The sequence below is a fragment of the Telluria sp. RT2P19 genome (assembly GCF_059685725.1).
On record NZ_JCASIL010000021.1, the window covers coordinates 1 to 57,671 of the forward strand.

At 66.6% G+C, this 57,671-nt stretch carries 43 protein-coding genes and 2 pseudogenes (1 of these 45 running past the window's edge); 26 read left to right on the forward strand and 19 right to left on the reverse strand.

Annotated elements, in window-relative coordinates; genetic code table 11:
* The 3 genes and pseudogenes from AC56KW_RS21505 to AC56KW_RS21515 all read left to right on the forward strand — a co-directional run.
* A pseudogene (locus AC56KW_RS21505) lies at positions 1 to 104 on the forward strand (IS1595 family transposase); the annotation flags it as partial.
* Between the two features lie 106 nt (positions 105 to 210).
* Positions 211 to 1,587, forward strand: a complete 1,377-nt coding sequence (locus AC56KW_RS21510) for an MFS transporter (RefSeq protein WP_497172692.1) — start codon at positions 211 to 213, stop codon at positions 1,585 to 1,587.
* A gap of 20 nt (positions 1,588 to 1,607) precedes the next feature.
* Positions 1,608 to 3,953, forward strand: coding sequence for a GH36-type glycosyl hydrolase domain-containing protein (locus AC56KW_RS21515; RefSeq protein WP_497172693.1), 2,346 nt, complete (start codon positions 1,608 to 1,610; stop codon positions 3,951 to 3,953).
* Positions 3,954 to 4,004: 51 nt separating this feature from the next.
* Here AC56KW_RS21515 and AC56KW_RS21520 read toward each other — a convergent pair whose 3' ends face one another.
* Positions 4,005 to 4,523 (reverse strand): gluconokinase, encoded by a 519-nt coding sequence (locus AC56KW_RS21520; protein WP_497172694.1) that lies wholly within the window; start codon positions 4,521 to 4,523, stop codon positions 4,005 to 4,007.
* A 314-nt stretch (positions 4,524 to 4,837) separates the two neighbouring features.
* Between AC56KW_RS21520 and AC56KW_RS21525 the strand changes: the two genes are divergently transcribed.
* Genes AC56KW_RS21525 through cynS form a run of 4 tightly spaced genes read left to right on the forward strand, consistent with a single transcriptional unit; the run spans position 4,838 to position 8,488 of the window.
* Positions 4,838 to 6,232, forward strand: coding sequence for a CmpA/NrtA family ABC transporter substrate-binding protein (locus AC56KW_RS21525; protein WP_497172695.1), 1,395 nt, complete (start codon positions 4,838 to 4,840; stop codon positions 6,230 to 6,232).
* A gap of 12 nt (positions 6,233 to 6,244) precedes the next feature.
* Complete coding sequence (gene ntrB, locus AC56KW_RS21530; protein ID WP_497172696.1) at positions 6,245 to 7,120, forward strand: nitrate ABC transporter permease; 876 nt, start codon at positions 6,245 to 6,247, stop codon at positions 7,118 to 7,120.
* Positions 7,110 to 8,006, forward strand: a complete 897-nt coding sequence (locus AC56KW_RS21535) for an ABC transporter ATP-binding protein (RefSeq protein WP_497172697.1) — start codon at positions 7,110 to 7,112, stop codon at positions 8,004 to 8,006. The genes ntrB and AC56KW_RS21535 overlap by 11 nt, the downstream gene beginning before the upstream one ends.
* Before the next feature lie 32 nt (positions 8,007 to 8,038).
* Positions 8,039 to 8,488, forward strand: coding sequence for a cyanase (gene cynS, locus AC56KW_RS21540; protein WP_497172698.1), 450 nt, complete (start codon positions 8,039 to 8,041; stop codon positions 8,486 to 8,488).
* A gap of 24 nt (positions 8,489 to 8,512) precedes the next feature.
* Here cynS and gntR read toward each other — a convergent pair whose 3' ends face one another.
* From gntR to AC56KW_RS21555, 3 genes are all read right to left on the reverse strand, one after another.
* Positions 8,513 to 9,541 carry an HTH-type transcriptional regulator GntR gene (gntR, locus tag AC56KW_RS21545; protein WP_497172699.1) on the reverse strand — a complete coding sequence of 343 codons (1,029 nt, stop codon included), beginning with the start codon at positions 9,539 to 9,541 and terminating at the stop codon, positions 8,513 to 8,515.
* Between the two features lie 108 nt (positions 9,542 to 9,649).
* The gene (locus AC56KW_RS21550) at positions 9,650 to 12,844 is read right to left on the reverse strand and encodes an error-prone DNA polymerase (protein ID WP_497172700.1); all 3,195 of its coding nucleotides are present in this window, start codon (positions 12,842 to 12,844) and stop codon (positions 9,650 to 9,652) included.
* 80 nt (positions 12,845 to 12,924) lie between these two features.
* On the reverse strand, positions 12,925 to 15,066 hold the full coding sequence (locus AC56KW_RS21555) for a hypothetical protein (RefSeq protein ID WP_497172701.1): 2,142 nt from the start codon (positions 15,064 to 15,066) through the stop codon (positions 12,925 to 12,927).
* Between the two features lie 315 nt (positions 15,067 to 15,381).
* On the opposite strand from AC56KW_RS21555, the gene AC56KW_RS21560 reads away from it, so the two are divergent.
* Together AC56KW_RS21560 and AC56KW_RS21565 are read left to right on the forward strand one after the other, a co-directional pair.
* Positions 15,382 to 17,547, forward strand: coding sequence for a protein kinase domain-containing protein (locus tag AC56KW_RS21560; RefSeq protein WP_497172702.1), 2,166 nt, complete (start codon positions 15,382 to 15,384; stop codon positions 17,545 to 17,547).
* The gene (locus AC56KW_RS21565; protein ID WP_497172703.1) at positions 17,544 to 18,119 is read left to right on the forward strand and encodes a hypothetical protein; all 576 of its coding nucleotides are present in this window, start codon (positions 17,544 to 17,546) and stop codon (positions 18,117 to 18,119) included. The genes AC56KW_RS21560 and AC56KW_RS21565 overlap by 4 nt, the downstream gene beginning before the upstream one ends.
* A gap of 12 nt (positions 18,120 to 18,131) precedes the next feature.
* Here AC56KW_RS21565 and AC56KW_RS21570 read toward each other — a convergent pair whose 3' ends face one another.
* On the reverse strand, positions 18,132 to 19,658 hold the full coding sequence (locus tag AC56KW_RS21570; RefSeq protein WP_497172704.1) for a sigma 54-interacting transcriptional regulator: 1,527 nt from the start codon (positions 19,656 to 19,658) through the stop codon (positions 18,132 to 18,134).
* A 285-nt stretch (positions 19,659 to 19,943) separates the two neighbouring features.
* Between AC56KW_RS21570 and AC56KW_RS21575 the strand changes: the two genes are divergently transcribed.
* The 4 genes from AC56KW_RS21575 to AC56KW_RS21590 all read left to right on the forward strand — a co-directional run bounded on the left by AC56KW_RS21575 (position 19,944) and on the right by AC56KW_RS21590 (position 24,513).
* Positions 19,944 to 20,741, forward strand: a complete 798-nt coding sequence (locus tag AC56KW_RS21575; protein WP_497172705.1) for a PhzF family phenazine biosynthesis protein — start codon at positions 19,944 to 19,946, stop codon at positions 20,739 to 20,741.
* Between the two features lie 138 nt (positions 20,742 to 20,879).
* Positions 20,880 to 23,273, forward strand: coding sequence for a TonB-dependent receptor plug domain-containing protein (locus AC56KW_RS21580; RefSeq protein ID WP_497172706.1), 2,394 nt, complete (start codon positions 20,880 to 20,882; stop codon positions 23,271 to 23,273).
* Between the two features lie 227 nt (positions 23,274 to 23,500).
* Positions 23,501 to 24,271, forward strand: a complete 771-nt coding sequence (locus AC56KW_RS21585; protein WP_497172707.1) for a hypothetical protein — start codon at positions 23,501 to 23,503, stop codon at positions 24,269 to 24,271.
* A gap of 89 nt (positions 24,272 to 24,360) precedes the next feature.
* A complete protein-coding gene (locus AC56KW_RS21590) occupies positions 24,361 to 24,513 on the forward strand; it encodes a hypothetical protein (protein ID WP_497172708.1) in 153 nt (50 codons plus the stop codon).
* A gap of 43 nt (positions 24,514 to 24,556) precedes the next feature.
* Here the strand turns inward: AC56KW_RS21590 and AC56KW_RS21595 are convergent, their stop codons facing one another.
* Complete coding sequence (locus AC56KW_RS21595; RefSeq protein WP_497172709.1) at positions 24,557 to 25,687, reverse strand: branched-chain amino acid ABC transporter substrate-binding protein; 1,131 nt, start codon at positions 25,685 to 25,687, stop codon at positions 24,557 to 24,559.
* A gap of 316 nt (positions 25,688 to 26,003) precedes the next feature.
* On the opposite strand from AC56KW_RS21595, the gene AC56KW_RS21600 reads away from it, so the two are divergent.
* Complete coding sequence (locus AC56KW_RS21600; RefSeq protein WP_497172710.1) at positions 26,004 to 26,372, forward strand: hypothetical protein; 369 nt, start codon at positions 26,004 to 26,006, stop codon at positions 26,370 to 26,372.
* A gap of 6 nt (positions 26,373 to 26,378) precedes the next feature.
* Here the strand turns inward: AC56KW_RS21600 and AC56KW_RS21605 are convergent, their stop codons facing one another.
* From AC56KW_RS21605 to AC56KW_RS21620, 4 genes are all read right to left on the reverse strand, one after another.
* Positions 26,379 to 27,740, reverse strand: a complete 1,362-nt coding sequence (locus AC56KW_RS21605; RefSeq protein WP_497172711.1) for an ATP-binding protein — start codon at positions 27,738 to 27,740, stop codon at positions 26,379 to 26,381.
* Positions 27,737 to 28,399, reverse strand: coding sequence for a response regulator (locus AC56KW_RS21610; RefSeq protein ID WP_109346801.1), 663 nt, complete (start codon positions 28,397 to 28,399; stop codon positions 27,737 to 27,739). The genes AC56KW_RS21605 and AC56KW_RS21610 overlap by 4 nt, the downstream gene beginning before the upstream one ends.
* A gap of 48 nt (positions 28,400 to 28,447) precedes the next feature.
* On the reverse strand, positions 28,448 to 29,986 hold the full coding sequence (locus AC56KW_RS21615) for a Do family serine endopeptidase (RefSeq protein WP_497172712.1): 1,539 nt from the start codon (positions 29,984 to 29,986) through the stop codon (positions 28,448 to 28,450).
* A 227-nt stretch (positions 29,987 to 30,213) separates the two neighbouring features.
* A complete protein-coding gene (locus AC56KW_RS21620; RefSeq protein WP_497172713.1) occupies positions 30,214 to 30,684 on the reverse strand; it encodes an Hsp20 family protein in 471 nt (156 codons plus the stop codon).
* A 215-nt stretch (positions 30,685 to 30,899) separates the two neighbouring features.
* Here AC56KW_RS21620 and AC56KW_RS21625 point away from each other — a divergent pair, with 215 nt between their 5' ends.
* The 3 genes and pseudogenes from AC56KW_RS21625 (at position 30,900) to AC56KW_RS21635 (ending at position 34,724) form a co-directional block, all read left to right on the forward strand.
* Positions 30,900 to 32,813, forward strand: coding sequence for a M61 family metallopeptidase (locus AC56KW_RS21625; RefSeq protein WP_497172714.1), 1,914 nt, complete (start codon positions 30,900 to 30,902; stop codon positions 32,811 to 32,813).
* A gap of 158 nt (positions 32,814 to 32,971) precedes the next feature.
* A pseudogene (tyrS, locus tag AC56KW_RS21630) lies at positions 32,972 to 33,721 on the forward strand (tyrosine--tRNA ligase); the annotation flags it as partial.
* Between the two features lie 265 nt (positions 33,722 to 33,986).
* The gene (locus AC56KW_RS21635) at positions 33,987 to 34,724 is read left to right on the forward strand and encodes an AAA family ATPase (RefSeq protein ID WP_497172715.1); all 738 of its coding nucleotides are present in this window, start codon (positions 33,987 to 33,989) and stop codon (positions 34,722 to 34,724) included.
* Positions 34,725 to 34,739: 15 nt separating this feature from the next.
* On the opposite strand, the gene hisN is transcribed toward AC56KW_RS21635, so the two are convergent.
* The 3 genes from hisN to AC56KW_RS21650 all read right to left on the reverse strand — a co-directional run bounded on the left by hisN (position 34,740) and on the right by AC56KW_RS21650 (position 36,767).
* Positions 34,740 to 35,549, reverse strand: coding sequence for a histidinol-phosphatase (hisN, locus tag AC56KW_RS21640; RefSeq protein WP_497172716.1), 810 nt, complete (start codon positions 35,547 to 35,549; stop codon positions 34,740 to 34,742).
* Positions 35,550 to 35,556: 7 nt separating this feature from the next.
* Entirely contained in the window at positions 35,557 to 35,922 is a 366-nt protein-coding gene (locus tag AC56KW_RS21645; protein ID WP_497172717.1) for a hypothetical protein, read from the reverse strand.
* A 68-nt stretch (positions 35,923 to 35,990) separates the two neighbouring features.
* Positions 35,991 to 36,767 carry an alpha/beta hydrolase family protein gene (locus AC56KW_RS21650; protein ID WP_497172718.1) on the reverse strand — a complete coding sequence of 259 codons (777 nt, stop codon included), beginning with the start codon at positions 36,765 to 36,767 and terminating at the stop codon, positions 35,991 to 35,993.
* 293 nt (positions 36,768 to 37,060) lie between these two features.
* Here AC56KW_RS21650 and AC56KW_RS21655 point away from each other — a divergent pair, with 293 nt between their 5' ends.
* A complete protein-coding gene (locus tag AC56KW_RS21655; protein ID WP_497172778.1) occupies positions 37,061 to 38,038 on the forward strand; it encodes an IS1595 family transposase in 978 nt (325 codons plus the stop codon).
* Between the two features lie 150 nt (positions 38,039 to 38,188).
* Here AC56KW_RS21655 and AC56KW_RS21660 read toward each other — a convergent pair whose 3' ends face one another.
* Both AC56KW_RS21660 and imuA read right to left on the reverse strand, forming a co-directional pair.
* Positions 38,189 to 39,847, reverse strand: a complete 1,659-nt coding sequence (locus AC56KW_RS21660; protein WP_497172719.1) for a Y-family DNA polymerase — start codon at positions 39,845 to 39,847, stop codon at positions 38,189 to 38,191.
* Entirely contained in the window at positions 39,777 to 40,484 is a 708-nt protein-coding gene (gene imuA, locus AC56KW_RS21665) for a translesion DNA synthesis-associated protein ImuA (RefSeq protein ID WP_497172720.1), read from the reverse strand. Before imuA ends, AC56KW_RS21660 begins: the two co-directional genes overlap by 71 nt.
* A gap of 149 nt (positions 40,485 to 40,633) precedes the next feature.
* Between imuA and hepT the strand changes: the two genes are divergently transcribed.
* The 4 genes from hepT (at position 40,634) to AC56KW_RS21685 (ending at position 46,517) form a co-directional block, all read left to right on the forward strand.
* On the forward strand, positions 40,634 to 41,146 hold the full coding sequence (gene hepT / locus AC56KW_RS21670) for a type VII toxin-antitoxin system HepT family RNase toxin (protein WP_497172721.1): 513 nt from the start codon (positions 40,634 to 40,636) through the stop codon (positions 41,144 to 41,146).
* Positions 41,147 to 41,233: 87 nt separating this feature from the next.
* Positions 41,234 to 41,830, forward strand: a complete 597-nt coding sequence (locus tag AC56KW_RS21675; RefSeq protein WP_497172722.1) for a DUF2760 domain-containing protein — start codon at positions 41,234 to 41,236, stop codon at positions 41,828 to 41,830.
* Positions 41,827 to 43,683, forward strand: coding sequence for an Hsp70 family protein (locus tag AC56KW_RS21680; protein ID WP_497172723.1), 1,857 nt, complete (start codon positions 41,827 to 41,829; stop codon positions 43,681 to 43,683). The genes AC56KW_RS21675 and AC56KW_RS21680 overlap by 4 nt, the downstream gene beginning before the upstream one ends.
* Entirely contained in the window at positions 43,680 to 46,517 is a 2,838-nt protein-coding gene (locus AC56KW_RS21685; protein ID WP_497172724.1) for an Hsp70 family protein, read from the forward strand. The genes AC56KW_RS21680 and AC56KW_RS21685 overlap by 4 nt, the downstream gene beginning before the upstream one ends.
* Here the strand turns inward: AC56KW_RS21685 and AC56KW_RS21690 are convergent.
* A complete protein-coding gene (locus AC56KW_RS21690) occupies positions 46,501 to 47,196 on the reverse strand; it encodes a class I SAM-dependent methyltransferase (RefSeq protein WP_497172725.1) in 696 nt (231 codons plus the stop codon). The genes AC56KW_RS21685 and AC56KW_RS21690 overlap by 17 nt on opposite strands.
* Before the next feature lie 120 nt (positions 47,197 to 47,316).
* On the opposite strand from AC56KW_RS21690, the gene AC56KW_RS21695 reads away from it, so the two are divergent.
* Together AC56KW_RS21695 and AC56KW_RS21700 are read left to right on the forward strand one after the other, a co-directional pair.
* Entirely contained in the window at positions 47,317 to 47,958 is a 642-nt protein-coding gene (locus tag AC56KW_RS21695) for a DUF4230 domain-containing protein (RefSeq protein ID WP_497172726.1), read from the forward strand.
* A gap of 232 nt (positions 47,959 to 48,190) precedes the next feature.
* A complete protein-coding gene (locus tag AC56KW_RS21700; RefSeq protein ID WP_497172727.1) occupies positions 48,191 to 49,168 on the forward strand; it encodes a Bug family tripartite tricarboxylate transporter substrate binding protein in 978 nt (325 codons plus the stop codon).
* A 66-nt stretch (positions 49,169 to 49,234) separates the two neighbouring features.
* On the opposite strand, the gene AC56KW_RS21705 is transcribed toward AC56KW_RS21700, so the two are convergent.
* Positions 49,235 to 50,824: a mechanosensitive ion channel family protein gene (locus AC56KW_RS21705; RefSeq protein ID WP_497172728.1), complete on the reverse strand. Its 1,590-nt coding sequence runs from the start codon at positions 50,822 to 50,824 to the stop codon at positions 49,235 to 49,237.
* 195 nt (positions 50,825 to 51,019) lie between these two features.
* On the opposite strand from AC56KW_RS21705, the gene AC56KW_RS21710 reads away from it, so the two are divergent.
* Both AC56KW_RS21710 and AC56KW_RS21715 read left to right on the forward strand, forming a co-directional pair.
* Positions 51,020 to 52,045 (forward strand): SDR family oxidoreductase, encoded by a 1,026-nt coding sequence (locus AC56KW_RS21710; RefSeq protein ID WP_497172729.1) that lies wholly within the window; start codon positions 51,020 to 51,022, stop codon positions 52,043 to 52,045.
* Between the two features lie 366 nt (positions 52,046 to 52,411).
* Positions 52,412 to 53,077 carry a PRC-barrel domain-containing protein gene (locus AC56KW_RS21715; protein WP_497172730.1) on the forward strand — a complete coding sequence of 222 codons (666 nt, stop codon included), beginning with the start codon at positions 52,412 to 52,414 and terminating at the stop codon, positions 53,075 to 53,077.
* A 321-nt stretch (positions 53,078 to 53,398) separates the two neighbouring features.
* Here the strand turns inward: AC56KW_RS21715 and AC56KW_RS21720 are convergent, their stop codons facing one another.
* Both AC56KW_RS21720 and hrpA read right to left on the reverse strand, forming a co-directional pair.
* Complete coding sequence (locus AC56KW_RS21720; protein ID WP_497172731.1) at positions 53,399 to 54,019, reverse strand: TetR/AcrR family transcriptional regulator; 621 nt, start codon at positions 54,017 to 54,019, stop codon at positions 53,399 to 53,401.
* A gap of 180 nt (positions 54,020 to 54,199) precedes the next feature.
* Positions 54,200 to 57,671: the 3' portion of an ATP-dependent RNA helicase HrpA gene (hrpA, locus tag AC56KW_RS21725; protein ID WP_497172732.1), read on the reverse strand. The gene runs 623 nt beyond the window's last position; only the last 3,472 of its 4,095 coding nucleotides appear in the window; its start codon lies beyond the right edge, outside the window; the stop codon is at positions 54,200 to 54,202.

Below are 57,671 nucleotides of genomic sequence, written 5' to 3' on the forward strand. Positions count from 1 at the left end.
GGCGCCTGCCGAATTACCTGGGTTGGCTGTGGGCCCTCGATGGTGGGCGAGTTACTTCTGTCGAGCAATTGCTACGCATCGCGATCGGATTCATCCATAGGTAACGGTGACATCGCCTAATTGTTTGTATTTGACATGCAGCCCAACGGACGGCATACTTGATAAAGATGTTAGCGCTCACATAACGACTTACAAAATCTGGAGACAAGCATGTTCAAGCGCGGGCCCGAGACACCTGCAGCAGCGAACGCCTCCCTTGGCTGGCGCGAAAAGCTCAGCTATGGCGTGGCCGATATGGGCTTTAATTTTTATTGGGCCAATATCGCGACCTTCCTGCTCATCTTCTACACCGATACCTTCGGCATCTCGGCGGCCCAGGCGGCCACCCTGCTCGCCTCGATCAAGCTGATCAACGCCTTCACCGACCCGCTGATCGGCGCCGTGGCCGACCGCACCAGCACGCGCTTCGGCAAGTTCCGTCCCTACCTGGTGTGGATGTCGATCCCGCTCGGCGCCGCCGCCGTGCTGACCTACACCACCCCCGACCTCGACGCCGACGGCAAGCTGATCTGGGCCTATGCCAGCTACCTGGCAATGATGGTGTTCTACACCTGCGTCAACATCCCGTACAACGCGCTGTCGGGCGTGATGTCGGCCGACCCGCAGGAACGCTCGACCATCAATGGCCTGCGCTTCATCTTCGCCTTCGCCGGCGGCACCCTGGTGACCGCCGCCACCCCGGCCATGGTGGAGAAGCTCGGCAACGGCGACAACGAACTTGGCTGGCAGCTGACCATGGTCGCCTGGAGCGTGGCGGCAGCGCTCATGTTCCTCATTACCTTCGCAGGCACACGCGAGCGCATCACCCCGCCATCGGGCCAGAAGAGCAACGTGATCCGCGACATCCGCGACCTCGCCGGCAACCGTCCCTGGGTCGTGCTGTTCGTGCTGGCCCTGGTGATCATGGTGACCATCACCCTGCGCACCACCACCTCGGCCTATTACTTCAAGTACGTGGTCGAGCGCCCCGAGCTGATGGCGAGCTTCGTGCCGACCTACATGATCTTCGCCGCCATCGGCGCGGCCTGCACGCCGCTCATGACGCGCTTCGTCGACAAGAAGCTGCTCATGATTATCCTGATGAGCGCGACCGCGGTGCTATCGAGCGCATTCTTCCTGATCCCGACCGACCGCATCGACCTGATGTTCGTGCTGCAGGCGGCCACCGGCTTCGTGCTCGGCCCCAAGTCGCCGCTGGCGTTCTCGATGTATGCCGACACCGCCGACTACAACGAATGGACCACCGGCCGCCGCGCCACCGCCATGACCTTCGCCGCCGCGACCTTCTCGCAAAAGCTCGGCACCGCGGTGGCGGTGAGCGTGATCGGCGCCGTCTTCACCTCGCTCGGCTACGTGCCCAATGCGGCCCAGACCACCGGCTCGCAGGCCGGCATCGTGTGGCTGATGTCCTTCGTGCCGGCTTCGTTCGCCCTGCTGGCGGTGCTGGTCATGTGCTTCTACAACCTCGACGGCAAGCTGCTGGCGCGCATCCAGCTCGAGCTGTCGGCGCGCAAGGCCGCGCCATGAAATCATTGGAGACCCGATCCATGCTGTATCCGCAAGACGACCGCTATGTGCTGACCAGCCCCACCGCGATGCCGCAGGCCGGCGGCTTCCTGTGGAACCGCCGGATGATGATCCAGTCGACCTGCCGCGGCTACGCCACCGCCCAGTTCATGCAACCGGAACCGAGCAAGTATTCGCACGCGCCGAACATCCAGGCCAAGTCCTTCATGCAGCCGGAGCAGCATTACTACGCCCACCATCCGGGCCGCTTCTTCTACGTGAAGGACGAAGAGTCGGGCGAGCTGTTCTCGGCGCCCTACGAGCCGGTGCGCGGCGGCGTCGACCTGTTCGCGTTCTCGGTCGGCCGCACCGACCTGCGCTGGACCGTCGAGAAGTTCGGCATCCGCATCGAGCTCGTGCTCGGCCTGCCGGTCGACGACGTCGCCGAGCTGTGGTCGATGCAGGTGACGAACCTGTCGGACCGTCCGCGCCGCATCAGCGTCTATCCTTATTTCACGATCGGCTATATGTCGTGGATGAACCAGTCGGCCGAGTACCGGCATGACCTTGGCGGCATCGTGGCGTCGAGCATCACGCCGTACCAGAAACTGGAAGACTACTTCAAGAATCGCCTGTTCAAGGACCGCACCGTGCTGCTGTGCGAGCAGGCGCCGGACGCCTGGGAGACCGGCCAGATCGCCTTCGAAGGCGAAGGCGGCCTGCATGCGCCGTCCGGCCTGGCGGGCGAGCGCCTGGGCTGCGGCGATGCGCGCTACGAGACGCCGGCGGCCGTGGTCCAGTACCGGCTGGCGCTGGCGCCCGGCAACGCCGTCACGCGCCGCTTCCTGTTCGGGCCCGCCTTCGACGACGCCGAGACCGCATCGCTGCGCCAGCGCTACCTGAGCGAGGAAGGCTTCGCCGCCGCCGCGCGCGACTACGCGGCGTATATCGCGCAGGGCGAAGGCGTCATCCAGGTCACGACACCGGACCGCGAACTCGATAACTTCGTCAACACCTGGCTGGCGCGCCAGGTCTATTACCACGGCGACGTCAACCGCCTGAGCACCGACCCGCAGACCCGCAACTACCTGCAGGACAATATGGGCATGGCCTTCGTCAAGCCGGCGGCGGCGCGCGCCGCCTTCCTGCACTCGCTGAGCCAGCAGGAGGCCAATGGCGCGATGCCCGACGGGATCCTGCTGTTCGAAGGCGCTGAACTCAAGTACATCAACCAGATCCCGCACACCGACCACTGCGTCTGGCTGCCGGTATGCCTGCGCGCCTACCTCGATGAAACGGGCGACGCCGCCATCCTCGACGCGCCGGTCACGACGCACGACGGCCAGGTGAAAAGCGCGTTCGAGCGCATCTCGCTGGCAATGGACTGGCTGCTGCAGCGGCGCGATGCGCGCGGCCTCTCGTACATCGAGCAGGGCGACTGGTGCGATCCGATGAATATGGTCGGCTACAAGGGCCGCGGCGTCTCGGGCTGGCTGACGGTGGCGGCGGCCTATGCGCTGAACCTGTGGGCCGACGTGTGCGCGGCGCGTGGCGACGCTGCCCGCGAGGCGCACTACCGCGCCGGCGCCGGCGAGATGAATGGCGCCGCCAACACCCACCTGTGGGACGGCGCCTGGTTCGCGCGCGGCATCACCGACGACGACGTCAAGTTCGGCGTGGCCAGCGATACCGAGGGCCGCATCTACCTCAATCCCCAGAGCTGGGCCTTCCTGTCCGGCGCGGCCAGCGCCGAACAGCGCGCCAGGATGCTCGGCGAGATCGACGAGCAGCTGCGCACGCCGTACGGGGTGCAGATGTTCGCGCCGCCCTACAGCGCCATGCGCGAAGACGTCGGCCGCGTCACGCAAAAGCATCCCGGTTCGGCCGAGAACGGCGCGGTGTACAACCACGCCTCGGTGTTCTACATCTACAGCCTGTACACGATCGGCGAGGCCGACCGCGCCTTCGATGCGCTGCGCAAGATGATCCCCGGCCCGGGCCAGGACGACTACCTGCAGCGCGGCCAGCTGCCGGTGTTCATTCCCAATTACTACCGCGGCGCGTACAAGGAGTATCCGCGCACCGCCGGGCGTTCGAGCCAGCTGTTCAACACAGGCACCGTGGCCTGGGTCTATCGCTGCCTGATCGAGGGGCTGTGCGGCTTGAAGGGCGATATGCAGGGCTTGACGGTAGCGCCGCAACTGCCGTCGGGGTGGGATGGGATGTCGGTCACGCGGCGCTTCCGTGGTGCGACTTTCGAGGTCGAGATCAAACGGGGCGCGGTGCGACAGGTCGAGGTGATCTGCGACGGCGTCGCCCTGCCTGCGGCGCGCATCGACAAGGTCGAAGCGGGTCGCAGCTACAAGCTCGAGGTGACGGTTCCCTGATGGCCGGACGCCAGGAGGGCTTCCCCACTCCTGGCGCCATTGCCGAGGCCCTCAGCCCCGGACGCTGGCAAGAATCTGCCCGACCAGCTGTTCCGGGAGGTCGCGGATATCCAGGGTAATGCCGGCTTCGTCCGGCTGCAGGGGTTCGAGCGTGCTCAGCTGGCTGTCGAGCAGCGACGGCGGCATGTAGTGACCGGGGCGGTTGCTCACGCGCTCCAGCAGCAGGCCGCGCTCGCCCGCCAGGTGGGCGAAGCGCACGTCGCCGCCGGCGCTGCGCAGCAGGTCGCGATAGGTACGCTTGAGCGAGGAGCACGACAGCACCGCCCCGCCCTCGCGCGCGGCAAGCTTGTCGCGCAGGCTCAGGAGCCAGTCGCGGCGGTCGTCGTCGGTCAGCGCGACGCCGGCCGACATCTTGGCCACATTCGCCTCGGAATGGAAGGCATCCCCCTCGATGAAGGGCGCACCGAGCCTGGTGGCCAGCGCCGCGCCGATGCTGCTCTTGCCGCAACCGCTCACGCCCATCACTACCCAGGCGGTTCCCTTGTCGTCGTCTCGCGCTTCTGTCGTCATGTCGTCCATGTTAACGCTAACATCAATAAGGTCGATTGTAGCCGCTGCGCGGTAAGGATGTAAACCCATCACGCACCACGAGCGGGCAGATGCGCGCAATAGGTGCTCCGGCGCCTGCCGATGGCGAGCGCCGTCACGGTTCCTGCACGATACCCGGGCGCGACCCAAAGCGTCGTTTTCGCTCTGGGAAGGAGGTGATGTCCCTACCCGATGCCATATGGCACAGGTCTTGCTGGTGACAAAGTATGGGCAGGTCAACGCCGGTCGCGCCGTTTCATTTTTTGCGTCATCACCACTACCAGGGATCTTCGCCAATGAAAGATGAGAATCTGTACCGCCCCTATTCGACCGAGTCCAGCCTGAGTGGTTGCGCCTGCGGCAGGCATGGCTCCCAGGCCGAGCACGAGCGCCAGGCGCAAGCCGCGCGGCTGCGGCGCGCGGGTGACGCCGAAGCGCTGTCGGGCGACTTCATCGAGGCCGCTGCGGTACGCGCCTTGTTCCCCCATGAAGTGACGCGCCGCAACCTGATCAAGGCCGTGGGCGCGCCGACGCTGATGGCGGCGGTCGGCGCGGTGCTGCCGCTGGCCAGCCTGCAGGCCAATGCACAGGAAAAAGCCGGCGCGCTCGAGAAGAAGGACCTCAAGATCGGCTTCATTCCGATCAACTGCGCCACGCCCCTGATCATGGCCGACCCGATGGGCATGTACAAGGCGCAGGGGCTGAACGTCACCCTCAGCAAGACCGCCGGCTGGGCGCTGGTGCGCGACCAGATGATCAACCGCGAACTCGATGCGTCGCACTTCCTCGCGCCGATGCCGCTGGCGATGTCGGCCGGCCAGGGCGGCACGCCGCAGCCGATGCGCGTCGCCACCATCCAGAACATCAACGGGCAGGCGATCACGCTCGCGCTCAAGCACAAGGACAATCGCGACCCGCGCAACTGGAAGGGCTTCAAGTTCGCGATTCCGTTCGAGTACTCGGTCCACAACTTCCTGCTGCGCTACTACCTGGCCGAGCACGGGCTCGACCCCGACCGCGACGTGCAGCTGCGCGTGACGCCGCCACCCGAGATGGTCGCCAACCTGCGCGCCGGGAATATCGACGGCTTCCTCGGTCCCGATCCGTTCAACCAGCGCGCCGTGTTCGACCAGGTCGGCTTCATCCACATCCTGACCAAGGACATCTGGAACGGCCATCCCTGCTGCGCCTTCGGCGCCTCGCAAGCCTTCATCGACCAGAACCCGAACACCTTCGCCGCGCTGTACCGTGCCATCCTGAACGCCACCGCGATGGCGCACAAGCACGAGAACCGGGCCGAGATCGCCAAGGCCATCTGCAAACCCGCGTACCTGAACCAGCCCGAGACCGTCGTGCTGCAGGCGCTCTCGGGCCGCTTCGCCGATGGCCTGGGCAAGGTGCGCAACGAACCGGACCGCGCCGACTTCGACGCCTTGCCGTGGTATTCGATGGCGACCTGGATGCTGACGCAGATGAAGCGCTGGGGCTACCTGAAGGGCGACGTCAACTACAAGGCGCTGGCCGAACAGGTCTTCCTGCTCACCGATGCGCGCAAGCAGATGGCGGCCCTCGGCATGCAGGCGCCTGCCGCCGCCGCCAGCGGCTACCGCCCGTTCACGATCATGGGCAAGACCTACGATCCGGCCAGGCCGCAGGCCTACCTGGACAGCTTCGCCATCAAGCGCGCCTGACAGGAAAAGCCCATGCACAAGCAACTCAGGTTGAAGGCGGCGCTGCTGTCGCTGGCGCTGCTGCTGGTCCTGCTCGGGGTCTGGCATATCGCCACCGCGCCGCGCGCCGCGGCGCCGGTGGCCGCCATGAGCGCCGAGCAAGCCGAGTACGCGGCCCTGATGGGACAAGCGCCGGCGGCCGGCGCGGCTCCGGCGCCGGCCGCCGGCGGGGGCTTCCCGACGCCGGCCGGGTTCGCGCTGGTGGCGGTAGGCCACCTGGCCGATCCGTTCTATGATCGCGGCCCGAACGACCGCGGCATCGGCATCCAGCTGGGGCATTCGCTGGTGCGCGTCGGCCTGGGCTACCTGCTGGCGATGCTGGTGGCGATCCCGCTGGGTTTCGCGATCGGCATGTCGCCCCTGCTGTACCGCGCGATCGATCCTTTCATCCAGGTGCTCAAGCCGATCTCGCCGCTGGCCTGGATGCCGATCGCCCTGTACACGATCAAGGATTCATCGATCTCGGGGATCTTCGTGATCTTCATCTGCTCGATCTGGCCCATGCTGATCAACACCGCGTTCGGCGTGGCCGGCGTGCGCAAGGACTGGCTCAATGTCGCGCGCACGCTCGAAGTGTCGCCGCTGCGCAAGGCTTTCCTGGTGATCCTGCCGGCGGCGGCGCCGACCATCATCACCGGCATGCGCATCTCGATGGGGATCGCCTGGCTCGTGATCGTGGCCGCCGAAATGCTGATCGGCGGGAACGGCATCGGCTACTTCCTGTGGAACGAGTGGAACAACCTGTCGCTGGCGAACGTGATCTTCGCCGTGCTCATGATCGGCATCGTGGGCATGGCGCTGGACCTCATGTTCGCCGCCCTGCAAGGGAAGGTGACCTATGCCGAATGACCGTTTCGTCCAGGTCGACGGCCTGGCCAAGACCTATCGCGCCGGCCAGGCGCCGGTGTTCGAGGGGGTGACGTTCGCGATCGAGCGCGGAGAGTTCATCTGCATCATCGGCCACTCGGGCTGCGGCAAGAGCACCATCCTCAACGTGCTCGCCGGCCTCGAAGAAGCCAGCGCCGGCACCGTGATCATGGACGGCCGCGAAGTGACCGGCCCTGGCCTGGACCGTGGCGTGGTGTTCCAGAGCCACGCCCTGCTGCCCTGGCTGAGCGTGGAAGACAATATCGGCTTCGCCGTGCGCTCGCGCCATCCCGGCTGGCCGCGCGAGAAGGTGCGCGAACACGGCGCGCGCTTCATCGAGATGGTCGGCCTGGGCGGCGCGGCGCGCAAGAAGCCGGCCGAACTGTCGGGCGGCATGAAGCAGCGCGTGGGCATCGCGCGCGCCTTCGCGGTCGAACCCAAGATGCTGCTGCTGGACGAACCGTTCGGCGCGCTCGACGCGCTTACCCGCGGCACGATCCAGGACGAGCTGCTCGGCATCTGCGCGGCGACGCGGCAGACCGTCTTCATGATCACCCACGACGTCGACGAAGCGATCCTGCTGGCCGACCGCATTTTCTTGATGAGCAACGGTCCCCGGGCGCGCATCGCCGAGATCGTCGTCAACACGCTGCCGGCCGAGCGCACGCGCGCGACGATCCACCGCGATCCCCAGTTCTACAAGATCCGCAATCACCTGGTCGATTTCCTGGTGCGCCGGTCGAAGATGCTGCAGCAGTCGGGCGCCGAGATCGCGGACGTGCCGGCGACACGCATCGTGCATCCCGGCCTGGAACCCGACGCGGCGCAGGCCGCGCCCGACGACTACGGCGCCAGGGCTTCGGCCTGAACGTCCCCCCTTACCCACCCATGGAGCAGAGAATGATTTCAAGCCGCGAAGACGTCACCAGGATGATCGTGTCCGCCAAGGTCCGCAAGGGCATCAAATGGCGCGACGTGACCGAGGCCACCGGCCTGTCGAAGGAATGGACCACGGCCGCCTGCCTGGGCCAGATGACCCTGACCAAGTCGCAGGCCGAGGCGGTCGGCAAGATCTTCGAGCTGTCCGACGAAGCCATCGCCTGGCTGCAGATCGTGCCCTATAAAGGTTCGCTGCAGACCGCGGTACCGACCGATCCGCTGATCTACCGCTGGTACGAGCTGGTGAACGTGTACGGCACCACGATCAAGGAACTGATCCACGAGGAGTTCGGCGACGGCATCATGAGCGCCATCGATTTTTCGATGGACATCCAGCGCACCGACGACCCGAAAGGCGATCGCGTCAACGTGGTCTTGTCGGGCAAGTTCCTGCCCTACAAGACCTACTGAAGGCGCTACCGGGGCGCGGCCGGGTCAGGCGCTCTCGCGCTCGCGCAAGGTGAAGCCGAGGTCGATCCGCTTGCGCTCGGGCTCCTTGCCCTTGATCACCTGCAGCAGCAGGCCGGCCGCCTCGAAGCCGATCTGGTAGCGCGGCGTGTCGATGGTCGTCAGCGACGGCATCATCCATGCCGACGCCGGCAAGTCGTTGAAGCCGCAGACGGCGATGTCTTGCGGAATACGGATGCCGTGACGCTGGCAGTGGTAGACGGCGCCGTGGGCCAGGTCGTCGTTACAGCAGAAGACGGCGTCGCAGTCGGGCATGCGCGCCATGATCTGCCCCATCAGCTCGGCGCCGAGCGCGATCGTGGAGCGTTCCGGCACCATCATCTCGAGCCGGGGGTCGGCCAGGCCCGCCTCGACCATCGCGGCGCGGTAGCCGTCGGCGCGGCGCAAGGTGCGTTCGTCGAGCTGGGCGCCCATGAAGCCGATGCGGCGGTAGCCCTTCTTGAGCAGGTGGCGCGTCATTTCCATGCCGGCCTCGAACTGCGAGAAACCGACCGACAGGTCGCCGGGAGCGTCGGACAAGTCCATCATCGACACCGCCGGCACCTGCGAGGCTTCGAGCATCTTGACCACGGCCGGGCTGTGCGCCTGGCTCGAGAACAGGATGCCGTCCGGGCTCGATTGCAGGTAGGTGCGCAGCAGTTTTTCTTCCTCGGCCTGCGAGTAATAGGTATTGCCGATCAGGAGCTGGTACTGGCCCGGCGCCACGGCGTCGTGGATGCCTTCGAGGACGGCGGTGAACACGGCATTGGAAAACGACGGCACCAGCACCACGATCACGTGCGACTGCGCCGAGGCCAGCGCACGCGCGGCGCGGTTGGGCACATAGCCCAGCTCCGCCACCGCCTGCTCGACCTTGGCGCGGGTGACTTCGGAAACCATCTGCGGCTGGCTCAGCGCGCGCGAGGCGGTCATGATCGACACGCCGGCCATGCCCGCCACCTGCTCGAGCGTCGCCCGCCCCGTTCCCCTGCCCTTGCTTCGGCCTGTTTTTTCCATTGTCATCCTGTGTCGATCGGCTTGCCCTGTCCATTCTATCAACAATGGCGCCAATCTCCGACCGCTACCCGCAAGACATGCGCCATGCGTGACCCGGGAACCTGGCGCTCAGCAAAAATCCCTGCTGCGCGCATCCAGTCCACCCAGCAGGTGCGACAGATCGACCAGCCGCTTGGCGACCAGGTGGCGCACCTCTCCCTGGCGCTGCCAGACGCCGTATACCCCCAGCAGCGGCGCACCCAGCACCTCGCGCCGCTGCTGCTCGACCAGGGTCGGCCACACGATCACATTGATGTTGCCGGTTTCGTCTTCCAGCGTCATGAACAGCACGCCCTTGGCCGTGCCGGGACGCTGGCGCACCGTGACCAGGCCGCAGGCGCGCGCCAGCTGGCCGTCCTGGAAATCCATCAGGCTTGACGCCGGCATGAAGCGCTGCTTGAGCAGGCGCTCGCGCAGCAGCGCCAGCGGGTGGCGGCCCAGGGTCAGGCCCTGGGCGCGGTAGTCGCCCACGATCTCTTCGCCCTCGCTCGGCGCGGCGAGCAGGGGCGTGTCTTCGCGCGGCACGGTCGGGCGGAGCAGATCCTTGTCGGGAGCGGCGCCCGAGGCCTGCCACAAGGCTTCGCGCCGGTGCCCGGCCAGCGAGCGCAGCGCGTTGGCGGCGGCCAGCACCTGCAGGTCGCTCCGGTCGAGATGCGCGCGCCGCGCCAGGTCGGCCACGTTCTCGAATGGCCGCACGGCGCGCGCCTGTTCGATGCGCTCGGCCGCTTCCTGCTTCAATCCGCGCTGCAGCGAGAAGCCCAGCCGCACCGCCGGCTGGCGCGAACGGTCCTGCGGGTCATGTTCTTCCAGCGTCGAATCCCAGCCGCTGACGGCGACGTCGACCGGCCGCACCTCGATGCCGTGGCGGCGCGCATCCTGCACCAGCTGCGAAGGGCTGTAAAAGCCCATCGGCTGGCTGTTGAGCAGCGCGCACAGGAAGGCGGCCGGCTCGTGGCGCTTGAGCCAGGAGCTGGCATAGGCCAGCAGCGCGAAGCTGGCCGCGTGCGATTCGGGGAAGCCGTATTCGCCGAAGCCCTGGATCTGGCTGAAGATCGCCTCGGCGAATTCCAGCGTATAGCCGCGTTCGAGCATGCCGCCCACGATGCGCTCGTAGTATTTCTCGAGGCCGCCCTTGCGCTTCCAGGCCGCCATCGCGCGCCGCAGCTGGTCGGCCTCGCCCGGCGTGAAACCGGCGCCCAGGATCGCCACCTGCATCACCTGCTCCTGGAAGATCGGCACACCCAGCGTGCGCCCGAGCGCGGTCTCCATGTCGGGACTCGGATAGACGATCGGCTCGAGTCCCTGGCGCCGGCGCAGGTAGGGGTGGACCATGCCGCCCTGGATCGGGCCGGGACGCACCACCGCCACCTCGATCACCAGGTCATAGAAGCGGCGCGGCCGCATGCGCGGCAACATGCTCATCTGCGCGCGCGATTCGATCTGGAATACGCCGACGGTGTCGGCCTGGCAGATCATGTCGTAGGTGGCGCCATCGTCCGCCGGGATGTCCTGCATCTCGAACACCTGGCCATGGCGCTGGCCGACCAGCTCCAGGCCGCGCCGCATCATCGACAGCATGCCCAGCGCCAGCACGTCGACCTTCATCAGGCCCAGCTCTTCGAGGTCGTTCTTGTCCCACTGGATCACGCTGCGGTCAAGCATGGTCGCGTTCTCGATCGGCACCAGGCGCGAGAGCTTGCCCCTGGCGATCACGAAGCCGCCCGGATGCTGGGACAGGTGGCGCGGGAAGTTCAGCAGCGACTGCGCCAGCGTGGCCCACTGGCGCGACAGCGGCGCCTCGGGATCGAGACCGCTTTCGGCCAGGCGCCCCAGCAGATCGGCGCGGCTGTCGAACCAGTGGTGGGTCTTGGCCACCTTCTCGACGATGGCGAGGTCGATGCCCAGCGCCCGGCCGCTGTCGCGCAGCGCGCTCTTGGGGCGGTAGCTGATCACCACCGCCGCCAGCGCCGCGCGCTCGCGGCCGTACTTGTTGTAGATGTACTGGATGACCTCTTCGCGCCGCTGGTGCTCGAAGTCGACGTCGATGTCGGGCGGCTCGTTGCGCTCGCGCGAGATGAAGCGCTCGAACAGCAGGCTGGCGCGGGCCGGGTCGACCTCGGTGATGCCGAGGCAGTAGCACACCGCCGAGTTGGCGGCCGAGCCGCGGCCCTGGCACAGGATGTGCTGCGAGCGCGCGAAGCGCACGATGTCATATACCGTCAAGAAGTAGTGTTCGTAGCCCATCTCGGCGATCAGTTCGAGCTCGTACTCGATCTGTGCCTGCACCTTGGCCGGCACGCCGTCGCGAAAGCGCCGGTGCGCGCCGATCCAGGTTTCGCTGCGCAGGTAGCTGGTGGCGTCGTGGCCTTCGGGGACCACTTCGTCCGGGTATTCGTAGCGCAGCTCGTCGAGCGAGAAGGTGCACAGGCGCGCGATGCGCACCGTCTCGGCCAGCGCCTCGCGCGAATACAGGTTGGCCAGGCGCAGGCGCGCGCGCAGGTGCTGCTCGGCGTTCTGCGCCAGGCCGTAGCCGCAGGCCGCCACCGGCTTGCCCAGGCGGGTCGCGCTCAAGGTGTCCTGCAAGGGCTTGCGGGAGCGCACGTGCATGCACACATGGCCCAGCGCGACGATCGGCAGGCCATGCTGCCAGCCCACCTCTTCCACCGTGGCGCGGTGGGCGTCGTCGAAGGCGCGGTGCAGCAGCGTCAGGCCGAGCCAGGCGCGGCCCGGGAAGGTGGTCGCCATCCACGCGGCCTGCGCGTGCAGGCGGTCGACGTCCTGGGCTTCGTGGCCGGGGTATGGCGGCAGCAGGATCGCCAGGCAGTCGGGCATGTGCTGCAGGTGCGCGTAGTTCGGCGCGGGATTGGCCAGGTCGTCGGGCGTGAGCAGGTAGGTGCCCTTCTCGCTGCGCGTGCGGCCGACCGTGATCAGTTCGGACAGGTTGCCGTAGCCGTTGCGGTTTTGCGCCAGCAGGATCAGGGACGGGGCTGGCGCCAGGGCGTCGCCGGGGTTCCTGAGGTGGAAGTGGGCGCCGATGATCAGGGGCAGGCCGGCGTTCCTGGCTTCGGCGTGGGCGCGCACGACCCCGGCCAGCGAGCATTCGTCGGTGAGGGCCAGCGCGAAGTACCCGAGCTGCACCGCGCGCGCGACCAGCTCCTCGGCATGCGAGGCCCCTTGCAGGAACGAGAAGTTCGACAGGCAGAACAATTCGGCGTAGGGAGGCAGCGCCTGCGGAGCTGGGGGCTGGGCGGTGTGGGCGGTCATGCGGAGAAGCTGTCAAACAGCCAATACTGTATAAAAACACAGTATAACCCAGCTGGCCGCCGCGGCAAGCTGCCGACCTGTCAGACGTGTGTCGGAAACGGACGTGGCAAAGGGCCGAGGGACGAATCGGCGGGATCCTGGCGACTCATCCGCGCACGCAGGCTGGAGACGCCGCCGCCCTGGGCACGGCGCAGGGCCGGCTGGTCGGCGCCGATCATGCGTTCATACGCGAGCATCAGCGCGGCGCCGCCGGTCGAGTTGATATAGTCGAGCATCTCCATCGTGGTTTCGTAGGCCCAGCCGGAGAAACTCTCGCCCAACTCGGCCCCTGCCGCCGCACCCGCCGTCATCACACCGCCCCGCACTTTCGTGAGGATCGTGACGACGGCCCACGAAATCCCCATCCATCCGGTCGTCGACAGCGTCATGCGCAGCACCGGCATGAGGATGCCCGCCTCATGGATCCCCCGCAGCACCGACAGCAGGACGCCGGCCGGCATCGCCCGGTTGCAGTCGATGGTCGCGATCAGGATCGCGATCTTGTTCATCACGCCCGGATAGCGCCGCAGGAAACGGTACAAGGCGGGGCCGACCTGCTCCCGGTCGCCGAGCAGCGGGCCCAGGCCGGTCGCCAGAAAGCAGCCTCCGGTCAGCTTCCACACCACTTTCACCAGCTTCATGTCAACCGGGCCATCGAGCATCGTCGTGCTGGAAAATGCCTGAAAATGGCTGGCGTTGCCGGCCCGGGTGGGGTTCAGCAGCAGGTTGAAGCAGGTGGAAAAATTGGTGTCGTAGCTGCCGTCCAGCGCGATGGCGCCGCCCTCGGCGACCGCGATGAAGGGCGCGCACGCGCCGCCGACGACGCCGATATTGATGGCGCCGTTGGCCTGGAGCGACGCCATGAGCTGGACTGCGTCCTCCGCGCCGCCACCCGCACGCAAGGTGCCGTCGGCGCCCGCGATGACGTAGCTGCCGTCACGGCAGCGCAAGGTGATGGCGGCCGGCTCGGCCGAACCGGTCACGCCGATGGTAAACACCTCGGCCGCATCGCTCGAGGTACCGAGCGCCGTCACCTGGCCGCCGGCGGCGCGCGACCAGTAGCCGCCGGCGGCGCTCTGGAGCTTGATCTCGTCGCCGGCGGCGAACAGGCCGGCCAGCGAGACGAAAGTACGGTCCACGCCAAAGGCAGGTTCGGGCTGCGTGATCGAGACCGGCGTCTCTTCGGGTACGTTGAGGTGTGATACCGCCGTCGTGCCCCAGGCATACACCAGCGAGAACGACTTGACGGCGGCCGGCCAGGTGTCGCCGAAGGTCATGCTGTCGGCCGTGAACGACAGGCTGCCGTTCTTCACCAGCGCCGCCACCCTGGCCGTGACGTCGACCGGTCCGTAGGCGGCCGCGATGATGTTCAGGGCGCGCGGGTCGAGCGACGCCTGCCCGGCGGGTGCGGCCGGGTCGTAGTCGATGTGCAGAAGCTGGTTCTCGGTCGTCGCGGCCATTTGCGGCTTGCGGTCGCCGTACTGGTAGACCACGTGCAGGGTCTTGCGCATGGCTGGCCAGCCATCGCCGAACACGCTGCTCGATGCGCCGACCGACAACCTGCGCCGGCTGACGCTGGCGCGGACGATGTCGGTGACGTCCTTCAGGCCGTAGAAGGCGCCCAGGATGTGCAGCGGCGGACGGTAGCCGAGTGCATACGGATTGCCCTCGACGACGATGTCGATGAACGGCACCTGGCCGGTATAGCTGGCCACGATGACGAAGGCGTTGCGCCGGCTGTCGCCCGTGTCGCCGAGGGTGGCGCGGTCGGCGACCAGCGACAGGGCGCCGGCCGGTCCTTCGACCAGGCCGCGCACTGTCGCGCTGATGTCGGCAGGGCCGAAACTCGCGCCCCATACCGTCAATGCCGGCTGTTCGGTGTCGTTCTCCAACGCTGGAGCAGGCGCCCGGGCGGCTTGTTCGAACTGCGGCACGCCAATGTTCAGCGTCTGGCCTTCCCAGGCGGTTGCCACATGCGTCGGGCCGCCGTCATAGCGATAGACGACGGTCAGCATCTTTTCATGGCCGACCCAGGTGTCGCCGAACGCCTGGTTGCTTGCCGAGACAGTCAGCGATTCTGGAAACGCCTGACGGTTGACCAGCTTGATGACCTGGGCGGTAACCTGCTTGAGTCCGTACGCTGCGCCAACGATCTGCAGAGTGCCTGTGTTTTGGGTAGCCATACTTGAATGTTCTTTCCAGAATGAATAACATGCTTTGCGTCAATGGCGAAGGCCGTAACCATTGTTCTGTTACGTCTTGTCTTGCCATGCGCGATAGTTGCAAGCTCTGTGCCAGCTTGAAACAATGGCGTTGCAGCAACAATTCAAGGATTTGGTCGACTATGTATGCCGATCGGGTGTAAAACAGCGGATGTTTTTACACGTCAACGAAAGCGTTGACACGCTGGTTGGCTGGATCACGCATTAAATTATGTGTATTTGGCAAGTTTCTTTCTGCAGTATGTATGGCGCCTGTGCCGACCAAACGAGCCGCACATGACTTCATCGCCTGATTTGATCGCCACTCCCGATACCGGGCGCTACCGCCTCGGCAAACTGCTCGGCAATGGCGGGTTCGGCGACGTGCACGAGGCGTGGGATCCGGCACTGCAGCGCAGCGTCGCCATCAAGCGCCTGAAGGCCAACCTGGTGCGCGACCAGCCGGACAATCTTCTACAGGAAGCCCGTCTCGCGGCATCACTGCGGCATCCTGCCTTCATCCAGATTTATTCGCTGGAAGACGATGGCCATAGCAAATCGATCGTGATGGAGCTGGTTGGCGGGAAAACCCTGCACCAGCTGCTGTCCACGACGAAGCTGTCGCGCGATCGGATACTCGATATCGTTTGCCAGTTGGCGGACGCGATGGCGCAGGCGCATGCGGCGGGGTTGATCCATGGCGACCTGAAGCCGGCCAATCTGATGATCGAGCCATCGGGCCAGTTGCGCATCATGGATTTTGGTCTGGCGCGCAAGATCGATCCGCTTGCCACCGAGTCAGGGGATGTATTGCAAACCCAGGGCACCATCGCCTATCTGGCGCCTGAAATCTTGAACGGCAAGCATCCGAATACCCTCAGCGATATTTATGCGGTCGGTGTGCTGATGTACGAGATGATGCAGGGTGAGCGGCCATTTGCGCATTTGCATGGGCTGGCATTGGCTGCAGCGCAGGTGCAATCGTCCTGTTCCCAATGGACCTTTGCCCCGGACGCCGATCAAGACATGGTCGCCCTGGTGCGAGCGATGTGCGCACCGGCTCCGTCCATGCGCATACCGACGATGGACGCCGTCAGGGAGACTGCGCGCGCATTGCAAGAACCCGAGGCGACAGTGACCGTATCGCCCAGGCGGTTTTCGGCATTTTCCATTTCCAGACGTACTGCGCGCACTGCCGCATGCTGCGCCCTGATAGCCGCGCTTGGGTTGGCCGCGATGAGGTATTTCCCGCTGTCGAGTGATCTGGCGCGCCAGTGGGCGCCGCCAGTCTCCGAGACGGCCCGAATATCGACTGGCATGGCGGTATTGCGACAATTCGATCGGGACGGCAGCCTGGATATCGCGCTCGAAAATTTCAACGCAATTCTTGAAAAACAACCCAACCATGCAGCCGCGGTCGCCGGCATGTCGTTGGCTTATGCACTGCGCTATGCGGGCGACCGCGGCGACGCAACCTGGTTGCAACGTGCTGACGCCAGCGCCCAAAAGGCGCTCGAACTGGACGACCAGCTAGCCCTCGCTTATGCCGCCCAATCATTCGTTCGCCAACAGCAAAGCCGGAACGAGGAAAGCTTGCAGTTCGCTCAACAAGCATTGCAGCTGGATCCTTCGAACCTGTTTGCACTCAGTACCAGAAGCGGCGTCCTCACGCGCATGCAGCGCTACGCCGAGGCCGAGCGCAGCATTGAGGCTGCGCGCGCGCTGCATCCACGAGAGCGCCTGTTCATCGATCAATTAGGGACGCTTCGCTTCCGGCAGAACGATCATGCAGGAGCCGAACAGGCTTTTCGTGAGAGCATTCGGGTTGAGCCGGACGCTGTATTCGCCTATGCGAACCTGAGCGGTACGCTCTCGGCGCAAGGACGCAATGACGCAGCGTTACAGGTCTTGCAACAAGGACTGCAAGTGCGTCCCAATGGTCATCTGTATAGCAATCTGGGTTACGCCCTGTTCAATCGCGGCGACTATATCGGCTCGGCCAAGGCATTCGAGCATGCCGTGTCAGCCTCCAAGGGAAACAGCATCGCGTATTTGCGATGGGCTAATCTGGGCGATACATTACGCTGGATTCCAGGCCGTCAAGCCGATTCGCAACATGCCTATCGCAAGGCATCGGGCCTGCTAAAACCCTTGTTGGAGCGGAATCCACACGATGCCACTTTGAACTCACGCATGGGGCTTTACGCAGCCAAACTGGGCGACATGACTACAGCAGCAGAGCTCAGCCGACAGGCCGTTGCGGCCAAGCCGGATAATCCGGACATCCGTTTTCGTGCCGCCGTGGCATACGAACTCACCGGGCAACGTGATGCGGCGTTGGCCGAACTGGGCAAGGCGCAACAGCTGGGCTACTCGAGAGGATTGATCGGGACCGAGCCCGACTTACTAGCGCTGCGGAGTGATCCGCGGTTTGATTTATTTCAAATGGAAAGGAAACAATGACACAAGCATTGATGGCCTTGTCAGCAAGATTTGACGTCAACCAGGTAGACGACGGTATTGATTGGCTGTTTGACGATATTAATTCGCTAGGGGTCGCTGAGCGTTCTCAAGAAGATATGCGCTGGAACCGCGATATCGACTTCTCGGTTGGTCAGGAATTCCGGATTGCGATCACCGCGAGCGATAAGGAAAAAACCGGCTTTGAATCGCTTGAGGTGGTCGACTGCTGCGTGATCACGCGTCCGCAGATCTTATGTTGTGGAAAAGGTGTACGCACCCGTTATGCTCCTCCTTCGCTGTTTACAGACGGCAGTGGCGCCCGGCTGGGTGCGCTGTACCGGATTGATCCCTCGGCATTCTCGGTGCACAGCACCGGCATCGATCCCGAAAAGGGGCGGCGTGTCACGCTCCTGTGGGACGGCCATCTGACCGTGGGGGCCTTCAACGGTTTTTGGGAGCTTGCGTTCTACGTCACAGTGGCGATCAAGCGCGTCCATGAAGAAGCGGCGCAATTGCGAGTGTTCTACTTTGATCCCGAAGCTGAAATCAGCAACGGCATGGATCCTCCATGAGGCTTCGCTGTTTCAGACAGCGGCGCTTAGTCCCAACAACCCCACATGACGCCTCAATGCCTCTGCAGGCGTCATGAGCCGCGAAGCACACCGCTGGAGATCACCGTCGCAAGCGATCCAGGCGGCGCGAATTTCTTCCTCTGAAATATTGGCAGGAAAACGAATCGCCGGGTGAGCTTCCAGCAGCTTATACACTGTCGGCCGCGAAATCCCCAGCGCCCTGGACGCCGCCAGAATCTGCCACTGACTCTTCTCCATCGCCTCCACGAGGTCGTCATCGCGCAATTCGGACACCTTGCGCCGCACCGGACGTGAAGCACAGGCCACAGCGGTGTCATCGGCAGGGCCAGGCAGCGGCACCGGCACGGCCACCGGCATCATCACCGACTGATCCAGCACCGGCAACATCCCCGCCTGCAAATCCAGCGCCACCCGCCGCATCGCATCCGCCAGCTGCCGCACATTCCCCGGCCAGTCCCCATTGAACACCTGGCTCAGCAACTCGAACGGCAGGTTCCACGCATCCTGCGCCACCTCGGCATCGAGGAAATGCCGCACCAACACGCCGATATCCTCACGCCGCTCACGTAACGCCGGCACCCGGATCACGAACGCCTCGAGACGCCGCCGCAGCGCCTGATTGAACCCACCCGCCCCCAGGTCCTGGTCGGTCGCCGCAACGATCCGCGCGCTCGACCGCGCATCCGTACCCGCCCCGAGCGGCCGGTACTCGCCGCTCTCGAGCACGCGCAACAGCATGGCCTGCACCGACGCCGGCGTATCCGCGATCTCGTCCAGGAACAAGGTACCGCCGTCTGCCTCGGCGAACCAGCCGCGCCGGCTGGTCGCCGCGCCGGTGTACGCCCCCTTGACCGCACCAAACAGTTCGGCCGCCGCAAGCGACTCGCTCAGGGTCGCCATATTGATCGCGACGAAGCGCTCGCTTCGACGCCCACCGAGCGCATGAATCGCCTGCGCCGCGACCTCCTTGCCGCTGCCGGTCTCGCCCAGCAGCAGTACCGGCATCGTCGTCCCGGCCACCTGCGCGATCGCTTCGCGCATCTTGATCGCCCCATCGCCGACGCCGATCAGCCCCGGCACGTTTGCCGCGCGCGGCAGGCTGCGCATCAGGTGCAGGCACACGAACACCTGGCTCCCGAGCCCGATCACGATGCCGCGATCGAGCTCGCCGGCCGTGAACCGGTCGGTCCCGTTCGATGGCAGCCCATTGAGCTCGAGGCCCATCTTGCCGCGCACATGGTCGACCTGGATGCCGCCTTCGGTGACGAAACGGATGTGCACCGGCTCGCGCGTGATCGAGCGCTCGCCCAGCGGCGCCCCGTCATGCCCGGCGCCCGCACGCGCGAACAGGGGCGCGAACCGGTTCAAAGCGATCGCGCCGCCGGCGGCCGGGCCAAGCATCTGTTCGCCGATCCGTTCGCGCTGGGGGTGCCACAGGATCGTGATGCCGAGCACCGGCGCCGACGCGAAGTCCTCGGCCATTCCATAGCTTGTCAGTGTGGCGTCGGGATCGCTCACGCTTGTCCGCTCGCGAAGTGGGCTGCGAAGTGCGCGGCGAAGTGGGCTGCGAAGTGCGCGGCGAAGTGCGCTGCGAAGTGCGCTCCTGCGGCATCGGGATATTCGTGAAACATGGGCAATGTCGGCGCTATCGGTCCGATAAGAAATGTACACAAATTCTACCCGATCGGAAGGCCGTGGCGAATGCCTTCGGGTCCATCAAATTGTCTGGCCTGGTCAGCACGACCAGGCCAATCCCGCTATGCTGCATCCGCACCGACCCACGCCACACAGGAAGGAAAAACCATGCACGTCCACGCCCTGCGCTGCTTCGGCGCCACCCCAGGCGCCGGCAATCCGGCCCTCGTCATCGAAAACGATCGATCGCACCCGGATGCGCGCCAGGCCTTTGCCCGCGAGCGCAACATTACCTGCGTGTGGATCGATCCGCCGCGCGCGGACGGCGTGACGGCAACCGTGGACTTCTACTACCCGCATACGCGCAGCCCCTTGTGCCTGCACGCCACGCTGGCCGCCGCCGAACGCCTGTTTGCCCGCCCCGATGCCCATCCACCCTTGACAGTGACGTCCGCCACGCACCGCCAGCGGCTCGCATTGACGCGCGAAGGCGACCACCTGTTCGTGCGCCTGGCGCCGCAAAACGCGCCGCAGCCGGCATTCGCACCCGAGTTGCCGGCGCGCCTGCTCGGCATCCCCACGACAGCCATCGTCGCAGCGCCGCAAGTTGCCTCGGTCGGCAGCCCGAAACTGCTGGTCGAAGTGCGCGACGCGGCCACGCTGCAGGCGCTGGCGCCGGACCTTGAAGCGATCGCGCAATGGGGCAGGCAAAACGGCGTGAATGGCCTGTACGCCTACCGCCGCATCCCCGATGATTCGAACGCGCAGTTCGAAGGCCGCAACTTCAATCACCTCGACCCGCGACTCGAAGACAGCGCCACCGGCGTCGCGGCCGGCGCGCTTACCGCCCTGCTCGGCCACGGACTGACGCTGCACCAGGGCCGCGCGACCGGCCACGATTGCCTGATCCGCACCCGCCTGGACGACAGCGCCATATTGGTCGGGGGCCGGGTCGAGGCGACATGACACGCGTCTTTGTCTCGCTTTGTCACCACTTGGCTGAATAAGCTCAAGCTATAGCAATACACCGTTGTGTTATTGCGACATTACGATGGTTACCGAAGAGACAATTGAGTAATATCCGAATTTCCTTCGGAGAAAATTGTGATTAAACTCAAAATAATGTCTGGTTCGGTGCTGTTTGCCTTATATGGTAGCGCCATCCTCGCCGCCCTTGTCCCCGCTACCGCCCGCGCCCAAACCGCGCCGGCCGTCAGCGGCGACGTGATCCCCAGCGTCAGCGTGGTCGGCTCGCGCCGCGTCGGCGCCGCATCGAGCACCGACACTCCGGTGGCGATCGACTTCATTCCCATGACGAAGGCGGCCGAGCAAAGCGGCCAGTTCGACCTGGCGCAAGTGCTGTCCAACCTGTCGCCCTCGTTCAACTCGACGCGCCAGACCGGCGCCGACGGCGCCGACCTGATCGACTCGGCCGCGCTGCGCGGCCTGGGTTCGGACCAGACCCTGGTGCTGGTCAACGGCAAGCGCCGCCACACGGTGGCGCTGGTGAACCTGTTTGGCGCGCGCAACCGCGGCAATACCGGCACCGACATGAACGCGATCCCCGTGATGGCGATCCGCGAAGTGCAGGTGCTGCGCGACGGCGCCGCCGCCCAGTACGGCTCGGACGCGATCGCCGGCGTGATCAACATCGACCTCAAACGCAGCCTGGGCTGCGAATCGGTGCTCGGCTACGGCAAGTACACCGCGGGCGACGGCGAGAACTGGCTGGCCTCGGCCTATTGCGGCGTGGCGGTGGCCGGCGGCGTGCTGGGCATCACCGGCGAATACTACGATCGCGGCCGCTCGAACCGCGCCGATCCGGACAGCCTGCGCATCATCGGCGACACCAAGTCCGAGAACCAGACCGTCTACCTGAACGGCGAATTCCCCACCGGCCCCGGCAAGCTGTATTTCACGGCCGGCGCGCAAAAGCGCGAAGCCTCCTCGGCCGCCTTCGGTCGCGAAGGCGTCGGTTCGGAGGATATCCCGTCGCGCAACTCGGCGGCGATGTACCCGAACGGCTTCGTTCCCTTCATCGGCGGCGACGTCGACGACCGCTGGGGCACCGTCGGCTACCGCTGGGCGGTCGGTGAATGGAACGCCGATGTCTCGCAGACCTATGGCTACAACCGCCTCAAGTACGACATCAACAACACGCTCAACGCCTCGATCGCCAACCTCGACCTGATCAATGGCGGCCCTGGCGTCAGCGCCAGCAGCTTCTACGCCGGCGGCTTCTCGTTCCAGCAGTCGACCACCAATCTCGACATCAGCCGCTTCTACGGCGATATCGCGAAAGGCATGAACGTCGCCTTCGGCCTCGAACACCGCCGCGAGAACTACAAGATCTTCGCCGGCGAGACGGGATCGTGGATCGACGCCGACGGCGTGGGCGAAGGCGGCAATGCCGGCAGCCAGGGCTTCCCTGGCTTCCAGCCGGGTGACGAGACCGACAGCGACCGTCACAGCAACGCCGCCTATCTCGACGTCGAGCTTGACGCCACCGACCGCTTCAAGGTCCAGGCCGCGCTGCGCCACGAGCGCTATTCGGACTTCGGCTCGACGACCACGGGCAAACTGGCCGGCGCATACCGCCTGGCGCCGAACGTGCTGCTGCGCGGCTCGGCCAGCACGGGCTTTCGCGCGCCGTCGCTGCAGCAGGTGTACTTCTCGTCGACCTTCACCGACTTCGTCAGCGGCCAGCCGCTGGACGTCGTGCTGGCGCCGAACGGCGGCCCGGTCGCCAACGCCGCCGGCATTCCGCAGCTGAAGGACGAGGAATCGAAGAGCTATACGCTGGGCCTGACCTGGTCGCCGACCGCCTCGACGTCGGTGACGGCCGACCTGTACCGCATCGACATCGACGACCGCATCGTGCTGTCGGGCCGTTTCGACGCCGACAACTACCCGGCGCTGGGCGCCACCCTGCAGCAGCTGGGCGTGGGCCAGGCGCAGCTCTTCGTCAACTCGGTCGACACCAAGACGCAGGGCCTCGACCTGACCGTGTCCAACCGCGCCAAGGTGGGCGCGGGCAACCTGACCACCTTCCTGGCTGTAAACTTCAGCAAGACCGAAGTGCAGCGGGTGAAGGCGCCGGCCGCGCTGGCAGGTTTCGAGGACGTGCTGTTGTCGGAACGCGAGCGCCTGTTCATCGAGGAAGGCGCGCCGCGCCGCAAGGCCACGCTGGGCCTCGACTGGGCGCAAGGCCAGCTCGAGACCTCGCTGCGCGTGATCCATTTCGGTCCTCAGACCCTGGGCACCTTCTCGGGCTCGCCGGTGCCGAACCAGAAGTACGAAGCCAAGACCTCGGCCGACCTGTCGTTCACCTGGGCCTTCACCGAGAAGACCCGCCTGACCGTGGGCGGCACCAACATCTTCGACGTCAAGCCCACCCGCCAGGACGCGAACGAGACCGACAACGGCTTCAAGTACGAGAGCGTGCAGTTCGGCCTGAACGGCGCGGCGATGTTCGCGCGCCTGGCGCACAAGTTCTGATCGGGCTCATCGATTCAAGCACAGCGCGAACGGCCCGCGATCATCGCGGGCCGTTTTTTATTGGCGCTGTTCGCGTTAATTATGCGAACCTTTCCCATTTGCGCCGGTCTCAGCCACTGTCGAGTTAACTCATCAGATGGCAATGATGCAGGGCGCAGCGCATCCCGGGCCGCGCCGCGCTGTGTCAAAATACCGCCTTCACGCGAGCGCCACGGACCGAGACCACCATGCAAAAACTGATTGCCGAACTGATGCGGCTTTATCTTCCCGCCGACGCCCTGCCGCCCGACGTGCTGGCGCTACACCTGCTCGGCCAGCGGAACGTGCCCATCAGCCTGACGGGCGGCGACGGCCTGACGCGCGCGATGATGATCCCGTTCCGCAAGGCCAAGGGTCTCGAGGGCGACGCCCACTGGCTGCGGCTGTGCGAGGTCGCCAATACGCTGCAGGGGACGCTCGGCCTGCCCGCGCCGGCGGTAAGCATCTCGGGCGGCGATGCGTATTACCTGTGGCTGTCGCTGGCGACGCCGGTGCCGGCCGACCGTGCCCAGACCTTCCTCGAACGCCTGCGCGACGCGCACTTCGCCGAGATCGAGCTGGCGCCGGACGCCGTGCGCGCGCCGGTCGCGCTGCCGCCCTGCCTGCACCCGCGCACCGGCAAGTGGGCCGCCTTCATCCACCCGGGCATGGGCGCCTCGTTCGCCGACGAGCCGGGGCTGGACATGTCGCCGCCGCCCTTGGGCCAGGCGGCCTTTCTCGAAGGATTGGAGAGCATCGGCGAGGAGCAGTTCGAGCGGGTGTTCCTTGCCCTCGAAGCCGCGCACGACAGCGCCGCGGCGGCAAGGCCCACGGTGACGGTCGCACCGGCGCCGACCATCCCATGCCATGCGCCCGAGCCAGGTCTGCTGCTGAAGGACGCGACGCTGGAAGACATCGTCCGTCACCTGCATGCGCGCAATATCGAACCGACCTTCCGCCATGTGATTGCGCCGGCATAGCGGGACTAGCGGCGCGCCAACGAGACGCCGCCCGAGCGGCGGTCATGCGACACTGGCCTTCTCGAATCCCGCATATGAAGGAGCTCATCATGACGACACGTGAACAGCAGCAGCCCGAACAGCCGGCAACCGCCCAGCCGGACGAAGCCGATGGGTTGAAGGACAAGAAGCCCGAGGAGTTGACGCCGGAAGAGCTGCGGTTGATGGCGGATACGATGCCGGGCGAGGGGCCGGGCGATTGAAGCAGGACAGGCCCGCTGCATTGCGCAGCAGGCCTGGTAGCGTTTACTTCGTCACGGCGATCATCGAGCGCTTGCCGCCCTTGAAGGTATACAAGGTGATGGTGCCATCCTTGATATCGCCGCGCTGGTCGAAAGCGATCGGCCCGGTAACACCCTTGTACTGGATCTTGGCCAGCACCGGCAGGTACCTGGCCGGCGCCGACGAGCCGGCCTTCACCATGGCCTCGGCCATGGCCATCGTTGCGTCGTAGGCATACGGCGCATTGATCTGCACATCGATGCCGAAGCGCTTCTTGTAGTCGGCCCGGAACTTGTCCATGCCGGCCTTGGCGTTGCCTTCCACGCCGCCCGCTTCCGCACACACGACCTGGCCGTCGGCCATGGTGCCGCCCGACAGCTTGTGGATCTCGTCCGAGCAGATACCGTCGCCGCCCATCATGCGCACGTTCATGCCCAGCTGCTTCATCTGGCGCAGCATCGGGCCGGCGGTCGCGTTCATTCCACCGAAGAACACCAGGTCGGGCTTGGTGGCGCGGATACGGGTGACGATGGCGCTGAAATCGGTCGCCTTGTCGTTGGTGAACTCGCGCGCGACGACGCTGCCGCCCTGCTTTTGCAGGCTGCGCGAGAATTCGGTTGCCAGACCCTGGCCGTAGGCGGTGCGGTCGTCCACCACTGCCACGCGCCTGGCTTTCATGGCGCCGGTGGCGTAGCGGCCCAGCGCCTGGCCCAGCTGCACGTCGTTGGCGATCACGCGAAACGCCGTGCTGAAGCCCTGCTGGGTGTATTTGGGGCTGGTGCTCGAGTGCGAGATCTGCGGGATGCCGGCGGTGTTGTAGATCTTGGACGCCGGGATCGTGGTGCCCGAGGTCTGGTGGCCGATCACGCCGTTGACCTTGGCGTCGACCAGCTTCTGGGCCACCGCGGTGGCCTGCTTCGGATCGGCCGCGTCGTCCTCGGCCACCAGCTCGAAGGTGACCTTCTTGCCGCCGATGGTCACGCCGCGGGCATTGAGCGCCTCGATCGCCATGCGGGCGCCGTTCTCGGTGTCCTTGCCAAAATAGGCGACCGGGCCGGTCAAGCCGGCCACGTGGGCGATCCTGACCACTTCCTGGCTCGATGCCACGCCGGCCAGCGCCGACAGCACGGCTGCCATGATTATCTTCTTGTTCATCGATTCCTCATCCATTGCAAAGGGGGCCGCGCGTGGCCCGCCGAACCAGGCATTTTACCGCGAGCGCAAGCTCGGCGTGATAGTGGACATTGGTGAGGTTTGCCTCTGGGCTGCCGGGTTATGCTGTTGCACTTTGCGCGCACGAACGCCCAGGCGGCGCGGACGAGCGTAGCCCAAACCACCACCGCGAGCGGAGAACATCATCGTCAGTCCAGCCAGAACCTGGGTTTCCTGCCTTGGCGGCGCCGGCCTGCTGCTGGCGCTGTCCGCCCATGCACAGTTGCCGGCCCCGGGCCGCACGATCTACAAGTGCCAGGTGGAAGGCAAGATCGCCTATACCGACGAACCGTGCCTGGGCGCGCAGCGACTCGATGTGATACCAACCCGGGGCGTGAACAAATTGTCGGGACAGGTACGCACGGGCGCCGATGTCGCACGCGAGCAGCGCCAGGAAACCCTCGCGCGCGCGGTGCAACCCCTGGTGGGCATGAGCGAACAGCAGTTCTCGACGCACGTCCGGCGCCATCGGCTCGATGCAGGCGCGCAGCGCGAGTGTCGCACGCTTGAATCGGCCATCCTCGACAATGAACAGCTCGAACAGCGCGGTGGGGCTCGCGCCACGATGGTATCGCTGCAGCAGGAAACCCTCGGCCTTCGCAAGCGCTACCACAAGCTTGGCTGTTAGGAAGACTCAGGTCTTGCTGGCCGTGGCAACCAAGGCCGGCGCCTTGAACGTCACGATCGCCTTCAAGCCGCCCAGGCGCCGTGAGGCGTCCAGCGCCAGCGTCGCGCCATGGCGTTCGGCGATCGCCTTGATGATCGCCAGTCCGAGGCCGCTGCCGGCGGCTTCGCTGCCGGCCACGCGGTAGAAGCGGTCGAACACGCGTTCGCGCTCGTCGGGCGGGATGCCCGGTCCGCTGTCCTCGACCTGCACCACGATTGTTTCACCCTCGTGCTGGACCGAGATGTCGACCGTGCCGCCGCCCGGCGTGTACTTGACCGCATTGTCCACCAGGTTGCGCAGCAGGATCTGCAGCGCGTCGGGCTGGCCGTAGGCGGTGGCCGGGTCGGCCTGCTGCACGCCCAGGTCGACGCCCTTGGCCGCGGCCACGCCGGCCAGGTCGGCCACGGTGCGGCGCGCCAGGTCGGCCAGGTCGACCGGACGCGACACCGCGCCTTCGGCCGCCGTCGCCTCTTGCCGTGCCAGGACCAGCAATTGCTCGACCAGGCGCGTGGCGCGGTCGATGCCGGCCGTCAGGCGCCCCACCGCGACGCGGCGCGCTTCCGGGCTCTCGGCGCGGTCCAGGCTCTGCGCCTGCAGGCGCAGGGCCGCGAGCGGCGTGCGCAGCTCGTGCGCGGCGTCGGCCACGAAATGCTGCTGGGCGTCGAAGGCCGTCTTGACGCGCCCGAACAGCAGGTTCAGCTCTTGCACCAGCGGGCGTACCTCGTCGGGCAAGCCGTTGTCGGACACCGGCGACAGGTCGTCGGCCTGGCGCGAGGCCACTTGCGAGCGCACCCGCGCCACCGGCTGCAGCGAGCCGCTCACGACCCACCACACCACCAGCATCAGGATCGGCATCATGACCGCGATCGGGCCCAGCGTGCGCAGCGCCAGGTTGCCCGCCATATTGCGGCGCACGGCCAGGTCTTGCGCGACCTGCACGGTCTGGTTCGAGGTCTGGATCGAGAACACGCGGTAGGTGGTGCCGTTGGCGCGGACATTCGAAAAGCCCAGCACCGCACGCTGCGGCAGGCGCGCGCGCGAGACGCTGTGGAACATCTGGACGCCGTCCGGGGACCACATCTGCACGACCATGTCGTCGTTGCCGCTGGCGCTGCTCTCGGCTTCCAGGCGCGCGCGCGCCTCGTCGTTCGAGAGCGGGGTGCTGGAACGCAGCGACAGCGCCATCTGCTGCATGTGGTAGTCGAAGATCTGGTCGGCGTCATGCAATGCGGTGCGGTAGGCGATCGTCGCCTGCGCCACCGCCGCCAGGGTAATCGCCGCGAGCAGGAACCAGAGCAGGCGCCCGCGCAGCGAGTGCGTCATTTTCATGCCTTGGGCACCATATAGCCGACGCCGCGCACGTTCTGGATCAGGTCACTGCCCAGTTTCTTGCGCAGGCCGTGGATATAGACTTCGACCGCATTGCTCGACACTTCGTCGCGCCAGCTGTACAGTTTTTCTTCCAGCTGCGCGCGCGACAGCACCGCGCCGGGACGCGCCACCAGCGCCTCGAGCACCGCCCACTCGCGCGCCGACAGCGATACCTGCGTGCCGTCGACCAGCACTTCGCGGGTGGCGGGATTGATGGTGATGTTACGGTATTCGAAGATCGGCTCGGCGCGGCCGGCGGCGCGCCGCAGCAGCGCACGGATGCGCGCCAGCAGCTCGTCGAGGTCATAGGGCTTGAGGACATAGTCGTCGGCGCCGGCATCCAGGCCGGCGATGCGCTGCTGGACCGAGTCGCGCGCGGTGGCGACCAGCACCGGGGTGCGGTCCTTGCGCGTGCGCATCGAGCGCAGCACTTCGAGGCCGTCCTTGCGCGGCAGGCCCAGGTCGAGCAGCACCAGGTCGTAGTTCTGGTTCTGCAGCAGGGCCGTGTCGGCCATCTCGCCGTCCTTGACCCAGTCGACGGCGTAATGCTCGGCCCTGAGCAGGTCGAGCACCACTTCGCCGATCATCGTATCGTCTTCTACCAGCAGTAGCCGCATGTGTTTCCCCGTTATGAAGGCCGTGCGGGTCGAGGACGCTATGCCTTCTTAGCCAATCCGCACCGGAAGGAAGATTTTGTCATTACCGCGCTGGATCAGCAAGGCCACCGATTTGCTGGCCTTGGACACCATGTCGCGCACCTGCTCGACCGAGGTCACCGGACGGCCGTTGACCGAGATGAGCACGTCGCCCGGCTCGACCCCGGCAATCATGGCGGCGCCGGACACGTCCTCGATCACCAGGCCGTTGGCAATGCCGCTGCGGCGGCGCTCGACCGACTCGAGCGGACGCAGGGTCAGGCCCAGCTTGGCGCTATTGTCGGCCATCTCGGCGAGTTCCTGGTCCTGGCCGCGGCGCGGGCGGTCGGCGGCATCGCCCAGGATCGCATCGAGACGCACCAGCTTGCCATCGCGCCAGACATCGAGCGCCACCTTGTCGCCAGGCTTGGACACGGTCATCATGGCCGGCAGCTCACCCGACGAGCCGATGGTCTTGCCATTGGCGCGGCGGATCACGTCGCCCGACTTCAGGCCGGCGCGTTCGGCCGGGCTGCCGCGTTCGACGCTCGAGACCAGCGCGCCTTCGACCGTCTCGAGCTTGAACGAATCGGCGAAGGCCTGGCCGACTTCCTGCACCTGCACGCCCAGCTTGGCATGCTGGACCTTGCCGGTAGCGACGATCTGGTCCTTGATGCGCACCGCGAGATCGATCGGGATCGAGAACGACAGGCCCTGGTAGCCGCCGGTCATGCTGTAGATCTGCGAATTGATGCCGACCACTTCGCCGCGGGTATTGAACAGCGGACCGCCCGAGTTGCCGGGGTTGACCGCGACGTCGGTCTGGATGAACGGCACGGTGGCGTCCGCGATCGTGCGGCCGGTGGCGCTGACCACGCCGGCGGTGACGGTGCTCTCGAGGCCGAACGGCGAACCGATGGCCAGCACCCACTCGCCCACCAGCAGCGACTGCGATTTGCCGAGCGGCGCCACGGGCAAGCCCTTGGCGTCGATCTTGAGAACGGCCACGTCGGTGCGCGGGTCGGAACCCAGGACCTTGGCGCGGAATTCGCGGCGGTCCTGCAGCTTGACGGTCACTTCGTCGGCGCCTTGCACGACGTGGGCGTTCGTAAGGATGACGCCGTCCGGGCTTACGATGAAGCCCGATCCGGCGCCGGAAACGGGAGCTTCACGACCGCCGCGCTCGGCGTAGCGCGGGTCCTGAAACTGCTTGAAGAATTCGTAGAAGGGATGGCTCGGGTCGAGGTTCGGCAGGCCGCCACGATTGTTGGCCGTCTTGGTGCCGCCGACGACGCGGATATTGACCACCGCCTTGCCCTGCTGGGCGGCGATGCGGGTAAAGTCTGGCAGGGCCACGGTCGACGCTGGAGCGCCCGCGGCGGCGGCCGGCGCGGGTGCGGGGGCCGGTGCGGCTGCAACGGCAGGCGCGCTTTCGGCCGCGACATTGGCGACGGCGTTATTGTGAGTTACGGCGATGGCACCGACCGCGCCACCGATGACGCCCGCGGCACACAGGGCCAGCGTGAGGCGTTTGGCAGTGATGGCAGTAACGGCGCTTTGGTTCGACATGGTGTGTGCTCCTGGTGAAAATGTGTTGAATCGATGTTGAGTATCGATGGACGTATCTTCGCGCAGCCGCCTTAGATCATGCTTAAGTTGACAAGGCGATGGGCTTAGGGGCGTCTTAAGAATGCGCCATGGCGCCAGTAGGCCAGACGTACGAAGGGCGCCCAAACCGCGAGCGCCCTTCTTTCAAACGACTACCGGGCCGTTACCGTTGCCGGCATTGCCAAGCCTCAGGCGGCTTCGCGCTGCTCCAGGGTCTTGACGTTGTCGCCGCTGATGGTGCCGGTCGCGTCGCCGATGGCGATCTTGCGTGGCTTCAGGGCTTCGGGCACTTCGCGCACCAGTTCGATGGTGAGCATGCCGTTGTCGAACGACGCGCTGGTGACCTTCACGTGGTTGGCCAGCTGGAAGCGCTGCTCGAAATCGCGCGCGGCGATACCGCGGTGCAGGAAGGTGCGCTGGACGTCGTCCTTCTGCTTGCGGCCGGTGACGTGCAGGCTGTCACGCTCGGTGATGATCTCGACCTCGTCGCGCGAGAAGCCGGCGAGCGCCATCACGATGCGGTATTGGTCTTCGCTCACCAGTTCGATGTTGTACGGCGGGTAGCTCGGCTGCGCTTCGGCGCGTTGCTCGAGCAGGCTGGCCAGACGATCGAAACCGATGGCGGAACGGTACAGGGGAGTCAGGTCGAAAGTACGCATGATGTCATATCCTTGTAGAAGTTAAGCGATAAGTGACGGACCTCAGTTGAGCATCCGTTGGGACCAATCTAATGTCGTGGTAAACGATTTTCAAGCAATATAAAACACGGATTTTTAGATATTTTTGCAAATTTTATTTGCATGATGTATCAAGGAAAATTCGAGTTGCCAGGCGGTGCTACACTCGCCCGCTTCTCTTCGCTTCCCGTTTCACCATGACCGCATCCCGCTTCCTGGCCCGCGCCGCCCGTCCGGCCAGCGCCCTCGCCCTCGCCCTTGCACTCGCACTGCCTGCTTCGGCCCAGGTCCCCGCCGTCGGCAACGACCCGTATCCGGGCACGATCGCGCTGCATGTCGACGCGAGCAAGCTGTCGCAGCAGATCTTCCGCATGCGCCTGTCGATGCCCGCGCGTCCGGGGCCCATGACCCTGCTCTATCCACAGTGGGCGCCGGGTAACCACGGCCCGAACATTCCGCTGACCCAGCTGGCCGGCCTGAAGTTCAGCGCGGGCGGCAAGCCCATCGAGTGGACGCGCGACCCGGTACAGGTCCACGCCTTCCACGTCACCGTGCCCGAAGGCGCCGCGACCCTGGAAGCCGAATACCAGTTCCTGTCGCCGCTGGACACCAGCCAGGGCCGCATCACGATGACCGACGACATCCTCGGCGTGCAGTGGCAGTCGGTCGCGCTGTACCCGGCCGGCTACCACGCGCGCCGCATCACGGTGCAGCCGACGCTCACCCTGCCGGCCGGCTGGCAGTTCGCCAGTTCGCTGGCGGTCGAGTCCCGCACGGGCGACGAGGTGCGCTTCAAGCCGCACGACCTCGACACCCTGGTCGATTCGCCGCTGTTCGCCGGCCGCTACTTCAAGCGCATCGACCTGGCGCCCGGCGCCAGGAACCCGGTAATGCTGAACGTCGTGGCCGACAATCCCGAGAACCTCGAGGCCAAGCCCGAGCAGATCGCGCTGCACCGGGCGATGGTCGACCAGGCCATCAAGCTGTTCGGCTCGCGCCACTACAGGCAATACGATTTCCTGTTCGCGATCTCGGACGAATTCGGCGGCATCGGCCGCGAGCACCAGCAGTCGAGCGAGAACGGCGTGCGGCTCGGCTACTTCACGGACTGGGACCGCACCGAAGCCGGCCGCGAACTGCTGCCGCACGAATTCGTGCATTCGTGGAACGGCAAGTTCCGCCGGCCCGCGGGCCAGGACGTGGCCAACTTCAACACCCCGCTGCAGAACGAGCTGCTGTGGGTGTATGAAGGCCAGACCCAGTTCTGGGGCAAGGTGCTGGCCGCGCGCTCCGGTCTGGTGTCGCAGGGCCATGCGCGCGAAGCGCTGGCGATCGACGCGGCGCGCTACGACAAGACCCAGGGCCGCGACTGGCGCACGGTGCAGGACACGGTCAACGACCCGATCATCAACGGCCGCAAGCCGATCGGCTGGGGCAACTGGCAGCGCAGCGAGGACTACTACACCGAGGGCATGCTGATCTGGCTCGACGTCGATACCAGGATCCGCGAACTCTCGGGCGACAAGCGCAGCCTGGAAGACTTCGCGCGCGCCTTCTTCGGCATCCAGGACGGCCGCACCGACGCGGTGTACTACACCTTTGACGACGTGGTGACCGCATTGACCAAGGTGCAGAAGTTCGACTGGGCGCCCTTCCTGCGCGCGCGCCTGGACGGCCACGGCCCCGGCGCGCCGCTCGACGGCCTGGCCCGCGCCGGCTGGAAGCTGGTCTACGACGAGACGCCGGGCAACGCGATCCGCGCGGCCGAGGAGCGCAGCCGCAGCACCGACTTTACCTATTCGCTCGGCTTCTCGGTGCGCAGCGACGGCAGCGTCACCGGCGTGGTGTGGGACGGCGTGGGCTTCCGTGCCGGCCTCGCGGCCAACACCACCATTGTCGCCGTCAATCACCGCGTTTACCGCGGCGACGTGCTGAAGGCGGCGGTACGTGCGAACAAGGAGGGCAAGGCGCCGATCGAGCTCCTGGTCCGCAAGGGGAACAACCTGCGCACCATCACGCTCGACTATCGCGACGGCCTGCGTTATCCGAAGCTGGAACGCATCGCGGGCACGAAGGATCGCCTCGAAGCCTTGTTCAAGGCGGTCAAGTAATCCCAACCGGGAACTGACAATCGGCGGCGGTCTTCGGGCCGCCGTTTTTTTGTGCGCGTGCAGCCTTGACCGGCGCGCGACGCTCCGGCCAAGATGGTCTGATCGGCGGCGCCACTACCCGCATCGGCGACCCGAGCTTTCGCGACACCTCGCGCCCGGTGCTGGACGCCGCCGCGATCGACGCCAATATCGCCGGCATCCACAGCGCCTTCACGCGCTACCTCGGCGCGGATGTCACCGTGGTCGACAATGCCGAGTGGCTCGACGGGGTGGGCTACCTCGATTTCCTGGCGACGGTCGGGCGCCACTTCAGCGTCAACCGCATGCTCACGTTCGACGCGATCCGCTCGCGCCTGGAGCACTCGCTGTCCTTCCTCGAATTCGGCTACCCCCTGCTGCAGGCCTACGACTTCGTCGAGCTTGCGCGCCGCCACGGCTGCACCCTGCAGATCGGCGGCGCCGACCAGTGGGCCAACATCATCAACGGGATCGATCTCGGGCGACGTTGCGCCGGGCTGGACCTGTACGGCCTGACCATGCCGCTGCTGGCTACCAGCGACGGCAAGAAGATGGGCAAGTCGGCCGACGGTGCGGTGTGGCTGAACGCCGATCGCCTGTCGCCCTACGGCTTCTGGCAGTTCTGGCGCAATGTGGACGATCGCGACGTCGAACGCTTCCTGGCGCTGTTTACCGAGTTGCCGATGGATGAGGTGCGCAAGCTCGGCGCGCTGCAGGGGGTGGAGCTGAACGAGGCCAAGATCGTGCTGGCCGACGAGACGACGCGGCTGGCGCACGGGCAGGACGCGCTCGAGGCCGCGCAGCGTGCTGCGGCGGCGGCCTTTGGCGGCGCGGATCGGGGCGACATGCCGACGCACGCGATCGCTGCGGCGCGCCGCAGCGCGGGTGTGACGCTGGCGCAACTGGCCGTGGAAGCCGGACTGGCGCACTCGCGCAGCGAGGCGCCTCGCTGCCGGCGGCGGCCTGCGGCTGGACGGCGTGGCGACGATGGATGCCGACCTGCCGCTGGGAGGCGAGCGCGCCGAATGGGTGTTGTCCGCGGGCCGCAAGCAGCACGTGCGCATCGTGATCGCCGCCAGAAAGCAGGAACTCTGCTAGGTAGCCCGGCCGGGCATGCTGTGGCACACTGGCGGCATCCATTGCCAGCCGTCCGCCATGAACAAGTTTGCCGCCAAGCCCTACCTGCAGCGCGTCTGGCCCGACTTCGGAAACGACGTCGACCTCGACGACTTTCCGTTCAACATCCCGGCCGTGCGCGAACTGCAATCGATCGAGTTCCACGCCGACGTGACCTTCTTCGTCGGCGAGAACGGCAGCGGCAAGTCGACGATATTGGAAGCGATCGCGCTGGCGCTCGGCTTCGGGGTCGAGGGCGGTCCGCTGAGCATCCAGCTGCTGGACACGCTGGGCGAACGCTCGCTGCTCGCCCGGCACCTGCGCATGTCGCGCAGCGTGCGGCGTCCGAAATACGGTTACTTCCTGCGCGCCGAAAGCTTCTACAACGTCGCGACCTACATGGACAAGGAAATCGGCCTTCCGTATGGCGGCAGGCAGCTGCATGCGCGCTCGCACGGCGAAGCCTTCATGAGCGTCCTGCTCGACAAGTTCAGGAGCGGCGGCCTGTACTTGCTGGACGAACCCGAGGCGGCGCTGTCGCCCAACCGCCAGCTGGCCGCCCTGCGCGCGATCCACCAGCTGGTACAGCAGCAGTCTCAATTCATCATCGTGACCCATTCGCCGATCCTGCTGGCCTATCCGGGCGCGAAAATCCTCGCGTTCGACGCATCCGGGATCACCGAGATGGCCTACGAGGACACCGAGCACTATGCGGTAACGCGCGACTTCCTGAACCACTATCCCCGCCGGCTGGAGCAGTTGCTGGCGCCGGACTGAGTCCGGCGAGTCAATTCAAGGCGCGCGCAGGCGTCCGATCAGGGGCAGCAGTTGCTCGTGCAACGCCGGGTCGCCGCAGGCGATCACCGAGCCGCCATGCTGCGGATCGCCGCGGTCCCAGGTCGTGATCACGCCGCCCGCTCCTTCGACCACGGGGATCGGCGCCTGCACGTCGTGGATGTCGAGGTGCGCTTTTAGCACCAGGTCGACCAGGCCATGGGCCAGCAAGCCGTAGGCGTAGCAGTCGCCGCCGAAGCGCACGATCTGCGCGCGCGAGGCGATGGCGTCGAACACGGCCTGCTCCCTGGCTTTCGCGCCGGCCGCGGGCACGGTCAGCATCACGCGCGCCTGCGCGAGGGTCGTACAGCGGCGCGTGCGGATCGGCGCGTCATTGCACCAGGCGCCGTCGGGCGTGCCGACGAAGCGCTCGCGCGTGAATGGCTGGTCGATGACGCCGATCACCGGACGCCGGCCGTCGTCGAGGGCGATCAGGGTGCCCCAGATCGGCAGGCCGGTGACGAAGGCGCGGGTGCCGTCGATCGGATCGAGGACCCATTTCAACGCGCTGGCGCCATCGACGCTGGCTTCTTCTTCGCCGACGATGCCGTGCTCGGAATAGCGCGCCGCGATCAGCTCGCGCATTGCGCGCTCGGCGGTGCGGTCGGCCACGGTGACGGGGTCGAACACCGTCCCGCCGACCTGCTCGGCCTTGTCGTCGACGACGAGATCGGCGCGAAAGTGCGGCAGGATGGCGGCGCCGGCAGCATCGGCCAGTTCTTCCGCGAAGGCGCGCAGCACCTTCATGCGCGCGGCGCCGATCTCCATGCTCACCTCATTGCTTCCATTCGCCGCGCTGGTTGACCAGCGTCTTCTTGCCTTCGGTGACCACCAGGCGGCCGTCGGCGAACACGGTATAGGTCACGCGGCCGGACTTGAATACATAGCCCTGGAAGGCGCCCGGCGTCACGCCGTCGGCGCTGGTCGAGTGCATGGTCTGGCCGCGCAAGGTGATGGCCTTGCCGGACTTCTTGCTGGTGCCGACATAACGCACGTCGTTGCAGGTGACATTGCCTTCTTCGCATTGCTGCGTGATCTTGACGGTGTAGCCCGGCGTTTCGAGGGTTTCCTGCGCCTGGGCGTGGGCGGATGCAGCCATCGTCAGGGCAGCCAGGGCTGCCAGGTTCATTGCGTGCTTCATGGATTCTCCTGTCGCTGCGATGGGCGGATTATGCCCGATCGAAGCGGACCGACTGTTCGCTGGCGCGCTTATGGCTCGGCGCGTCCCAGGTCGAGGTAGCGCGACGCCCAGGCCGCGATGACGTCGGCGATATAGACGGCGTCGTGGCGGCGCCGCAGCAGATGGTCGGCATCGTCGAGCGAGACATAGCTCTTTGGGTGGCGCGCGGCCTGGAATATCTGGAGCGCGTTGGTAACGGCGACGGTGTCGTCCTGCGGCGAATGCATCACCAGCAGCGCGCGGCCGAGGTCACGGATTTTCTGTTCGAGGCGCTGCTCGGCGACGTCTTCCAGGAACTGGCGCTTGATCGTGAACGGGCGTCCCGCCAGCTGGACGTGGGCGAGGCCATGCGTGGCAATGGTGTCGAGGTGTTCGCGGAACATGCCCGTGACGTGGTGCGGGTCGCTCGGCGCGGCGATGGTGGCGACGGCGCGCACCTCGGGTATGCTGGAGGCCGCGGCCAGCACCGCCGCGCCGCCCAGGCTGTGGCCCACCAGCAGTTGCGGCGCCGCGTACTCGGTGCGCAGGAAGTCGCTTGCTGCCACCAGGTCGGACAAGTTGGACGAGAAATTCGTATTGGCGAATTCGCCTTCGCTGGCGCCGATGCCGGTGAAGTCGAAGCGCAGCACGGCGATGCCGTGGCGCGTCAGGCCCTGCGCGATGCGGGCCGCGGCGAAGACGTCCTTGCCGCAGCTGAAGCAGTGGGCGAACAGGGCGTAGGCCTTGACCAGGCCCTCGGGCGCGTCGAGCCGCGCGGCCAGCAGCTGGCCGTCGGCGCCTCTGAAGTGGACTGCTTCGCCTGCCATGCATGTCTCCTTGTCGTCGTGATCCGCCGTCGGACGGACGGTTGCGGGGCAACGATAGCATGGGGGTTAGCGGCGGCGGCATCTGTCATCTGGCATACCGATGCGGGGATGGTGGTCCAAAGTGCGAAAAACGCGTAGCTGTCACGGAGGCGGGAGCCCCAGTGCGGGTTACCACGGACGTCGTGCAGCATTGCGGCTTGTGAAAAACTGGGCGCTGTTCGCGTTAGTTATGCGAACCTTTCCCATTCGCGCCGGTCTCAGCCACTGTCGAGTTAACTCATCAGGTGGCAATGATGCAAGGCTTGGTCTTCGAAGAAGTATTTGCCGCGCTGACCTCCCTGCACCTGCATACCGATGAGGTGGCCAGGTTGCGCGCCTGGATCGCGGCGATCGTCCACCCTGGCGAGTGCCTGCACCTCGTCGCCCAGGCGGCGGCCACCCCATGCTGCCCGCATTGCCAATGTCCGCGTGTCCATCGGTGCGGTGCGGCCAGCGGCCTGCAGCGCTGGCGCTGCCTGGCTTGCCGGCGCAGCTTCAATGCGCTGACGAACACGCCGCTGGCGCGCCTGCGCAAAAAGGCCGCCTGGCTATCGTACCTGCAATGCGTGCTCGATTCGCGCACGGTCCGCGCAGCAGCCGAGCTCGTTGGCGTGCACCGCAGCACCAGTTTCCGCTGGCGCCACCGTTTCGTGCCGGGGGCCGCGTGCAAGCGTCCAGATCGCCTTGAAGGCATGGTCGAGGCGGACGAAACGTTTATGCTCGAATCGCAGAAGGGTTCGCGCCACCTGACGCGTCCTGCGCGGCGGCGCGGCGGCGTGGCGACGCGGCGCGGCATCAGCCGCGAGCACGAGTGCCTGCTCGTCGCACGCGACCGGGGCCGGCGGACACTGGATTTTCATACTGGCCGCGGGCCGGTCAGCGCCGTGAAGCTCATCGCCTGCCTGCGGCCGGTGCTGGCGCCGGACGCGGTGTTGATCAGCGATTCGGCGGCCGCTTACCGGGTCTTTGCCGACCATGCCGGGGTCGCGCACGAGGCCGTCAATCTGCGCGCCGGGGTCAAGGCCCGGGGCGCGATCCACCTGAATAACGTCAACGGCTGGCATGCCCGCTTCAAGAACTGGATCAAGCGCTTCAATGGCATCGCCAGTCGCTACCTGGTGAACTATTCGGGCTGGCAGCGCTTCCTGGATGACGGCGCTTTGCATACGCCAGCGCAATTGCTGGTCGCAATCATCCAGTGCGCAACGTGCCGTCGGAAAGAAACGAATTAACGCACACAGCGCCAACTTGGGCTTGCGCCTTCGCGGGAGCGACGGTAGTTGGATGCGGCCGCACGAGATGGTGGGATGCGTCTGCATGAGATGGTGGGGTGCGGATATGCAAGATGGTGCATGCGGTTGCTGGGCAGCCTTCCCGCGCCATTAGCCGAACAAGCCATGCAGGAACCAGCGCGGCGCCGCATCCTCGCCCGTACCGTTGATGCGCTCGCGGTAGATCCAGTACAGCGCATGGTCCTGGCCTTCGGCGATGAAATAGTCGCGCGTTTGCGTCTGGCTCCACCAGCCGGCCTCGATGCGTTCTGGATTGGACGCCACCCGCAAGGGCGAACCGTAGAACGGCCGGTGGTCGCGTATCAGCAGCGCAATCGGCTTGGCCAGCAGCCAGCTCGGACGCGGCAGGCTGTGCACGTCGGGCGGCATTTGCGCCGCGCGGGCCGATGCGCTCACTTTTTGCTGCACCGGCACCCAGGCGTTGGCCACCTCTGGACGGTAGTCGGCCAGCGGCAGCGCCTGCAGGACGTTCTCGGGCCCCAGGCGCGCCACCAGCAGCTCGATCATGCGCATCCGGTCTTCCTCGCTGCCGCCGGGATCGGGGAACAGCGAACCGGTCGGCGGCGCCATCGCCTGCAATTGCTGCGCTTCGAGCCCGATGCCGATCACCGGTGCGGCGAGTTCCAGCTTGGCCAGGCGCTCGCGCAGCAGCCGCAGCAGGTGTTCGTCGCGCCAGGTGGGCTCGGCCAGCGCGACGTCGACCAGGGTCGGCGGACGCGCCAGGCGGCCGCGCTCGTGCTCGAGCGACAGCCGGATGCGCTCCACCGCCAGTTGGCGCGCGCACAGCCAGCCGGTCATCTGCAGCACCAGGCGGTGGGCGCCGGCCAGCAGCAGGTCGGCCTGTTCGAGCCGGTCGAACAGCTCGAGCCGCGCCTGGAAACGCTCGGGCGGCGCAACCCACTGGAACAACTCGGTGTTCAAGCCATAGGCGGCATCGAGCATGTCGAGCAACTCGCGGCCGCAGCGCCGCTGCAGGCCGGGCCGCGGCAGGCGCCGCAGCTCATCCAGGCGGCGGCAGCCGATGCCCTCGAACCAGCCGGCGAATGGCCGCGCCGGCGGCAGCAGGCTCACCGGCAAGCGGTCGAGGCGCCGCACCAGTGTAGCCATTTTCAAGGCGCGGCCCGCATTGCGGCGCGCCAGCAGCCAGGCCCCGCGCGCAGTCGGTGCGCAGGCGATGCAGGCCGTGAAGCCGAGCGCCGCCATATTGGCGCGTATCCGCTCGCACAGGCGCCGGATGCCGCCGAACAGGCGCAGGCTGGCGCCGATATCGAGCAGCAAGGTCGCCTCTGCGGCCAGGGCCACTTGCGGCGTGTACTGCAGCATCGTCATGGCCACCGCCCCCATGGCTTCGGCCTCGCGCTCGTGGCTGCGCAGCTCGATGCGCGCCTCGGGCATCAGCATCAGCACGCCGCCGCGGCGCATGCCGATCTGCACGCCGGCAGCGCGCGCCGCCGGCGACAGGGCCATCACCCGCTCCTGCTCGAGGACGACGCTGCCGCGGCCGCGGCTTATTTCGCCATTGCCGCCATTGCCGCCATTGTCATCGCCGCCTTTGCCATCGCCGCCGGCCGCACTGCCGGCCGCACCGCCGATGGCGCCGCCAGCTGCATTGCCTGCTTCGCTGCCGGGCCCGCTGCGCGACGCTCTGCCGGCGTCATTGCCGGCGTCACTGCCGGCATCACTGCACCAGCGTGGGCTGAAGACCTCGAGCGGTAGCTGGGGCAAATACAGGCCGATCCAGAGGCGCATGACGTTGCAATAGTGAAGAACCAAGAGGAAGGAACAGCGGCGCCTCGCGCTGCGGTCCCCGACGTTTGACGAAGTCGATGTTCATGCCGCCGGCCGCCGGCCGCAGCGCAAGACGCAAAGGCGCGGGAGATGCGTCTTGCGCCGCGGCCAGCGGGCGGAGCATGAAAAACAGCGTTTCGCCACCTTGCGCCGCCAGGTGCAGGCGGCGCAGGCTGTCGTTGCGCACCTGGTTGGTCCAGAACAGCAAGGCGCCGCAACTGCCGCTACGCAATACCTGCTCGGCCGCCCATAGCGAATCTGCGGTGCGCGTCGTGCGCAGCCATAACAACTGGGACGGCTCCAGGCCGAGCGCGGCAAGCGCCAGGGCCTGGGGTGGATGGGGCGGCTGCAGCAGCACGATGCGGCGCTCGGCGCAGGCGGCCAGGGCCGGACGCAGCAGGCGCATTTCGCCGATGCCGGGTTGCTGCAGGTGCAGGTCGATCAGCGTGCCGCTGGGCCAGCCGCCGTCGGGAAGCTGGCTCGAGAGCGTCGCGTGGCCGGTGTCGATGCAGCGCGTGTCGGCATGGGCCAGCTGCGACGCGCGCCACAGCGATGGGTGCACTGCCTCTGGTGCGGCAAGAATGGCTGAGTGATTCATAGGCCTTATCAAACAAATACTGTATAAACGTACAGTACTATCTGAATCCGGGTTTGGCAAGATCTATTCAATTTGGCTATACCAGTTGGGGGATTGGTATTGACTAAAATTAAAGGTGTCCAGAAAGCCATACAATGCAGGAGAAGCGCTTGTTTATTGGCGTTCAGGCGCCATCTGATTTGCTTGCACAGGACGACAACCACGAGGACGCCATGGACGACGACATCCTGGTCGGCAAGGCCGCCATCATTGAACGCTGCTGCCGGCGCGCCCGCGACGAATACGAAAAGGACCCGAACACCTTCCCCGACGACGTCACGCGCCAGGACGCGGCCACGCTCAACGTACTGCGCGCCTGGGAAGCGGCGATCGAGATGGGCGACCATGTGATCGGCACCGCCCGCCTTGGCCTGCCGCAGGACGAGCGCGACGTTATCACCTTGCTGGCCGAACATGGCTGGATTGCCCCCGTGCTGGCCGAAGACCTCAAGCGCACCGGCGAATTCTGCCGCGCCGAATGGGACTACCAGGCGGCCCCATTGCCGGCCCTGGTGACGATCATCAAGCGCGGCCTCGACGATTTCACCGATTATTCGGCCGCCCTGCTGGGTGGTGCGCGCGAGGTCGGCTCAGAGGCCACCCGCGCGCCATCCGTTCGCTAACTGGTATCATGCGCCATTTTCCGGGGATGGTCCCGCCAGTCGTCCGACACGACAGGCAGCCATCCCGCACCTGATCACGAAGAAAAAATGACCCAACCTTCCAATCTGCCCGGCTTCTTCAGCCGTCTTTCGATCGCCTTCGGCGCCCTGTTCAAGTCGCTGGGCGACGCCGAATTCGCCGCCCGCGTGCGCGACGACGGCGTCGGCCCGACCGCTACCGCCGTCCCGACGCCACCGCCGGCCCCTGCTCCCGCGCCAACGCCGGCCCCGACGCCCGCGCCCACCGCGGCCCCGCTGCGCGCCCCGACGCCGGATTCGGCCCTGCAACTGCTGAGCCTATTCCAGCGCGAAGCGCGCCTGATCGACTTCGCCCATGAAAACCTCTCCGGCTATTCGGACGCCGACATCGGCGCCGCCGCCCGCGTCGTGCACGAAGGCTGCGCGCGCGTGCTGCGCGAGCACTTCACGATCGAACCGGTACGCCTCGAATCCGAAGGCAGCCGCGTCACCCTGGCCGAAGGCTTCGACGCCGCCAGCGTGCGCCTGACCGGCAACGTGGTCGGCAAGGCGCCGTTCACCGGCACCCTGAGCCACCGCGGCTGGCGCGCGGCCACGGTCACCCTGCCGCAACTGGCCGAGAGCCACGACGCGCGCGTGCTGGCCCCGGCGGAGGTGGAACTGTGAGCAATCCAAACGATCCACGCTACGCCATCGGCATCGACCTCGGCACCACGCACAGCGCCCTGTCCTATGTCGACCTGCAGGCCAGCGACGGCGAAAAGGCGGTCGACGCCGTGCTGCCGATCCCGCAGCTGACCGCCCCCGGCACGATCGAGGCGCTGCCGCTGCTGCCGTCCTTTCTCTACCTGCCGCACCCCGACGAGATGCCGGCCGGCGAACGCGCCCTGCCGTGGAGCGTCAACGACGAACCCGCGGTCGCCGGCGAAATGGCAAGGAGCCGCGGTGCGACCACGCCGATCCGCCTGGTGTCGTCGGCCAAGAGCTGGCTGTGCCACCCGGGCGTGGACCGCCGCGCCGCGATCCTGCCGCAGGACGCGCCCGAAGAAGTGCCGCGCGTTTCTCCATTGGCCGCCTCGACCCGCTACCTGGAACACCTGCGCCAGGCCTGGAACGCGGCGCACCCCGAGGCGCCGTTCGACCAGCAATCGGTCACGGTCACCATCCCCGCCTCGTTCGATCCGGCCGCGCGCGAACTGACCGCCGAAACGGCGCGCCAGGCCGGTTTCGCCCCGACCTTGCTCGAAGAGCCGCAAGCGGCCCTGTACAGCTGGATCCAGGGCAGCGGCGGCCGCTGGCGCAAGCAAGTGCAGCCGGGCGACATCATCCTGGTGGTCGACGTCGGTGGCGGCACCAGCGACTTCTCGCTGATCGCGATCCTCGAGCGCGACGGCAAGCTCGAACCGCACCGCGTGGCGGTGGGCGACCATATCCTGCTGGGCGGCGACAATATGGACCTGGCGCTGGCCCACTTCGTGGCGCGCAAACTCGCCACCAACGGCACGCAACTCGACGCCTGGCAGATGCGCTCCCTCACCTACGGCTGCCGCAGCGCCAAGGAACACCTGCTGGCCGACCCCAACGCGACCACCTGGCCGATCGTGGTGCCAAGCCGCGGCTCGAAGCTGATCGGCGGTTCGATCCGCACCGAACTCACGCGCGAGGAAGTCACGTCCTTCATCACGGACGGTTTCTTCCCGCGCGTGGAAGCGTCCGCACGCCCTGCCGTGCGCGCCCGCGCCGGCCTGACCCAGCTCGGCCTGCCGTATGCGCAGGACGCGGCGATCACGCGCCACCTGGCCGCCTTCCTGGCGCGCCAGGCCGGCGCCACCGCCGAACTCGAAGGTTTCCAGGGCCGCGTCAATGCGGAACACACCTTCCTGCATCCGAGCGCGGTGCTGTTCAACGGCGGCGTGTTCAAATCGAGCATCCTGGCCCAGCGCGTGATGGACACCATCAACGACTGGCTGTACATGGAAGGCGCTGAACCGGCGCGCATGCTCGAAGGCGCCGATCTCGATCTGGCCGTCGCCCGCGGCGCCGCCTATTTCAGCTACGCGCGGCGCGGCGGCGGCGTGCGCATCCGCGGCGGCACGGCGCGCTCCTATTATGTCGGCGTCGAGTCGTCGATGCCGGCGATTCCCGGCATGGAGCCGCCGCTGGAAGCGCTGTGCGTGGCGCCGTTCGGCATGGAAGAAGGCAGCGAACTCGAACTGCCGGGCCAGGAATTCGGCCTGGTGATCGGCGAACCCGTCACCTTCCGCTTCTTCGGTTCGACCGTGCGTCGCCAGGACCGTATCGGCGAGGTGCTCGAATTCTGGGGCCCTGACGAGCTGCAGGAGCTCAACGAGATCCAGGCCACGCTGCCGGCCGAAGGCCGCGTCGCCGGCGACGTCGTGCAGGTCAAGCTGCACGCGCTGGCAACCGATGCCGGCACGCTGGAGCTGGCCGCTGTCGCCCGTGACGGCCAGCGCTGGAAGGTCGAGTTCGACGTTCGTACTGCTTCCGACGTACAGTGACGTACCTGGTAGGCATCGATCTTGGCACCACGAATACGGTGCTGGCCTTTGCCCGCGATGGCAAGGGCGCGATCGAGCTGTTCCCGATCGACCAGCTGGTGGCCCCCGGCGAAGTCGCCGGCGCGCCGCTGCTGCCATCGATGCGCTACCACCCGGGCGCGGATGAACTCGCGCCCGGTGAACTGCAACTACCCTGGAATACACCAGACGTCGCCGGCATCGAGCACGTCGCGCTCGGCCGCCTGGCGCGCGTGCTCGGCGCGGCCACGCCGGGACGCCTGGTGGCCAGCGCCAAGAGCTGGCTGTCGCATACCGGCGTCGACCGCATGGCGCCGATCCTGCCCTGGGGCGCCGATAGCGAGGTGCCCAAGGTGTCGCCGGTGGTGGCCAGCGCCAGCTACCTGGCGCACCTGCGCGCCGCCTGGAACACCCGCTTCCCCAAGCAGCCGCTGGAGCGCCAGCAGATCGTGCTCACGGTCCCCGCCTCGTTCGACGAAGGCGCGCGTGCGCTGACGCTGGAGGCGGCGAAGCAGGCCGGCCTGCCGGACGTGCGCCTGCTCGAAGAACCGCAGGCCGCGCTGTACGACTGGCTGTACCGCCATCGCGCGAATTTGCAGCAAGACCTGGGTGACGCGCGCCTGGTGCTGGTGGCCGACGTCGGCGGCGGCACCACCGACTTCAGCCTGGTCAAGGTCGAAGCCAGGGATGGCGAGCCGACGCTGACCCGCATCGGCGTGGGCAACCACCTGATCCTGGGCGGCGACAATATGGACCTGGCGCTGGCCCACCTGGTCGAAGCGCGCATGGCCGAACAAGCCGGCGAAGACGCCACGCGCACCCGCCTGTCGAGCGCGCGCCTGGCCCAGCTCACCGAACGCTGCCGCGCCGCGAAAGAACGGCTGCTGGCCGACGATGCACCTGGCCACGTCAGCGTCACCCTGCTCGGCGCCGGCAGCCGCCTGATCGGTGCCAGCCGCAAGGCCGACTTGCGGCGCGAGGACATCGAACGCATCGTGCTGGACGGCTTCTTCCCGCTCAACGCGGCGCGCGAGGAGGCGAAACGCGCGCGCGCGGGGATCGTCGAATTCGGCCTGCCGTATGCGAGCGACCCGGCCGTCACGCGCCACCTGGCGGGCTTCCTGCGCCAGCACGCCGCCGCCGCGCGCTCGGCGCTCGGCCTGCCTGACGACGGCATGCCGCCGGTACCCGACACCATCCTGCTCAACGGCGGCGTATTTCGCGGCGCGGCATTGGCGCAGCGGCTGGTCGATACCTTGACGGCATGGCGCAAGGAGGACAATAGCCAGCCAGTGCGCGTCCTGCACAACGAGAACCCCGACATCGCCGTCGCCCGCGGCGCCGTCGCCTATACGCTGGCGCGCCAGGGCCTGGCCCCGGCCATCGAGAGCGGCGCCGCGCGCAGCTACTATCTGCTGCTCGATGGCGAGGCCCGGACAGACCGGCTGCGCACCGTGTGCCTGCTCCCGCGCGGCACACCCGCCGCGGTCGAGGTGGCGCTGGCCGATCGCAGCTTCGCGCTGCGCGTGGGCCGACCGGTGCGCTTCCACCTGGTATCGACCATCGCCGACAGCGGCGCCCCGCCGCAAGCTGGCGACCTGGTCGACCTGGACACCTCCGACGTGGTGCGCCTGCCGGCAATCGCCACCGTGCTGCGCGCCGCGCGCGGCGCCCCGACCGAGGTCCCGGTGCGACTGGTGACGACCCTGAGCGAAGTCGGCACGCTCGACGTGCATTGCGTCGCCGAGGACGGGAGCCGGCGCTGGCAGCTCGCCTTCCAGCTGCGCAGCAATGACAACGACGACGAAGGCAGCGAGGCGCAGGACGAAGCGCTGCCACTCGAACTCGACGCCGCGATCGACAAGATCGAGCGCGTGTTCGGCGCCCGCTCGAAACAGGTCGACCCGAAGGAAGTCAAGCAATTGCGCGCCGGCCTGGAACACCTGCTGGGCGCGCGCGAACGCTGGACCACGCCCCTTCTGCGGCGCCTGTTCGACGCGCTGCTGGCGCGCGCGAAGGGCCGGCGCCGCTCGGTCGAGCACGAGCGCGCCTGGCTGAACCTGGCCGGCTACAGCCTGCGTCCCGGCTTCGGCCATCCGCTCGACGAATGGCGCATGGAACAGTTGTGGGCGATGTTCGAGGGCGGCGTCCAGCACCACAAGGACAGCCAGGTGCGCGCCGAGTGGTGGACCTTGTGGCGGCGCGTCGCGGGCGGCCTGTCGCTTGAGGCGCAACTGCGCGTGCTGGACGATTTCGCCTTCAACCTGCAGGCCGATGAATCCGAACGCGGACGCCGTCCCGTCACCCTGGTCGACGGCAGCGAAGAGGACATGCTGCGCGTCGGCGCCTCGCTCGAGCGCATCCCGTCGGCCTACAAGGCGGAAATCGGCGCATGGCTGCTGGGCCAGATCGACGACATCCCTTCCACCGGCAAGCTCGATGCGCGCGCCATGGCGCGCCATGGCCGCTACCTGTGGGCCCTGGGCCGCGTCGGCGCGCGCCAGTCGTTCCAGTCGAGCGCCCACGAAGTGGCGCCGCCCGACGTGGCCGAGACCTGGCTGCGCACCCTCCTGCAACTCGACTGGCGCAAGGTGGAACCGGCCGGCTTCGCCGCCGCCCACATTGCGCGCATGACGGGCGACCGCTCGCGCGATATCAGCGAGGAAATGCGCGCGGACGTGCTGCGGCGCCTGGCCGCGAGCGGCGCGCCGCCGATGTGGACGGCGATGGTGCGCGAAGTGGTGGAGCTGGACCAGGCCGTCGAGACGCGCCTGCTGGGCGATGCGCTGCCGCCGGGGCTCAAGCTGCTGCGCTGACCGGCGCCTGTTCGGATAGTTCCCCCACCAGGATCAGCGACACCGGCTTGCCGGTGCGCGGATGCAGCGGCTCGCGCATCTCGAGAACGCGCAGGCAGTGCGTCTCGAACAGCGCGATCCAGCTCGAGATCGTGCGGAAGTACCAGGGCGGCGCATCCTGGAAGTCGTCGCTGAAACCGGCCCAGCTGCCGGCGCGCCAGCCATCGGCATAGGGCGCGTCGCCGCAAGCCATCACGGGATGCACGGTTTGCACGACCAGCTTCCCGCCCTTGCGCAGATAGCTCGGCGCGGCGGCGAACAGGCCCTCGACCGCTTCCTTGCCGATCAACGAGAAATTGGCGATGGCGACGTCGACCGACAGCGCCAGTTCGCCGGCCGCGATCTGTTCGTACGACAGCACGCGGAAGTCACCGCCGCCGGCGGCGCGCGCCTGCTCGACGAGGCCATCGACCGCATCCACCCCGACCATCCGCACTTCTGGCAGCGCGCGCACCAGCCAGCCTTCGCCGCAGCCGAGATCGACGCCGGTACGTGGCGTATGCGCGCGCACCGCATCGACGATGGCCGCGTTGGTCACCAAGGTGCGGCTTTCGATATCGCCGCCGCGCACTGCGCTGGTCCATGGATTCGCGTTGCGCGACCAGGATGCGAGGATTGCTGCATCGGTAAGAACGCTCATGATGCCTCCTTTGGCGAGCATTATGCCCGAGGCGACCATGCATTGCGCAGGCTGGCGGCGGCCGGCGCGATCATCCAGTAGACTTGCCGGGTTTTCAGCCCATGTAAGCGACCGCCGTCCATGAAATCACCGCAACACCTGCCGATCCTGCTCGTCGCCGTCATGGCAGCCGCCATCACCTTTGCCTTCATCAAGAAGCCGGCCGAGCAGGAGACGCCCCCGCCGCCGCTGGTGTCGCTGGAAAAGATGGGCCACCTGGTCTCGCTCAGGATGAACTATTCGGACGTCATCGAGTTCACGCAGCCCAACGCCGTCGACATCCCGTGGTCGCAATGGGAGGTGCGCCTGGGCAGCACCCGCGTGCTGCTGGTCGCGCGCGGCGATTGCACGGTCGCGACCGACCTGCGCCAGGCGCGCTACGAAGACATCGACGAACGCGCGCGCACCTTGAGCATCGTGCTGCCGCCGCCCGCCCCGCTGCAGGCACGCCTCAATCACGAAACGCGCGCCCGCGGCGGCTCGTACTTCTACGCGGTTACCGAGCAGGGACTGCAAGCCTTCATCCCTTCGGCCCAGACCCGCACCACGGCGATGAACAACGCGCTGGCGTCGGCGCAAAAGGCGGTGCAGGCGGCCTGCAGCCAGCCCAGCGTACTCAATACGGCGAAAGAGAACGCGGCCGCCGTCATGCAGGCGACCTTGAGCGCCACCGGATGGACGCCCCATATCGTGTGGGAAGCGCTGTCTCGCGCCAGCCCGTGAGCGCTCAAGCCGTTGCCGCGGCTGGCCGGACAGGATGGCGCCAGCCACGAAAAAGCCTGTATATTCCATTTCAGCCTTCGGACGCAAAGACCGGCGGCACCTATGGGGCAGGCGCGCTGCACGTACTACTACGTACGCAATCCGCATGACCATTCGTGTAAAATCGCTTCGGCAGGTTATCTAAAATTCGCGAATAATTCGCAACATAATCAACTATATAGGTGACAAAACCATGCGAGTCTTCCCGTCCAAAGGAAAATCCCTCGTCTTCGCCCTCGCAGCAACCGTTCTCTCCACCAGCGCCTTCGCCCAGAACTGGCCGACCGGCAACGTGACCGTGGTCGTGCCATGGCCGGCCGGCGGCCCGTCCGACATCGCGGCGCGTCCGCTGGCGAAAGGCCTGACCGAAGGCCTGAAACAATCGTTCGTGATCGATAACCGCGGCGGCGGCGGCGGCAATATCGGCACCCTGGCCGTGACCCGCGCCAAACCAGACGGCCAGACCCTCCTGATCACCTCGAGCGCGCCGATCGTGATCAACCCGAGCCTGTACAAGAAGATGGCCTTCGAGCCGTCGAAAGACCTGATTCCGGTCACCAACCTGCTGCGCGCGCCGCTGGTGCTGGTCGCCCACCCATCGGTCCCTGCCAAGAACGTCAAGGAACTGCTGGCCCACATCAAGTCGAAGAACGGCCAGTTCTCGTATGCGTCGGCCGGCAACGGCACCCCGCAGCACCTGACCGGCGAACTGTTCCGCGGCGTGACCAAGCTCGACATGGTGCACGTGCCGTACAAGGGCTCGGCCCCGGCGATTTCCGACCTGCTGGGCGGCCATATCCCGGTCATGTTCGACTCCACCATCGCGATCATGCCGCACATCAAGAGCGGCAAGGTGAAGCCGATCGCCATCTCGGGCAACAAGCGCTCGCCGCTGCTGCCGGACGTGCCGACCTTCGCCGAAGCGGGCCTGAACATCGAGTCCTACGCCTGGTACGGCCTGTTCGTGCCGGCCAAGACCCCGAAGGCCATCGTCGACAAGATCAATGCCGAATCGCAGAAAGTCATGAAGCAGCCCGACTTCCAGCGCGTGCTGGCCGACACCGGCACCGAGTTCGTGGGCGATTCGCCTGAGAACTTCGCCAAGTTCGTCCAGGCCGAAAGCGCCAAGTGGTCGAAGATCGTCAAGGACAGCGGCGCGACCGTCGACTGATCCAGGCGAACTGGCAGTACCAGCAAGAACGGGTGATCCGGCATGGCCGGTCACCCGTTTTTTGCATCAGGCCAGCCTTTCCGTCACGGTAACGCGATGGAAGTGCGACGACGTCAGCCCGACACCGGCCGCATCGAACACGTCCAGCACGCTCTGGTGCAGGCTGTTGCGCACCTCGGCCCGCGCACGCGGGCTGGCCGCCGGCGAATGGGCGCACAGCCGGTACTCGATGTAGAAATCCGACAGCGCCGACTGCACGATGAAAGGCTTCGGGTCGGCTGCGATCCCTGGCGTTGCCGCGGCCGCTTGCTCCAGCAACCCGTGCACCGTGCGCCACGGCGTCTCGTAGGCGAGCGTCACCTTGACCTCGGTGACGAAACCGTCGTCGCCCACCCCATCGCGCGAAAAATTGCTGGTGGTGTTCGACAGCACCCAGGCGTTCGGCATCAGGACCTCTTCGCCGCTGCCGGTGCGCAGGCGCGTCTCGAACATGCCCATGTCGACCACCGTGCCCTCCTTGTCGCCCACGCGCACATATTCTCCCTTGCGCAGCGAGCGGGTGTACATCAGGATCAGGCCCGCCGCGCCCTGGGCGACGATGCTCGAGGCGCCGATCGACACCATCAGGCCGGCCAGCACCGTCACGCCCTGGAAGGCGGCGGTGTGCGATCCCGGCAGGTAGGGATAGGACATCGCCAGCGCGAACAGCCCGATCACCAGGTTGACCAGGCGCCGGGTCGGCGCCGCCGTGTCCCGGTCCAGCCAGCCGACCTGCAGTTCGCCGCTCTCGACCCGCTTGAACACCGAGGCCGCGGTCAGCATCACCAGGCGCGCCAGCGCCGCGATCACCAGCACCACCAGCAGGCCGGGAATCGCGGCCGCCATCGACTGGCCGATCCCGACCGCCAGCTCGACCAGGTAGCCCTTGAGCCACTCGCCCCAGCTGCGGGTGTAGGCGAATTCACCGAGCAGGAAGCTGATCCAGATATAGGTGGCCAGCAGGCGCAGGCTCCACACCACCGCCATCGTCACCTGGCGCAGGAAGCCGACGTAGAGCTGGGCGTCGAGCAGGCGCACATTGCGAAAGCTCACCCGCGCCAGCCGCACGCCGAGCAGGCGCTCGAAGCGGCTCTTGACGGCGCTGCGCAAGGCCACCAGCGCGCGCAGCACGAACACATACGCCAGGGTGGCGGCGACGCACAGCGCCGCCGCTTCGACCAGCACGCGCGGGTCGCCCGCCTCGCGGCGCGCGGCCAGGGCGCGCTCCAGTTTTTGCGCGCTGTCCTCGGCCACGTCCTGCGGCGTGTCGCCGGCCAGCGCGTTGATGTCGCCCGGCGTCACCAGGAACAGCGGCGCGCCGTCGAGCAGCACCTGGCTGCCCTCCGCCAACCGCCTGACCGCCGTACGCTGCGGGCCCTTGCCTGCCAGGACCCGGTCCAGGCGCCGCTGGGCCGCCTCGAGGCGGTCTTGCGGCGCGTGGCCGGCCAGCGTCGCACGGAACGCGAAGACCCTGCGGGTGGCGACCGTGAAATCGGCGCGCACGGCCGGCTGGGCCGCCGCCGCAATGGTAGCGGGCTGCGTGTCGGGCTGGACAGCCCAGGCAAGGGGGAACAGCGCCAGCAGGAGAATGGCAAGAAGGGCTCGGATGATCGCCATGGGCACACAAAATCGGTAAAGGCGAAATGTTACCCCAGAACACTTCTTTTCCGCGGGCAACGCATGCCGTTACAACAGTCTGGTCTTCACTCTTGCCTGCAAGCTACCGTGTTCCATGCCGTTTCGATAACGAATAACATCCTTGCCACCGATGGACCGCCAACCGGCGGCCTCCCACACCATCAAGGAGCGAACATGAGTTCGGAAGACCAGAAGCCAGAAGGCGTGACCCCGTCGCGCCGCCGTTTCGTCAGTACCGTCGCCGCCGGCGTGGCCGCGTCGGCCGCCGCCGTCCCGGCCCTTGCCCAGCAGGCCGGAGGCGGCAACCAGCCGGCGCCGGGCGCCGCGCGCGAAGCGGCCAAGCGCTATCCACGGCCGCCCTTCCCCAAGCAGGACCAGCCCTGGCCGGCCCTGGCCAGCAAGATGACGCCGCGCCCCGACCATGGCGAAACCACCTATCGCGGCAGTGGCCGCCTGGCGGGACGCAAGGCCCTGATCACCGGCGGCGACTCGGGCATCGGCCGCGCCGCCGCGATCGCCTATGCGCGCGAAGGCGCCGACGTCGCCATCGGCTACCTGCCGGCCGAGGAACCGGATGCGCGCGAAGTCATCCAGCTGATCCGCGATGCCGGCCGCAAGGCGGTCGCCATCCCCGGCGATATTCGCGACGAGGCCTTCTGCAAGAAGCTGGTGGAGACGGCGGTGCGCGAACTGGGCGGCCTGGACATCCTGGTCAACAACGCCGCGCGCCAGCAAAACAACGACTCGATCCTCGACATCACCAGCGAGCAGTTCGACTGGACCATCAAGACCAATGTCTATGCGGTGTTCTGGATCACCAAGGCGGCGATCCCGCACATGTCGGCCGGCGCCGCCATCATCAATACCGCGTCGCAGACAGCCTACGATCCGCCCGAGAAACTGCTCGACTATTCAGGCACCAAGGCCTTCGAGGTGGCGTTCACCAAGTCGCTGGCCAAGCAGATGGCGGCCAAGGGAATCCGGGTGAATGCGGTGGCGCCAGGGCCGGTGTGGACGCCGCTGCAGTTGGCGGGCGGCAACTCACCGGAGGGTCGCCAGAAGTTCGGGGAAGAGACGCCGATGAAGCGTCCGGGCCAGCCGGCCGAGCTGGCGACGATCTACGTCACGCTGGCGTCGGACGAGGCAAGCTATACCACCGGCCACGTCTATGGCGCGGCGGGCGGCGGCGGACAGCCGTAAGCGTTCACTTATGCATGGGATTGCCAATCCGCCACGCGCTGCCGGGCGGATGGCTCAAGCGCGACGCAGCAGGCGCGCCAGCAGCGAAGCAAATGACCGAGTACGGATCAGCTGGCCAAGTGGGCCGGCGTTGGTGCAACGTGAAATGACCGTCATCTCATTTTCCTCCTAGACATAGCTTGGCAGATTAGCCATACCTCGCTGGCTGATCTGTGCGCTGCCTCGCATAGCGCCCAGGCCGCCGGACGCTAGCGCGCGCGCCTCGAACCGCGAGCGTCCTATCATGATCCCTTCGTAGGGCGATGGTCTGCCTCAGTTGGGATGACTGTCGCATTGTTCGCAACGTCAATAGACAAGGAGGAACATATGGGCTACGCAGATCGCGATAAATACGGCATCTACAAGGACAGCAAGAATTCGGGTCCGGGACCGTCCCTGATGGGCGCCGACACCTTGATCGGCGACAGCGTCGTCAACGCCGCCGAGGAAGACCTGGGCGACATCAAGGAAATCATGCTCGACATGCAGACCGGCCAGGTGGCGTATGCCGTGCTGGCCTTCGGCGGCTTCCTGGGCGTCGGCGAAAAGCTGTTCGCCGTGCCCTGGCAGGCACTGCATCTCGACACCGTCAACCACCGCTTCGTGCTCAACGTCGACAAGGACCGCCTCAAGTCGGCGCCGGGCTTCGACAAGGACGCCTGGCCGGACATGAGCGACCTCTCCTGGGCGAGCGGCATCCATAGTTTCTATGGCACCGACCCGAACCGTTCGGGCGCGCCGACCATGGGGCCGGGCGTGCCGACGGGCGGCATGGTGGGCGGCGCCGGCACCGGCAGCAGCACCTATGCCGGCGGCACAGCAGGCGCGAGCATGGGTTCGGCGCATGCCGGGTCCGGCAGCCTGGGCGACGCGGGCGCCGGCATGGGCGATTCGCGGGCGAACCAGGGACCGGGGAGCAGCACCGACCCGCGCGCCGGCAACCTGGGCGACGATGCGGATATCAGCCGGCTCCGGGGCAGCAATATCGGTTGAGGCCGGGCGTCATGCCGTGATGCGAGAGGGCGGCGCACCCGCCGTCCCTCCCGCCGTCCCTCCCGCCGTCCCTCCCGCCGTCCCTCCCGCCGTCCCCTCCCGCCATCACCAGCGCCGCGCCAGCCGTTCAGCAGAACACGAAATCCTCGTTCGAGCGCGGAACCCTGCGCACGGCGTCGCGTACCAGATACCCTGCCAGGCCGGCCAGGGGCACCACCAGTAACCATAATCCGGACATGATCGACTCCTTGTGAAAAACCCTATTTCGCACGGATGTGCGAAAATACATCAAAAAAAGCCGGGCATGGCCCGGCCGTGACCTTATTCCAGGTCGCTGAAACTTCGGTAGGTAGAAATGAGGCGGTTGAACGCGCGCTGCGCCCGCTTGGGTGCACCTTCGTCGCGCAGGAAGCGGGCATCGTGCATCACGCCGATCACGAGGCTGTAGATCTCGAATACCAGTTGTTCGGGTTCGGTGTCGGGCCGCAGGTGCCCGGCTTGCATCGCCTGCAGCACCGTCTTGCGGATCGACGCGCGCCAGCGCACCACGCCCGCCTCGATGCGCTCGCGCAGCGGATGCGGCATCGGGATGTCGTCGAATTCAAAGGCGCCCGCGGTGTAGAGGCAGGAGCCGCGCGCGGTTTCTCCGGCGATCTTCCTGAGCCACAGGTTGACGAGCGCGGACAGGCGCGGCAAGCCGCGCGGCGATTGCAGCGCCGGCAGGAAGACCTCGTCGGAAAAGCGGCGGTCGTACTCGTCGAGCACGGCCGCTTGCAAGGCCTCGAGCGAGCCGACACGCGAAAAGACGCCGCTCTTGCTGATGCCGGTGCGCTTGGACAGCTCGCCCAGCGACAGGCGGCCGATGCCGTCGGTCGACGCCATCCCGACCGCGGCATCGAGGATGGCAGCATAGGTAGCTTCGCTCTTGGCGGTGGTATTCATGCCAGAACTTTAGCACATGCGTGCGAAACCACAAGGAGTTTGTGCCGGTGCGGTGCCGCGATCCTCCGCTCAGCGATAACGTCTTGTTCGCCCCGCGCCCTCGAGACGTCATTCCCGCCTGCGGAATGACGTCGTTCTACAGGATACGGGTCGACATGGGCAAGGACAGGTCGATCACAATCACCGCAACATCGACTCCCACACCTTCTGCAGCCGCTTGGCCGACACCGGCATCGGCGTGCGCAGCTCCTGCGCGAACAGCGACACGCGCAGCTCTTCCAGCATCCACCTGAACTCGATCATGCGCGGATCGTTGTTCTTGCCCGCCATATTCTTGAGCGTGCGCTGGAACTGGCTCGCCGCGTTCTGCCATTCGGCCATCAGCTGCGCATCGCGCGATGGATTACCGCGCAGTTTCTCGAGACGCACGTTGATCGCCTTCAGGTAGCGCGGGAAGTGCGCCAGCTGGCTGTACTCGTTGTCGGCGATGAAGCGCTTGTGCACCAGCGCCTGCAACTGCGCCATGATGTCCGCCGACACTGCCGAGGGCAGGCTCTGCACGCGCTTGGGCAGGCCGTGGTACTCGCCCAGGATCTGTCCGGCCAGGCGCGCCACCTCGTTGATGAGCAGGCCGATACGGCCCTTGCCTTGGTCACGGCGCTGGTTGAACGACGCCGCATCAACCGGCAGCGGATCCTGCAGGCAGGCGATGTCGATCGCCTTGGCCACGATCTGGTCGCGCAAGTCTTCTTGCGAGCCGATGTTCATGAACTGCATGCCCATGCCCTGCAGGCCGGGGATGTTCTTCTCGGCGAACTTGAGCTGTTCCTTGAACTGCAGCGCGAACAACCGGCGCAGGCCCACGCGGTGGGTACGCGCGGCCACGTTCGGATCGTCGAACACCTCCAGGTCGCAATGCGTGCCCTTGTCGACCAATGCCGGGAAGCCGATCAAGGTCAGCTTGCCCTGGTTGATCTCCAGCAGTTCCGGCAATTCGCCGAAGGTCCAGCTGGTAAGGCCCGTGTGCTGGCGGCCGGATGCGGCTTCGTGCACCGCGGCTTGCCCACCTGCGGCCGCCGGCGCGGCCTGCGGCGCACCGCCCTTTCCCTTGCCTGCGGGTGCAGGTGGCGCGCCAGGCGGCGCCGCCACCGGCCGCGCGGCCTGGGCACGCGCGTTGGCCGCGCCTGGTGTCGCCTCCGCCATCTTCTGGAAGCTCTGGCGCGCCTGTCCGCCCAGCTCGGCCTGCAGGGTCGAGAGATTGCGCCCCATGTCCAGCTGGCGGCCATGCTCGTCGATGACCTTGAAGTTCATGAACATATGCGCCGGCAGCGTCTCGATCTTGAAGTCCGCGGTACGCACCGCCACGCCGGTCTGCGCGCGCACGTCCATGATCAGCACGTCGACCAGGTCGCCGCGCCCGAAGGCGCCCGCTGCATGGATGCGGTCCACGAACTTGCCCGCGTACTCCGGCAGCGGCACGCAGTGGCGGCGCAGCTTCTGCGGCAGGGATTTGAGCAGCAGATGCACCTTTTCCTTGATCATGCCGGGCACCAGCCAGGCCGGCCGCTCCTGGGGAATCTGGTTCAGCGCGAACAGCGGCACGGCGAGCGTGACGCCATCGCGCACGCTGCCCGGCTCGAAGTGGTACGTCAGCCCCATCTCGATGCCGGTAACGACCATCGTCTTCGGGAACAGCTCGGTGGTGACGCCGGCCGCCTCGTGCCGCATCAGCTCTTCGCGGTTCAGGTAGAGCAGCTTCGGATTGTCGCGCGCCGCGTCCTTGTACCACTTCTCGAAACCGGCGCCGTTGACGATGTCCCTCGGGATCTCGCTGTCGTAGAAGGCCGCAATCAGCTGGTCGTCGACCAGCACGTCCTGGCGGCGCGACTTGTGCTCGAGGTTCTCGATGTCCTTCACCAGCTTGTGGTTATGGATGTAGAACGGCAGCCGGGTCTCGTAGTCGCCCGCCACCAGCGCGTCGCGGATGAAGATCTCGCGCGCCTCGACCGGGTTGCGCTGGCCGTAGTTGATGCGCCGGCCGCCATAGATGACGATGCCGTACAGCGTCGCGCGCTCGAGCGCCGTCACTTGCGCCTGTTTCTTCTCCCAGCGCGGCTCGCCCCACGATTTCTTGAGGAGGTGGCCGCCGATCTTCTCGACCCAGTCGGGCTGGATCTGGGCGATGGTGCGCGCATACAGGCGCGTGGTCTCGACCAGTTCAGCCGCCATCACCCAGCGTCCCGCCTTCTTGCCCAGCGTGGAGCCGGGCCAGATATGGAACTTGATGCCGCGCGCACCAAGGTACACGCCGCCCTGCTCGTCCTCGGACTTGAAGCCGATATTGCCGAGTAAACCGGTGAGCAGCGCCAGATGCAGCTGTTCATAGGTAGCGGGGCTTTCATTCAGGCGCCAGCCCTGCTCGCGCACGATGGTCAAGAGCTGTGAATGAACGTCGCGCCATTCGCGCAGGCGCAGCTGCGACAGGAAGTTGGCGCGGCAGTTGTCCTGCAACTGGCGGTTGGTCTTCTTGTGCGCGATCGCGTCCTCGAACCAGGCCCAGATCTTCAGGTAACCGAGGAATTCGGATTTTTCGTCGGCAAACTTCTTGTGCTTCTCGTCAGCCTGCTGCTGGTATTCGATCGGGCGGTCGCGCGGGTCTTGCGTCGACAGCGCCGAGGCCACGATCAGCATCTCGCTCAAGCAGTGGTTGTCGAGCGCGGCCAGGATCATGCGGCCCACGCGCGGGTCGAGCGGCAGCTTGGCCAGCTTGCGGCCCAATGGCGTCAGTTCATTATTGTCGTCGACCGCGCCGACTTCCTGCAGCAGCTGGTAGCCGTCGGCGATCGCGCGGCCCTGCGGTGCCTCGATGAAGGGGAAGGTCTCGACATCGGTCAGGCGCAGGGATTTCATGCGCAGGATGACGGCCGCCAGCGACGAACGCAGGATCTCGGGCTCGGTGAATTTCGGACGCTTGAGAAAATCGTCTTCCTCGAACAGGCGGATGCAGACGCCGTCGGCCACGCGGCCGCAACGGCCGGCGCGCTGGTTGGCGGCCGACTGCGCGATCGGCTCGACCTGCAGCTGCTCGACCTTGTTCCTGAAGCTGTAGCGTTTCACGCGCGCGAGCCCCGTGTCGACCACGTAGCGGATGCCCGGCACCGTCAGGGACGTCTCGGCCACGTTGGTGGCCAATACGATGCGGCGCGCGTTGCCGCTGGGGCGGAACACGCGGTCCTGCTCCTCGACCGACAGGCGCGCGAACAGCGGCAGGATGTCGACGTGCGGCGGATGGTGCTTGCGCAGCGCCTCGGCGCAGTCGCGGATCTCGCGCTCGCCCGGCAGGAACACCAGCACGTCGCCCGAACCGAGGCGGCACAGCTCATCGACGGCATCGACCACGCCGTCCATCAGGTCGCGCTTCTCGCGCGCGGCCTGGGCCTTCGGCAGCGGCCTGGTCGGATCGACCCCGGCGCCAGCGACCGGATCGCGGTCGATCGGACGATAGCGCACCTCGACCTTGTACAGGCGGCCCGACACCTCGATCACCGGCGCCGGCCTGTCGTTGGCGGCGAAGTGACGCGCGAAGCGCTCGGCGTCGATCGTCGCCGAGGTGATGATGATCTTCAGGTCGGGACGGCGCGGCAGCAACTGC

What these genes read in the sequence shown, in the direction of transcription:
- AC56KW_RS21510 (WP_497172692.1), top strand. Translation starts at nt 211, where the DNA reads ATGTTCAAGCGCGGGCCCGAGACACCTGCAGCAGCGAACGCCTCCCTT.
- AC56KW_RS21515 (WP_497172693.1), top strand. Translation starts at nt 1,608, where the DNA reads ATGCTGTATCCGCAAGACGACCGCTATGTGCTGACCAGCCCCACCGCG.
- AC56KW_RS21520 (WP_497172694.1), bottom strand. Translation starts at nt 4,523, where the DNA reads ATGACGACAGAAGCGCGAGACGACGACAAGGGAACCGCCTGGGTAGTG.
- AC56KW_RS21525 (WP_497172695.1), top strand. Translation starts at nt 4,838, where the DNA reads ATGAAAGATGAGAATCTGTACCGCCCCTATTCGACCGAGTCCAGCCTG.
- ntrB (WP_497172696.1), top strand. Translation starts at nt 6,245, where the DNA reads ATGCACAAGCAACTCAGGTTGAAGGCGGCGCTGCTGTCGCTGGCGCTG.
- AC56KW_RS21535 (WP_497172697.1), top strand. Translation starts at nt 7,110, where the DNA reads ATGCCGAATGACCGTTTCGTCCAGGTCGACGGCCTGGCCAAGACCTAT.
- cynS (WP_497172698.1), top strand. Translation starts at nt 8,039, where the DNA reads ATGATTTCAAGCCGCGAAGACGTCACCAGGATGATCGTGTCCGCCAAG.
- gntR (WP_497172699.1), bottom strand. Translation starts at nt 9,541, where the DNA reads ATGGAAAAAACAGGCCGAAGCAAGGGCAGGGGAACGGGGCGGGCGACG.
- AC56KW_RS21550 (WP_497172700.1), bottom strand. Translation starts at nt 12,844, where the DNA reads ATGACCGCCCACACCGCCCAGCCCCCAGCTCCGCAGGCGCTGCCTCCC.
- AC56KW_RS21555 (WP_497172701.1), bottom strand. Translation starts at nt 15,066, where the DNA reads ATGGCTACCCAAAACACAGGCACTCTGCAGATCGTTGGCGCAGCGTAC.
- AC56KW_RS21560 (WP_497172702.1), top strand. Translation starts at nt 15,382, where the DNA reads ATGACTTCATCGCCTGATTTGATCGCCACTCCCGATACCGGGCGCTAC.
- AC56KW_RS21565 (WP_497172703.1), top strand. Translation starts at nt 17,544, where the DNA reads ATGACACAAGCATTGATGGCCTTGTCAGCAAGATTTGACGTCAACCAG.
- AC56KW_RS21575 (WP_497172705.1), top strand. Translation starts at nt 19,944, where the DNA reads ATGCACGTCCACGCCCTGCGCTGCTTCGGCGCCACCCCAGGCGCCGGC.
- AC56KW_RS21585 (WP_497172707.1), top strand. Translation starts at nt 23,501, where the DNA reads ATGCAAAAACTGATTGCCGAACTGATGCGGCTTTATCTTCCCGCCGAC.
- AC56KW_RS21590 (WP_497172708.1), top strand. Translation starts at nt 24,361, where the DNA reads ATGACGACACGTGAACAGCAGCAGCCCGAACAGCCGGCAACCGCCCAG.
- AC56KW_RS21595 (WP_497172709.1), bottom strand. Translation starts at nt 25,687, where the DNA reads ATGAACAAGAAGATAATCATGGCAGCCGTGCTGTCGGCGCTGGCCGGC.
- AC56KW_RS21605 (WP_497172711.1), bottom strand. Translation starts at nt 27,740, where the DNA reads ATGAAAATGACGCACTCGCTGCGCGGGCGCCTGCTCTGGTTCCTGCTC.
- AC56KW_RS21610 (WP_109346801.1), bottom strand. Translation starts at nt 28,399, where the DNA reads ATGCGGCTACTGCTGGTAGAAGACGATACGATGATCGGCGAAGTGGTG.
- AC56KW_RS21615 (WP_497172712.1), bottom strand. Translation starts at nt 29,986, where the DNA reads ATGTCGAACCAAAGCGCCGTTACTGCCATCACTGCCAAACGCCTCACG.
- AC56KW_RS21620 (WP_497172713.1), bottom strand. Translation starts at nt 30,684, where the DNA reads ATGCGTACTTTCGACCTGACTCCCCTGTACCGTTCCGCCATCGGTTTC.
- AC56KW_RS21625 (WP_497172714.1), top strand. Translation starts at nt 30,900, where the DNA reads ATGACCGCATCCCGCTTCCTGGCCCGCGCCGCCCGTCCGGCCAGCGCC.
- AC56KW_RS21635 (WP_497172715.1), top strand. Translation starts at nt 33,987, where the DNA reads ATGAACAAGTTTGCCGCCAAGCCCTACCTGCAGCGCGTCTGGCCCGAC.
- hisN (WP_497172716.1), bottom strand. Translation starts at nt 35,549, where the DNA reads ATGGAGATCGGCGCCGCGCGCATGAAGGTGCTGCGCGCCTTCGCGGAA.
- AC56KW_RS21645 (WP_497172717.1), bottom strand. Translation starts at nt 35,922, where the DNA reads ATGAAGCACGCAATGAACCTGGCAGCCCTGGCTGCCCTGACGATGGCT.
- AC56KW_RS21650 (WP_497172718.1), bottom strand. Translation starts at nt 36,767, where the DNA reads ATGGCAGGCGAAGCAGTCCACTTCAGAGGCGCCGACGGCCAGCTGCTG.
- AC56KW_RS21655 (WP_497172778.1), top strand. Translation starts at nt 37,061, where the DNA reads ATGCAAGGCTTGGTCTTCGAAGAAGTATTTGCCGCGCTGACCTCCCTG.
- AC56KW_RS21660 (WP_497172719.1), bottom strand. Translation starts at nt 39,847, where the DNA reads ATGCGCCTCTGGATCGGCCTGTATTTGCCCCAGCTACCGCTCGAGGTC.
- imuA (WP_497172720.1), bottom strand. Translation starts at nt 40,484, where the DNA reads ATGAATCACTCAGCCATTCTTGCCGCACCAGAGGCAGTGCACCCATCG.
- AC56KW_RS21675 (WP_497172722.1), top strand. Translation starts at nt 41,234, where the DNA reads ATGACCCAACCTTCCAATCTGCCCGGCTTCTTCAGCCGTCTTTCGATC.
- AC56KW_RS21690 (WP_497172725.1), bottom strand. Translation starts at nt 47,196, where the DNA reads ATGAGCGTTCTTACCGATGCAGCAATCCTCGCATCCTGGTCGCGCAAC.
- AC56KW_RS21695 (WP_497172726.1), top strand. Translation starts at nt 47,317, where the DNA reads ATGAAATCACCGCAACACCTGCCGATCCTGCTCGTCGCCGTCATGGCA.
- AC56KW_RS21700 (WP_497172727.1), top strand. Translation starts at nt 48,191, where the DNA reads ATGCGAGTCTTCCCGTCCAAAGGAAAATCCCTCGTCTTCGCCCTCGCA.
- AC56KW_RS21705 (WP_497172728.1), bottom strand. Translation starts at nt 50,824, where the DNA reads ATGGCGATCATCCGAGCCCTTCTTGCCATTCTCCTGCTGGCGCTGTTC.
- AC56KW_RS21710 (WP_497172729.1), top strand. Translation starts at nt 51,020, where the DNA reads ATGAGTTCGGAAGACCAGAAGCCAGAAGGCGTGACCCCGTCGCGCCGC.
- AC56KW_RS21715 (WP_497172730.1), top strand. Translation starts at nt 52,412, where the DNA reads ATGGGCTACGCAGATCGCGATAAATACGGCATCTACAAGGACAGCAAG.
- AC56KW_RS21720 (WP_497172731.1), bottom strand. Translation starts at nt 54,019, where the DNA reads ATGAATACCACCGCCAAGAGCGAAGCTACCTATGCTGCCATCCTCGAT.